Origin of the sequence: Allobosea lathyri (genome assembly GCF_900108245.1) — a bacterium.
Lineage (GTDB): Bacteria > Pseudomonadota > Alphaproteobacteria > Rhizobiales > Beijerinckiaceae > Allobosea > Allobosea lathyri.
Window position 1 is genome coordinate 227,377 of record NZ_FNUY01000002.1, and the last position, 57,671, is coordinate 285,047.

The following is a 57,671-nucleotide window of genomic DNA, read 5'->3' on the forward strand; positions in this document are numbered from 1 at the left end:
TCAACGCTGCAAAACCGTTCGCCGGCATGGAGGTCAATATCGTCTCCGAGACGATCACCACCCATGAATACGAAGCCCGGACGCTGGCCAGGGCCTTCAGCGAGATCACGGGCATCAAGCTCAAGCACGACCTGATCCAGGAAGGCGACGTGGTCGAGAAGCTGCAGACGCAGATGCAGTCGGGCCGCAATGTCTATGACGGCTGGATCAACGATTCCGACCTGATCGGCACGCATTTTCGTTACAAGCAGACCACCAACCTGACCGACTGGATGGCGGGGCCGGGCAAGGATGTCACCAACCCGACGCTCGATGTCGACGATTTCATCGGCAAATCATTCGGTACCGCACCGGACGGCAAGCTCTACCAGCTGCCCGACCAGCAATTCGCGAACCTCTACTGGTTCCGCTACGACTGGTTCACGCGGCCCGACATCAAGGAGAAATTCAAGGCCAAGTATGGCTACGAGCTCGGCGTGCCGGTCAACTGGTCGGCCTATGAGGATATCGCCGAATTCTTCTCAAACGACGTCAAGGAGATCGATGGCGTCCGGGTCTATGGCCATATGGACTACGGCAAGAAGGATCCCTCGCTCGGCTGGCGCTTCACCGACGCCTGGCTCTCGATGGCCGGCAATGGCGACAAGGGTATCCCGAACGGCAAGCCGGTCGATGAATGGGGTATCCGCATGGAGGGCTGCCGGCCGGTCGGCTCCTCGGTCGAGCGTGGCGGCGACACCAACGGCCCTGCTTCGGTCTATGCGGTGCAGAAATATGTCGACTGGCTCAACAAATACGCGCCGCCACAGGCGCGCGGCATGACCTTCTCCGAGTCCGGGCCGGTGCCGGCACAGGGCACCATCGCCCAGCAGATGTTCTGGTACACCGCCTTCACCGCCGACATGGTCAAGCCCGGCCTGCCGGTGGTGAATGCCGACGGCACACCGAAATGGCGCATGGCACCATCACCCAAGGGTTCCTACTGGAAGGAGGGCATGAAGCTCGGCTACCAGGATGCGGGCTCGCTGACCCTGCTCAACTCGACTCCGCTGGAGAAGCGCAAGGCGGCCTGGCTCTACATGCAGTTCATCGTCTCCAAATCGGTCAGTCTGAAGAAGAGCCATGTGGGCCTCACCTTCATCCGCGAGAGCGACATCTGGGACAAGAGCTTCACGGAGCGGGCGCCGAAGCTCGGCGGGCTGATCGAATTCTACCGTTCGCCAGCGCGCGTGCAGTGGACGCCGACCGGCAGCAACGTTCCTGACTATCCGCGCCTCGCGCAGCTCTGGTGGCAGAATATCGGCGATGCCTCCTCGGGCGCCAAGACCGCGCAAGCAGCCATGGATTCGCTCGCGGCGGCCCAGGACTCGGTACTCGAACGGCTCGAACGCTCCGGTGTGCAGGGTGAATGCGGCCCGAAGCTGAACCCGAAGCAGACTGCGGAAGCCTGGTTTTCGAAGTCAAAGGCAGATGGCAACATCGCGCCGCAACCCAAGCTCGCCAATGAGAAGCCCCAGGGCGAGACGATCGATTACGACACGCTGATCAAATCCTGGCCGGCAACGCCGCCCAAGAAGAACTGAGGCAAGAAGAACTGAGGCAAGAAGAAGTGAAGCAAGAAGAGCTGAAACAGAGGCTCTACGGGTGCGGGCGGACAATGCGAGCCGCCCGCACAGCACCGCGAGGCCAATGTGGCAAGGCGCCTTCGAGCTATGCGGGTGCGCGAGCCGTTTATTCGGGAGCCCCGATGACATCGCGTGCATCGGCCCGCGCTTCGGCATGCCCGGCCCAGGCCCGGAGGTTCAGACGCGATAGCGCAGCGCTTCTACATAGCGCAGGGCTTCTACCAGTGCGGCCAAGGCTGGCGGTGTCTGTCTGCGGCTCGGATAGTAGAGGAAGAAGCCGGGGTAGGGCGGGCACCAGTCCTTAAGCACGGCTGATCAGCCGCCCCGAGGCGACATGCTCCGCGACCTGCGCTTCAAAGCAGGTCGCGAGGCTGCGTCCGTCCAGATGCGGACGGCGATCATGTCGTTCTCGACCCGCTCGCGTTCGTTGCTCTCTGAACGAATGCTGGCGACGAGATCATCGGCTTGGCCCGAGTAAAACCTGGTTCTTCGCGTTCCCGGCCGGTGCGGAGAAGGATATTCGCTATTCGGTCGTATAATAAAAAGAACGTTTGTTTGACTAAACGAACAGATTTCTCTCACATTTGGTGGGCTCTCCTGCTGCCTTTCGGCCGAGAGTTTCTTCTTAATCTCGCGAGAGGATAGATGATGGCCGCCAGAACCGATTTGCCCGCTCTTCGGGGAAGCACGCGCCGCAAGGTCTTGGGGCTGGCGCTGCTCACGCCGCTTCTCGCCTCGTCATTGGCCGATGCGCAGGCACAGCCAGAGTTACCGAAGACGATTCCGCCCGGCACCAAGCTCGTGATTGCCGATCAGAACGAGGCCTTGCAGACGCTGATCCGAGCGTCCGGCGAGCAGGCGAAACTGTCGAGCTCGGTCACTTACGCCAATTTCCTCGGTGGGCCAGCCATTCTAGAGGCCTTCCGGGCGGGCGCCCTCGATCTTGCGACCGTCGGCAATACGCCGCCGATCCAGGCCCACGCGGCCGGTGAGGACATTCCGATCGTCGCAGCGCGCACCTCCTCCGAGACCGATTATTTCCTCGCGGTCCGCCCCGGTCTTAAGATCAACAGCCTCGAGGAGTTGCGCGGCAAGAGCATCGCCTATGGCGAGGGCACCGGCCGGCAGCCCTTTGTGCTCAATGCGCTGAAACTTGCGAAGCTCACGCGCAAGGACGTCAAACTCGTGCCGCTGCGCGCGGCTGATTTCCCGGACGCCGTGCGCACCGGCCAGATCGACGTCGCTGCGCTCAACGAGCCGCATTTTTCGCGCTATCTGGCCGATTTCGCCGATCGTGGGGCCAGCGCTCTTCCCAAAGAGCAGAACGACCGGCTGCCGCGCAGCCTGACCTATCTCTATGCGAGCAAGAGGGCCCTTGACGATCCGGCGAAGGCGGCGGCGATCCGCGAATTCGTCAGTGCCTGGATCGACGCGAGTCGCTGGTCGCAGGCCAACACCGACGCATGGGTCGATGCCTATTACGTCAAGCGCCAGAACCTGAAGCCAGCAGACGCCCGCAAGATCGTCGAATCCGAAGGGCGCTACGCGTTTCCGTCGCTGTCCAGCCTGATCCCGATCCAGCAGTCGCTGATCGATGTCATCCACGAGGCCGGGGATCTGCCCAAGCGACTCGACGCGCGCCAGGAATTCGACCTGCGCTTCGACGACGTCATCGCCAGCAAGACCAACTGATCGCATCGGCGCGGATCAAGGAGCAGGCCATGACACTATACATCGACGCGCTTGAGCTCCAGGCGCAGATGCTCCGCTCCGAGCGCCCAGCCCCGGAGGCGCGGTCGGTAAGCCGGCGTCCGCCGCAACTGGCTCCCGGGCGCCTGGCGCCGGGGGTGATCCTGTTCGGCCCCGTGGCTTTTGTGCTGCTCTGGGAATTCGCCTCGGCTGTCGGCTGGATCTCCCCGAAATTTCTGGCAGCTCCCTCGACCGCCATCGTCACGGGAATCGAACTCCTACGTTCGGGCACGCTGGCCGACCATTTCCTCGCTTCGGCCAAGCGGGCCTATCTGGGACTCGGCATCGGAGTTGCGATCGGGCTGGTGCTGGCGCTCGCCTCCGGGCTCAGCCGCATCGGCGAGGCCTCGATCGACGGCCTCGTCCAGATCAAGCGTGCGGTTCCGACGCTGGCGTTGATCCCGCTCGCGATCCTCTGGCTTGGCATTGGCGAGACGATGAAGGTCGCGCTGATCGCATCCAGCGTGCTCGTGCCGATCTACATCAACACGCATGCCGCGCTCACCGGCATCGACATCCGGCATGTCGAACTGGCCCGCAGTGTCGGGCTGACGCGTGGCGCCTTCCTGCGCGAGGTCGCGCTTCCCGGCGCGCTGCCCGGCTTCTTTACGGGTCTGAGGCTGGCTGTAACCACCTGCTGGACGGCGCTCGTCGTGCTGGAGCAGATCAATACCAGCGAGGGCATCGGCTATCTGATGAACCGGGCCCGGGACTACGGCCAGACCGACATCATCGTAGTGGGCCTTGCGATCTATGCCGCACTGGGGCTCGGCTCCGATTTCGCGGTCAGGTTCTGGGAGCGCAAGGCACTGTCCTATCGCAAGGCGATGGCGTCATGAACGTCGCCGTTCACTCATTTCGCCCCGAGCCCGGCGGTCGAGATGCCGCGGTCAGTCTGCGCAATCTCACGCGGCGGTTCTCCGGTCGCGATGTGCTGAGCGACGTCTCGCTCGATTTCGCGCCTGGTGAATTCGTAGCGCTGATCGGCAAGAGCGGGTCGGGCAAGAGCACGTTGCTGCGCGCCATCGCCGGACTCGATGACGGCGTCGCGGGCGAGGGCACGATGACCGTTCCGCCCGATCGTTCGGTGCTGTTCCAGGACTCCCGCCTGCTGCCATGGAAGACCGTGTTGCAGAACGTCGTCTTCGGGCTGCGCGCGGCGGATGCGGACGAGCGCGGTGCGGCGGCCCTGACCGATGTCGGCCTTGCCGGACGCGAGACCGCCTGGCCGAATGCCCTCTCCGGCGGCGAGCAGCAGCGCGTCGCACTCGCCCGCTCGCTGGTACGCGAACCCCGCTTGCTTCTCGCCGACGAACCCTTCGGCGCGCTCGATGCGCTGACACGCATCAAGATGCATGAACTCCTGCTTCAACTCGTCCGCCAGCGACAGCCGACGGTGCTGCTCGTGACGCACGATGTCGACGAGGCGATCAAGCTTGCCGACCGTGTGCTCGTCATGGAGGCCGGGCGCATCGTGGTCGACCGCCCGGTCACGCTTGCCCATCCACGCGCGAAGGATGCCGGATTCGGCACTCTCCGTGCAGATCTGCTTTCAGCGCTCGGTGTCTCCGACGCCGCCTGACGCTCAACCCCGAGAGGCTTTCGCCATGACACGTGAACTTCACCTCAATCTCTTCATCAACGGGCGCGGTCATCACGAGGCCGCGTGGCGTCACGAGCATGCAACCGGCAAGGCGCTGACCGATCTCAGCTATTATCGCGAGCTGGCTCTGGCGGCCGAGGCGGCGAAACTCGATTCGATCTTCTTCGCCGATCACGTCGCGCTCGGCGAAGATCAGGAGCATACCGCGCGAGGCGAGCTCGAGCCGCTGACGCTGCTGGGGGCGCTCGCCGCGCTGACGGAGCGGATCGGCCTCATCGCCACCGCTTCAACCACCTATAGCGAGCCCTATAACCTGGCCCGCCAGTTCGCGTCCCTCGATCATCTGAGCGGCGGCCGCATAGGCTGGAACATCGTGACGTCCTGGGCGCCCGCCGCTGCCGCGAATTTCGGCCAGGAGAGGCAGGCCGGCATCGACCAGCGTTACGAGCGCGCCAACGAATTCGTCGAGGTCGTTTCGAAGCTCTGGGACAGCTGGGCGAAGGACGCCATCGTCGACGACCGCGCGAGCGGGACCTATGCCCATTCCGATCGAATTGGCCGCGCCGAGCATCGCGGCAAGCATTTTGGCGTCGCAGGCGCACTCAACATTCCACGTTCGCCGCAGGGCCGGCCCGTCTTCGTCCAGGCAGGGGCCTCGACGGATGGGCGCGCCTTCGCCGCCCGTTATGCCGAAGCGATCTTCACCGCCCATCTTCAGAAGGAGAGCGCGATCGCGTTCTACGCCGACATCAAGACACAAGGTCGTACAGTCGGACGCCGGCCCGACCAGATCGTGATCCTTCCTGGAATCAGTGCCGCAATCGGTTCAACCGAGGCCGAGGCGCAGCGGGTCTGGGACGAACTGAACGAACTCTCGCATCCAAGCGTCGGCCTAGCGCGTCTGTCGAACCGCTTCGGTGGCCATGACTTTTCTCATTTGAAGCTCGATCAGGTCTTGTCCGTCGACGACTTCCCGGACCCGTCGCAGGTCCAGGCCTCGCGCAGCCGATCACAGTCGATTACGGCGCTCGTTGCGCGCGAGCGGCCGACACTGCGAGGCCTGCTGCATAGCCTCGCCGGCGCGCGGGGGCACTTCACCGCGACAGGCACGCCCGAACAGATCGCCGATGTCATAGAGGACTGGTTTGTCTCGGGCGCGGCCGACGGGTTCAACGTCATGCCGCCGATCCTGCCATCGCAGTTCGAACTCTTCACGGGCGAGGTCGTGCCGCTGCTGCGCAAACGCGGACTGTTCAGAAGCGAGTACCGAGACGGCACGCTGCGCGAAAGGCTGGGGCTCGACTCCGTGCCGAGCCGGTTCGACCCGGCAAGTCCGCTCCAGCGCACGGCCTGACCGCCGAACTGCCAAGACGCTCTTCGCGGCACAGGTCCACACCGTCTGAAGGCCGCGAAGGCTGGGCGAAAAGTTCCGATGACCGGGCTCGACATCCAAGCTGTCGGTGCCCGGCTCGAACCGCCCCGGCACCAATCCCGAGCAGCTTTTCGCGGCCGGCTGGTCCAGGGGCTGATGCCGTCGCCTATGCCGGCAGGACGACCACCTTCGTCTTGACCGGCGTCTGCGAGTACAGGTGGATCATGTCCTGGCTGAGCAGCCCGACGCAGCCGCTGGTGATGCCCGAGCCGATCGTCTCGGGATCGCTGGAGGCGTAGATCGTGTAGAGCGTGTAGGCGCCGTTCTGATAGAGATGGAGCGTGCGGGCGCCTAGCGGGTTGTCGAGGCCGCCCGGCATGCCGCGGGCGTATTTGGCCGCCTCGGGCTGACGCTTGATCATCTCCTTGGGCGGTGTCCAGGTCGGCCATTCGGACTTGCGCCCGACATAGGCGTCGCCGTTCCAACGGAAGCCGTCGCGGCCGACATTGGCACCGTAGCGGGTGGCGTTTCCGTCGCCCTCGACGCGGTAGACGTAGTAATTGCCGGGATCGACGATAATCGTACCGGGCGCTTCCTTGGTCTCATAGCGAACAGTCCGGCGGAAATATTTCGGATCGACCTTGCTTATGTCGGCTGCCGGGATCGGGAATTTCTCCTCGGGCACCGGCCCGTAGAGCTTCGCCGCTTCGGCGAGGCTCATGCCGTCGGATGTCGCGCAACCGCCGAGCCCCAGCGCACCGAGACCCACAGCCGAGCCGGCCAGAAACGACCGGCGGTTGAGAAGCCCCGCCCGGCGTCCGAGCAGGTTGGTCTCGTCCACCTGGCGGGCATCGGCATTTCTACCATCTATGATCATGATTCTGGGCTTCCCATGTCCTGCTGCCCGACGAGATAACACCCCGGCATACACCCGTTGAACGTCTTGCTGAGCGGAGATTGCCGGGACACGGCGCGACTGGCAAGCTCGGGTCTTTGTTGCTGGGGCCGTCTCGGCTGGGCTTATGCTTTGGCCGAGACGGTGATTTGCGGAAATCGAAGCTCAAAAGCGGTTCGCTTTGCCTCGCTCTTCAGCAGAGCAGCAGTGTGATCAGGGGCGTAGTTCGCCGCGCGAATCGCCATAAGCCATTGAAATGTCTGTCAAGCGATTCGCGATCCGAAAACTGGATTGCCATTATTTGAATCAAAGTTGCTCCGCAGACCCCGGGTTGGCGCTCGAAGCGGCTTGCCAGTGCGCGTAAAAAAAGCCCGACGTGACAGGTTGTCGGGCTTTTCTTCGATGCTGAACGAGTTGCCGCTTACAAATCGCTCGGTATATCCGCCCGTCGATAGAATGTAGCCGGGATCGTTGGCTTTCCCATTGCGGGTTCGATGCCGCGTGCGGTCATTTCCTTTTTGAATCGAATGAAATGCATACGCTTTTCAGCCGCTAGCTCATTGAGTGAGCCGTACTTTTCACGAAAGGCAGCTAGGTCTTGGGATTGAACAGCGGTGTAGGGGCACCGGTTCATTGGGCTGATTGCTCGTTCGGATGGTAAGATCCCCGACCGGATCAATGACTCAACGACAGCGAACGTCGTCTTTAGGGACGACTGCACAACGTACAGTGGAAGCCAATTGCCGTGCTCGCCTCGAACTAATTTTCGGACTTCGCCTACATCGACGAGAACGGACATATATCCGGTCTCACCAGCAATCCGGCCAACCCACTTCAAATCGCCGTTCAGGATTGCCCGTACGATTTCTGCAGCCGAGCAGTTCGAGCTCTTCGAGGCCTCAGGAATCCGACAGATCGGCTTCGCATGGCCCGTCACGATTTCCGCTCTAGCCGTCAGGAGGGCAAGAAACGCGTCGAGCTCGCGGGTATCATAGGCAGCATCTCTGAGTCCTTCCGATCCGGGGTTGGCAAATGGCCGGATCAGGCCCTCGCTTGCGAGCAATTTTGTATGGACGCGGCCAGCATTAAGGTAGGTCTCGGCTTCTCGGCCGCTGATTGCATGCTTGGCCTTCAGAAGGATCTCCTCCGCGTCGGGTGCTGAAAAAAGGACCCGATCGTCGGACAGACCACCATGATCCGGTCGGATCGTTCCAGAGACGGCGAGAATGCGCCGAAGTCGCTTCGGGTGAAGACGTGTTTCAAGTGCGGCCGTCCGGATCGAATGAAGCCGTCGGCGTTCGACGATTTGGCGGCCATACAGTCGGTCCTCCGGGCTCACAGGGGCGCTTTCTCCAACCATGTCCACGACAATTTCGCGCAGAGGATCCAGTCCCGGCGCGTTGGTGTCGGCAAGCCAAGTATGAAGGCGTCCGAACCAAGCCTGTGGGCCGCTCGGATCAGTGCGACTTTCAGGGTATGTCGACCTCAGTTGATCCAGGCATGCGCGGATCGCCGGCGATCATCCAGTCCTCGAGGATCACGGCGTCCCGAAGTTCCGCAACGGATGGCATCCAGCCTTCTTCGAGCCGCCGTAGATCCGCAGCGGCGGCGGTAATCTTCTGCACCAGTTCCCGCATGGATCATCCTCCCAATGCGTTGCGAGTAAGCAGCCGGCCTCGCCAGCTGCTTCGGCGTTGCAGTGACGTGGAAGCGACGCTCAGGTCAGCGCGTGCTGGCGGTACGAGCAAGCGGAAGGCCGGTATAAATCGCTCGGGGAATGGCTTCATCGCGATCGATCAACGGTCCGCGACTATGGCCCTCAGGTTTACGTCCAGGGATCCTTCCGGCTCGGTATGGCCATCAAGCCGGCGAGCGATCAGGAAGAGTATGACATTGATGCGGTGTGCGAGTTTCGGCAGCTCAACAAGCTCAGTTGCACGCAAGAGCAGCTCAAGATCGCGTTAGGCGCCGAGGTCGACGCGTATCGCCAAGCTCACGGTATGCTGAAGCCCATGAGGGAACGGCGCCGCTGCTGGACGCTCGATTATGCCGATGGTGCTCAATTCCACATGGACGTCATGCCAGCCGTGCCGAACGCCCAAGGGCTTCGCGAGCTGCTGGAGCGGCACCATCTGGACACCCGCTTTGCCGCGACCGGCATCGCGATCACGGATAACGAGGCGATCAACTATCGAGCGAAGAGCGAGCATTGGCATCGCTCGAACCCCAAAGGCTACCACCAGTGGTTCGTCAGCCGCATGAAGGTCATCTTCGAACGCCGGCGGATGCAGCTGAAGGAGCGCATGCGCGTCACCGCATCGGTGGAAACGATTCCCGACTACAAGGTGAAGACGCCGCTTCAGCAAGCGATCATGATCCTCAAGCGCCATCGGGATCTACGCTTCGCGGATCGTCCCGATGAGCGCCCGATCTCGATCATCCTGACGACTCTTGCGGCGCACGCCTACAACGGCGCGGAAACCATCGGCCAGGCGCTGCTCTCCATCCTCAGTGGAATGGACCGGTACATCGAAATGCGCGATGGCGTGCCTTGGGTCGCGAACCCGACTGATCCATGGGAGAACTTCGCGGACAGGTGGCGCACCCACCCGGAACGCGCCAGGGCGTTCCGGGAATGGCTGGAACTGGCACGTGCCGATTTCACCTATTTGGCGACGCTGCATTCTCGACAGTCAATCACTGAGAGCATTGCCCCCCGGATCGGGCGCCCATTGGCCGAACGCGCCCAGAAGCGCAGGGTCGCGGCGCCCTCCAGCCTGTTGCGGTCGTCTACGTCGGCGCCTGCCGTCATTAGCTCCCTGGCGTTCCCAAGCGAGCCTCGGGTGCCGACGAAACCCCGAGGTTTCGCGTGACGTGGTGGGCCCTCCAGCCCAGCAGGGCCCTGTCGGAGAAGATGGGGCTCGCCGAGCTCGCGGAGGAGCACGCCTGGTTAGAGGATCTGACTTGGCGGTTCGGCGCCAACCTCGAACTCACTGTCGACTTCAAGATTGTCCATGCCGGCGAGATATTTCCCCTCACCCTTTCGTTCCCTGCCTATTTTCCTGACGTTCCCCCGCTCGTCACGCCGTCGGACGGCAAGCGGATTTCTGGGCACCAGTACACCGCCGGCGGCGAGCTTTGCCTCGAATTTCGGGCAGACAATTGGGACACATCGTTCACGGGCAGGATGATGGTCGAGAGCGCCCATCGTCTTATCAGTGGCGAGCGTGACCCGACAAAACCGGAGCCTCTGCCATCTGCCCACGCCTACGATCTCGGCCGTGATCTTCGTGGCACCACGCTGAGGTTCCTATGCACGCCAAATCTGTTTGTGCGACTTAATGAGCTATGCGCGCGTCCTAATGGAAGAGATGCTCCATGACCTCGTTTGATCGCGAACCGCTCCACCTGACAAACGCACACTGGTACGAAGACCGCTTGTCGGTCGCGGCCGACATCCCGTCGCTCCATGACGTGGGCGAAGGCGGCACCTACATCGACCGCCAGTTTGGCAATGCGTGGAGCTGGACACCGGCTCCCGGAGCTGCACTCTACGGCCGAACCCAGGCTGTACCGCGCGGGCCCTTCGACGACGGAGAGGCCGTTCTTCGAGTTCCGTTCCGACGCATACCAGTCATTGATCTGCACTCTGTAGACGAAGTGCTCGCATTCGGTAGCGGGAATGCATCCAAGGACCCCAGCGTAATCGGAATGTGGCGCGGGCAATCGCGGCATTGGACTCTAAAGCGAGAATCAGTCGATAAATTGCGCCTATACGGAGATCTTGAGGCTGACGAGCCGTCATTGCTGCCATCTGCAGCGCGAAAAGATATATACTTCCCGTCTATGTTTGAGACATGGTCAGGACTAATTGATATATACGTTGATGAACACCTGAAAGATCTAGCAGTTTTTGATGCTTCGCAATCGGAGAGCCGCCGTCAACAGGCTGCGTCCTTCCGCGCTAGCTACAATTATCGCGGTTGGGGACTCGCCACGGCCCAGCATTACGGGCTTCCGAGCGTTGGCCTCGACCTTACATCTGACATCATGGTGGCCCTGTATTTTGCACTCCATCGGTTCGAGACCAATCCAAGCACCGGAGCGATGTCGGTCAGACGTGCGACTGATGAAGACGACCCAATCATCTATGGGTTAGGCGTGTTCGAAAACGATCTTCTTGAGGACGAAAAGCTCGCCCCCGCCTGGTTGAATTGCGCAAGGCCAAAAGCGCAAAAGGCGTTCTTCTTTGGGTCCGCCTGGGGCGACTCCGTCAATCGAGCGGCGGACCGTGTGTATGTGGCGGCGCGGCTGAGAGGTCATGCTAGTTGGACTTCTCCTCTCAATACGGAGGCGATTTTTCCATCAGCCTCCGACGACGCTTTCCTGGCCTTTCTCCTCCGGTCGCGAGAAAGGTTCGCTTCTACCGCGGTCGTAGATCTTTTGAAGTGGGTCTACTTCGCTGCCGGCTAGAAGTCTCACGATGGATGAGTTGCCTCATGCCATGCGCGGAAACCACGGCACAGAGGCAATTTGAGCTGGCCTCGCAATCCGGGGGAACATGTCCAGGCTCAGCCCCGCATGGAGCCTTTTTGGCGATCTGAAGAAGGATTCATCCAGCAATCCTTGGCGTGCGATCTACGGTCTGACAATATGGTGTAGCGAGTGTCAGGCACCTCAAGTTCGTCGGCGAGATCCTGGAGATACTCCTCGGCCTCTTTGGTCAAATGCCAGCCAAAAGTCGGAACGTTCATCGATCTACCCTCTGGTGGCAGGCATACGTGCAGGTTGCTGCGGCTTGTCGACGGTTCTAGAAGGACCGTGCGGCCAGATTCACTTTATGTTCGCCTTAGCAGATGGCGGCCTGATTAGGCCGCCTGCGGAGACCGTCTCGGCTTGGCTGACGCCTTGCCGAGACGGTGATTTTGCGGAAGTCGAAGCTCAAAAACGGGGAACTTCGCCTCTCATTTCAGCAGTCGGAACAGTCGAAAACAACTACGAGCAGCCGGTCGTCGAACCGCACGTGTTGCACTTCAAACATGTCCCGTTCCGGACCAGCGTGAAGTTGCCGCATTCGCCGCATGAGTCCCCGACATAGCCCTTCATGATCGCTTCGGCGCGGCGCTCGGAGGCGCTGGGCTGGGCTGCAGGCGCCGAGAAGCCGAGCTTGGCCATTTCGGCCTCACCATAGGCCTCGGGCTCTTCCTTCAGCGCGGTCGCGCCTGCTGTGGCGAAGGCGGTGACGTTGCTGCCGCCGCGCGCCACCGTATCGACGTTGGCCGGCGTGCCGGCTCCGCCCTGGATGGCGTGGAAGTTCATCGGCTTGCCCCTGCGGAAGCCGGTGGAGGCGAGGGGAGACGAGGTCACCGCTGTCGTTACGTCGGGCGCCTTGTCCTGGCCGACGCCGCCGCCGATCACGTCATGGCCGATCTCGCTGGGGTCGATATGGGCGAGGTCGTGGCGACCGAGATAGCTGATCGCGAGCTCCCGGAAGACATAGTCCAGGATCGAGGTCGCGTTCTTGATCGACTGGTTGCCCTGCACGAAGCCCGAGGGCTCGAAGCGCGTGAAGGTGAAGGCCTCGACATATTCCTCCAGCGGCACGCCATATTGCAGGCCCAAGCTGACCGCGATGGCGAAATTGTTCATCATCGCGCGGAAGGCGGCGCCTTCCTTGTGCATGTCGATGAAGATCTCGCCGAGGCGGCCATCGGCATATTCGCCGGTGTGGACATAGACCTTGTGGCCGCCGACAACCGCCTTCTGGATGTAGCCGGTGCGGCGCGAGGGCATCTTCTCGCGCTCGCGGATGACCTTCTCGACGATGCGCTCGACGATCTTCTCGGCGATCTGCGTCGTACGTGCAGCCATCGGCTGCTGGTAATGCGCCTCGACTGCATCCTCCTCGTCGTCATCGTCGGAGATGAGCGCCGAGTTCAGCGGCTGCGAGAGCTTCGAGCCGTCGCGATAGAGTGCGTTGGCCTTCAGCGCCAGCTTCCAGGAGAGCATATAGGCGCTCTTGCAGTCCTCGACCGTGGCGTCGTTGGGCATGTTGATGGTCTTCGAGATCGCGCCCGAGATGAAGGGCTGGGCCGCCGCCATCATGCGGATATGGCTCTCGACCGAGAGATAGCGCTTGCCGATGCGGCCGCAGGGGTTGGCGCAGTCGAAGACATTGTAGTGCTCGGTCTTCAGGTGCGGTGCGCCTTCCAGCGTCATCGCCCCGCAGACATGGACGTTGGCGGCCTCGATCTCGGCCTTCGAAAAGCCGAGGAAAGGCAGCAGCTCGAAGCTCGGCTCGGCCAGCTTCTCGGCGGGAACCTTCAGCACGTTGACGAGGAAATCTTCGCCAAGCGTCCATTTGTTGAAGACGAACTTGATGTCGAAGGCGGCCTTGAGGTCCTTCTCGACCGCATCGATCTTGTCCTGCGGGAAGCCCTTGGCGCGAAGCGAACCATGGTTGACGCCCGGAGCCTGCGCCATCGAGCCGTGGCCGACGGCGTAGGCCTCGATCTCGGCGATGTCGCTTTCGCGATAGCCAAGCGCACGCAGCGCGTCGGGAACGGCGCGGTTGATGATCTTCCAGTAGCCGCCGCCGGCGAGCTTCTTGAACTTCACCAGTGCGAAATCGGGCTCGATGCCGGTGGTGTCGCAGTCCATGACGAGGCCGATCGTGCCGGTCGGCGCGATCACGGTCGCCTGGGCATTGCGGTAGCCATGCTTCTCGCCGAGCGCCAGCGCATTGTCCCAGGCGATGCGGGCGCGCTCGGACATCAGGGTGCTGGAGCCGCCGAGGCGCGCGAGCGTGCCATGGTCGAGCGGGACCGGCGTGACCTCGAGGCCTTCATAGCCGGTCGCCATGCCATGGGCCGCGACGCGATGGTTGCGGATGACGCGCAGCATATGGGCGGCGTTCTTCTTGTAGCCCGGGAAGGGGCCAAGCTCACCAGCCATCTCGGCCGAGGTCGCATAGGAGACGCCGGTCATGATCGCAGTCAGGGCGCCCGACAGCGCGCGGCCCTCTTCGGAATCATAGCCGAGGCCCATGGTCATCAGCAGGCCGCCGATATTGGCGTAGCCGAGGCCCAGCGTGCGGTATTCATAGGAGAGTTCGGCGATTTCCTTCGAGGGGAACTGCGCCATCGTCACCGAGATTTCGAGCACGACGGTCCAGAGCCGGCAGAGATGCTCATAGGCCTCGACATCGAAGCTCTTGGTCTGCCGATCGTAGAACTGCAGCAGGTTGGCCGAGGCCAGGTTGCAGGCGGTGTCGTCGAGGAACATGTATTCCGAGCACGGATTGGACGCCCGGATGCGGCCCGAGGCCTTGCAGGTGTGCCAGTCGTTCATCGTGGTGTTGAAGTGCAGGCCGGGATCCGCGCTCGCCCAGGCGGCGTAGCCGATCTTCTCCCAGAGATCGCGGGCCTTCAGGGTCTTCATGACCTTGCCGGTGGTGCGGCCCGTCAGGTTCCAGTCGCCATCGGTCTCGACTGCGCGCAGGAAATCGTCGGTCAGCGAAACCGAGTTGTTCGAGTTCTGACCGGAAACGGTGAGATAGGCCTCCGAATCCCAATCGGTGTCGTACACATCGAACTGGATGTCCGTGTAGCCCTGCTTGGCGAACTGCATCACGCGCTTGATGTAGTTGTCCGGCACCATCGCCTTGCGGGCGAGCTTGACCTCGCGCTTCAGCGCCGGGTTCTTTTCGGGGTCGAAGCAGGCATCGCCCTCGCCCTCGCAATTCACGCAGGCCTTCATCACGGCCTTCATGTGCTTCTGCACGACCTTGGAGCCGGTGACGAGAGCGGCGACCTTCTGCTCCTCGCGCACCTTCCAGTCGATATAGGTCTCGATATCGGGGTGATCGACATCGACCACGACCATCTTGGCGGCGCGGCGGGTGGTGCCGCCCGATTTGATGGCGCCCGCCGCACGATCGCCGATCTTGAGGAAGGACATCAGGCCCGAGGAGCGCCCGCCGCCGGCGAGCTTCTCGCCTTCGCCGCGCAGCATCGAGAAGTTCGAGCCGGTGCCGGAGCCGTATTTGAACAGGCGGGCTTCACGGACCCAGAGATCCATGATGCCGCCCTCGTTGACGAGATCGTCCTGAACGCCCTGGATGAAGCAGGCATGGGGCTGGGGATGCTCGTAGCTCGACTTCGACTTGACCAGCTTGCCGGTCTTGAAGTCGACGTAGAAATGGCCCTGGCTCGGGCCGTCGATCCCATAGGCCCAGTGCAGGCCGGTATTGAACCATTGCGGCGAGTTCGGAGCGACCATCTGGGTCGCGAGCATGAAGCGCAACTCGTCATGGAAGGCGGCCGCATCCTCTTCCGAGGAGAAATAGCCACCCTTCCAGCCCCAATAGGTCCAGCAACCGGCGAGGCGGTCGAACACCTGCTTGGAGGAGATCTCAGAGCCATAGCGCTCCTTCTCAGGAAGCGAGGCGAGGGCGGCCTCGTCGGGCACACAGCGCCACAGGAAGGAGGGAACGTCGTTCTCCTCGACCTTCTTCAGCGCGGCGGGCACGCCGGCTTTGCGGAAATACTTTTGCGCGAGCACGTCGCTGGCGACCTGCGACCAGGCGTCGGGCACCTCGATGCCCTCGAGCCGGAACACGATCGAACCGTCGGGGTTGCGAATCTCGCTGACGGCTGAGCGGAACGGAATCGCCGCGTAAGGCGACTGGCCGGCGGAGGTATAGCGGCGCTCGATGCGCATGATCTTAAATCCCCATGCAATGCCGCGGGCGATTGCCCCGCGCGGCCGGTTCATGAAAACCGGCTCCTGATTCAGCTCAACTCGGTTCGGTGCCCCGTGGGCACCGCGACGGTGTTTCCCGTCCTTGTGCCCGGTTGCGGCCAGAATAGTCCGCGCGCCGCCATACACTGCCACCGTTGCCGGTGCGCTGCGCTTGAGACCCGTTTCGACTACTCTGGAAACTCATTCGCAGATGTCGATCGGGCGTCTCCGCCAGCCGTCATGCGACCGTCAAAATTTAGTCCCGAATGGGTGCTGACGTCAAGGATTAGTGCGGGCTCAACCCTGTGGATACGACATCTGGTAGGACGCTGTGACTTCTGGGGATAAGTTTTAATGCTCCGGCTAAGCCTTGGGAATCGCGTAAGGAATCGTCGCGAGAACGGGATACTGCCACAGACGTGGCCCCGGTGAAGTCCTTAAAATCCGCTCTGTCATGGTTGATCTGTGGTTAATGCAGCACAGTCGGGCGGATGGCGGAACCGAAATCTGCGACCCTGCCATCAAGCCTTTGAAAGGGCGGTGCCTTCGGAGTGAGAGCGCCTGTTGGGGCGGTTTCGAATCGTGGCCGAATCATGACGCAGGTGCATGCGTGCTTGTGAAGCGGCGGTCGGGCTGGACAGCGCAGCCCCGCGTCTTCATAAGTCGCGGACGCAAACGACCGCGACGGGCATGAACCCTATGAAGCCTTTGCTGCTCCAGATCTTCACCTGGTGGAACGGCCAGACCATCGGCACGCGATTCCACACCTGGCGCTTCGGCGAGCGCGTCGGAGCCGACGAGTTCGGCAATGTCTATTACCGCACCAAGGGTGGGGTAAAGGACAAGGCGCTCGGCATCCAGCGCCGCTGGGTCGTCTATAACGGCGAGGCGGAAGCCTCAAAAGTTCCGCCCGGCTGGAATGGCTGGCTGCATCACACTGTCGATGTGGCGCCCTCCGAGGAGCGTTACGAGCCGCGCGAGTGGCAGCAGCCGCACGAGCAGAACTGGACCGGAACAGCGCTGGCCTACCGTCCCCAGGGCTCGACCCTGGCCCAGGGCGAGCGCCCGGCCGCGACCGGCGACTATCAGGCCTGGACGCCGGGGCGCTGAAAGCGGGGCCCGGTCTGCGTCATTTGGCGACGATCCCGAATCGCTGCGCTGCGATCGACAGCATCGCCCTTTTTCCGCTGCGATTGGCGTGTTACTCCGCGACGTCGCGGTTGGGCCGCGTCTTGAGAGATTCGCTGTCAGCATGCCGTTGCCCCTGCGCTTTCCGGTTCTGACCGGGCTGTTTTCCGCCACGCTGCTCTCGCTCGCCCTGGGCGGCCCGGCGCTGGCCGACCGCATCCGCAACCCCACGGCCGTCTTTGCCGGTCTCGACAAGATCACAGGCCGGATCATCTCCTTCGAGGTGGCGATCGACGAAACCGTCCAGTTCGGCGCGCTGCAGCTGACGCCGCGCGTGTGCTGGACCAGGCCTCCGACCGAGGCCCCGCAGACCACGAGCTTCACCGAGGTCGACGAGGTCACCTTCAACAATGAATATCGGCGCATCTTCACCGGCTGGATGTATGCGGCGAGCCCGGGCCTGCATGGCGTCGAGCACGCGATTTACGACGTCTGGCTGACGGACTGCAAAGGCGGCACGGAGCTGGTCGTCGATCCCAAGGAGCCGGAAGCTCCCGTGCCGGAAGAGCCGCGCCGGCCGCGCACGGCGCCCGCTCGCGACGTCACGCAGCCGCCGCCTGGAGCGCTGCCGGGCGAGCAGCGTATCGATGTGCAGCCGCCACGCGGCGTACCGGTTCAGCCGCGTCAGGCGCCAAACCAGCGCTTCTTCCCGACCAATCCTGTGCCTGGCCGCGATCCGACCGGCGGCAACTAGGGCCAGACCGGCGAGACGGGTGGAATGGAGCGCGGTACGCGGGACTAGCTTGACGTGGCAGCCACTTCGGCCAGCGCCTCGGCGCCACTGATCACCCTTCCTCGCGGCCATGCCCACCAATCGCTCTGCCGGGCCATGGCGCTCTCGAGCAAGCCCTGATAGGCGGCGCGCGGCACCTCCATTGTACCGAATTGCGCGAGATGCCCCGTCTGGAACTGGGCGTCGAGCAGGCGATAGCCGCCATGCCTGAGCCGGGCGACCAAATGGACCAGGGCCACTTTCGAGGCGTCGGTTTCCCGGTGGAACATGCTCTCGCCAAAAAACGCCCCGCCGAGCGATAGGCCATAGAGGCCTCCGACGAGGCGCTGCTCCCGCCAGCACTCGACCGTGTGGACATGGCCCAGGCGAAAAAGCTCGCCGAAGATTTCGCGGATCCGGCCATTGATCCAGGTCTCGGTCCGGTCGGGCTTGGCCTCGGCACAGGCTGCGATGACCGCGTCGAAAGCACTGTCGACCCTGATCTCGAACCGCCCGGAGCGGACGGTGCGAGCCAGGCGCGAGGGCAAATGGAAGCGATCGAGCGGGATGACGCCGCGCAGTTCCGGCTCGACCCAGAACAGGCTGGGGTCGTCGGCGCTCTCCGCCATCGGGAAAATGCCGGCGGCATAGGCCCGCAGCATGATCTCGGGCGTGATCACGGGAGAACGGACGGGCACGGAACGAGCCTTCATGCGCGGATGGGAGCGCGGGCGGGCGCGCGAGTCAAACGGAGATGGGCCTCCCATCCCCGTTCTGGTCGGGCTTGTCCCCGGCGTCGACGTCTGCGTTGACTGAGGTGGCGTTCAAGACGTGGATGCTCGCCACAGGGGCGAGCATGACGGTGGCGCCTTGGCTGGAAGGCTTTGAGCCTCAGCCTCCGGCGTTCTCCCCCATGCCGCCGGCTGCCAGAAATTTTTCCAGCCAGTGGATGTTGTAGTCGCCGTTCAGGATGTCCTGGTTGCGAACCAAAGTGCGGAACAGGGGCAGCGTGGTATCGACGCCATCCACGACGAACTCGTCGAGCGAACGACGCAGGCGCATCAGGCATTCCGCCCGGTTGCGGCCATGGACGATCAGCTTGCCGACCAGGGAATCGTAATGCGGCGGGATGACGTAGCCCTGATAGGCTGCGGAATCGACGCGCACGCCGAGACCGCCAGGCGTATGGAACGAGACGATCTTGCCGGGAGAGGGCCGGAACGTCGCTGCATGCTCCGCATTGACGCGGCATTCGATGGCATGGCCTTCGATCACCACGTCCTCTTGCCTGATCGAAAGCGGCGCGCCGGCTGCGATCCGGATCTGCTCGTTGACGAGGTCGATGCCGGTGATCATCTCGGTGACCGGATGCTCGACCTGGATGCGCGTGTTCATTTCGATGAAATAGAACTCGCCATCCTCATAGAGGAACTCGATCGTGCCGGCGCCGAGATAGCCGAGCTTGGCCATGGCGTCGGCGCAGATCTTGCCGATCCTGTCGCGCTCGCCGGCATTGAGAGCAGGCGAGGGGCCTTCCTCCCAGACCTTCTGGTGGCGGCGCTGCAGCGAACAGTCGCGCTCGCCGAGATGGATCGCGTGGCCCTTCCCGTCGCCCAGGATCTGGATCTCGATATGGCGCGGCTTTTCGAGATATTTCTCGATATAGACGGCATCGTCGCCGAAATTGGCTTTTGCCTCGGTGCGGGCCGTGGAGAGCGCGACCGACATGTCGTCGGCATTGCGCACGACCTTCATGCCCTTGCCGCCGCCGCCGGACGCCGCCTTGATGATGACGGGAAAACCGATATCGGCTGCGATGCGTAGCGCCTCATCGTCATCGGTAACGCCACCCTCCGAGCCCGGCACGCAGGGGATGCCGAGAGCCTTGGCGGTGCGCTTGGCCTCGATCTTGTCGCCCATGCTGCGGATATGCTCGGCCTTGGGGCCGATGAAGGTGATGTTGTGCCGCTCCAGGATCTCGGCGAAACGGGCGTTCTCGGAGAGAAAGCCATAGCCGGGATGGACGGCGTCGGCGCCGGTGATTTCGCAGGCCGCGATCAGCGCGGGGATGTTGAGATAGCTTTCGCGGGCGCTCGGCGGGCCGATGCAGACGCTCTCATCGGCGAGGCGCACATGCATGGCGTTGGCGTCGGCGGTCGAGTGGACCGCGACGGTGGCAATGCCGAGCTCCTTGGCGGCGCGAAGAACCCGCAATGCGATTTCGCCGCGATTGGCGATCAGGATCTTGTCGAACATCTTGAAATCGTCGCCCGGTTTGTCGCCATCCTGCCGCGCGCCGCTCACTCGATCACCAGGAGCGGCTCGCCATATTCGACCGGCTGCCCGTCCTCGACCATGATCGCGACGATCTTGCCGGCACGGGGCGCGACGATGTCGTTGAAGGTCTTCATCGCCTCGACCAGCAGGATGCGGTCACCCACCTTCACCTCGGCGCCGATCTCGACGAAGGGCTTGGCGTCGGGCGAGGGGCGGCGATAGGCGGTGCCGACCATTGGCGAGGTGACGGCGCCCGGATGGGCGGCGGCAGGCTTGCCTTCGGCAGGAGCCGCGGCAGCGGCGGGCGCTGCGGCCATGACCGGCGCAGCGCTCGGCACCTGGACCGTTGCGGTGATGGTCCGCGCGACGCGGACGCGCAGATCGCCCTTCTCGACCTCGATCTCGGTGAGATCGGTCTCGTTCAGGAGCTGCGCGAGTTCGCGCACCAGTTCAGGGTCGATCGGGCTCTTGGTCGCCATGGCGGATGTCACCGTCTTCTCGATATCTTGACTAGGACGGGCTGGCGGCGCGCGCCGCAACCCCGATTGCTTTTAGCGGAATCAGGCTGCGGGTTTCGCAGCCCGCTTCTCCAGTAGCGGCACGATCGCGTCGAAAGCGAGGTCGTAGCTGGCAACCCCGAAGCCGCAGATCACGCCGACGCAGACCGGAGCCATATAGGAATGGTGCCGGAATTCCTCGCGGGCATGGACATTCGAGATATGGACCTCGATCGTCATCGCGTCCGCGCCCTTGATCGCATCGCGCAGCGCGACGGAGGTGTGGGTATAGGCGCCGGCATTGATGATCACGCCCGCGCCCGCCAACCCGGCCTGCTGGATGAAGGTGACGAGTTCGCCTTCATAATTGGTCTGGCGGAATGTCAGCTCGACGCCGGCCGCTTCGGCCTTCGCCTTGAGGCGTGCCTCGACACCAGCCAGCGTCACGGCGCCATAGGTTGCGGGCTCGCGGGTGCCGAGCAGGTTGAGATTGGGACCGTTGAGAACGTGGACGGCGACCATGAGGCGCATTGATTCCAGCGCCGCACGAAGGCGGCAGACGCCGCCCTCATAAACGCTGCGGGCCGGCAGGGGAAGCCTGCAAGCCCCGATCGGGCCAAAGCCTTAGCCGCTGCAGGTCGCCTTGCCGCATTTGCGGACGGCATCGATCTTCTGCTTGAGGGCGGGAGCACCGACCGCGCCGAAGACGACCTCGTCGCCGAGGATGAAGGCGGGGGTGCCGGTCAGGCCGAGCCTGTCGCCGAGCGCGACGGTGTCCTCGATCGCGGCGCGGGTGGCGGGAGCGTCCATATCCTTGCGCAGGCGCTCGACGTCAGCCCCGGCGTCCTTGGCGATTTCGAGCGCCTTGGCGCCGTTGACGCGTCCTTTGACGCCCATCAGCTTGTTGTGGAATTCGAAGTATTTGGCACCCTGCAGCTGGTTCTTGGCGGCAACCGCGACGCGGCTCGCCTCGACCGAATCGGGGCCGAGGATCGGGAAGTCCTTCAGGACGACCCTGAGCTTCGGGTCATTCTTGGTGAGCGTCTGGACATCCTCCATCGCCCTTTTGCAGAAGCCGCAATTGTAATCCATGAACTCGACGATCGTGACGTCACCCTGCGGGTTGCCGATGATCACGGAGGTCGCGGGGTCGGTGAGTCGCGCCTTTTCGGCGGAGACGGCGTTGCGCTGCTGCTCGGCCTGGGCGACCGTGTTGCGGCGCTCCAGTTCGACCAGCGCCTCTTGGATCAGTTCGGGGTTCTGCAGCAGCGTTTCGCGGATCAACTCGACGACCGCCTTGCGCTGGTCGGGCGAAAGGGCCGGGCTCTGAGCCTGAGCGGGAGCTGTCGAGACCGCGAGCCAGACAGCAAGAGCGAGGCTGGCGTGCCGCAGGGCGGCACGTGCCAGGCTCGACAGGGTGGAGCGGGCCATATCATCATCCTTTCGGTTCCGACCTCCCTTCACGGAAGCGGTCGGACAAACGGCGTAACTGCTGCCTTCAGCTTCTCCGCCCTCGGGCGGTCGGCGTCAATTCACAGCTTTGCCAGTGGTTGCAGGGCGGGGATGGCTCGGCTACGCGGACTGGCGAAGACCCTGGCCCGGATATGACAATGCAAAAGCCTGACTTTCCATCGTCGACATTGCCACCGTCCACATTGCCGTTGCTGGCCGAGCGCGCAGCCCGCGTCTCGCCCTTCATCGTCATGGACGTGATGAACCAGGCTGCCGCGATCGAGCGGGCCGGTGGCTCCGTCGTCCATATGGAGGTTGGCCAGCCATCCGCACCGACGCCGGCCAGCATCAGGGCTGCCGCCGGCCGTGCCCTGGAGCACGGTCGCATCGGATATACGCAGGCTCTCGGCACGGATTCGCTGAGGGAACGCATCTCCAGGCATTATCAGGACGCCTATGGCGTGGGCGTGGCGGCCGAGCGCATCGTGGTGACGACGGGCTCATCGGGCGGCTTCATCCTGGCCTTCCTCGCCTGTTTCCAGCCGGGAGCGCGCGTTGCCATCACGGCGCCGGGCTATCCGGCCTATCGCAACATCCTGATCGCGCTCGGGCTCGAACCGGTGGCGATCGAGGTCGGTCCCGAGACGCGCTTTGCCCTGACGCCGGAACTGATCGCGCAGGCCCATGCGCAGGCGCCGCTGGCGGGCGTTCTGACGATGAGCCCCGCCAACCCGACCGGGGTGGTGATGGCGCCCGAGGCCATTGCCGCCGTGGCGGCCGAATGCCGCCGGCTCGGTCTCTGGTATATTTCCGACGAGATCTATCACGGGTTGACCTATGAGACGCCTGCGACGACCGCATTGTCCGCCGATCAGGACGCGATCATCGTCAATTCCTTCTCGAAATATTACTGCATGACCGGCTGGCGCGTCGGCTGGCTGGTCGTGCCCCAGCGCCTCGTGCGGACGATCGAGCGGCTGCAGCAGAATTTATCGATCTCGGTGCCCTACCTCAGCCAGGTGGCCGGCGAGGCGGCTTTTGACGCCACTGCCGAGTGCGAGGCGATCAAGGCCGGATATGCGGAGAATCGCGCCTTTCTGCTGAAGGCGTTGCCGGCGATCGGTCTTGGCGAGTTCCTGCCTGTCGACGGCGCGTTCTACATCTATCTCGACATAGGCCGATACTCCAACGATTCCATGGAGTTCTGCCGGAATGTTCTTGAAGGCGCCGGCGTCGCGATCACGCCAGGGCTCGACTTCGACGAGGCCAGAGGCTCGCGCACCGCCAGGCTCTCCTTTGCGGGCTCGCTGGCGGAATGCGAGGACGCGGTGTCGCGCCTCGATGGCTGGCTGAAGCGGCGCTGAAAGGCGTTCCGGCAATAATTACAGGCCTTCCCGTCAGCTTGCCCTTGCCAAATCTTCGGCGCCGGAGACATCCTCCGGGCCCTAGGCCTTGGAGAGGCGCAGATGCGCGGTTGCAATACCCGTTCGATGACATCGCGGTTCCTGTTGTCGGGGCTTGGTGTCCTCGCCTTCCTGTGGTTCGCAGCGATCCCCGCCGCGCCTGCTTTGGCGCAGACGGACGCAGATAAGTCGGTCACCCTCGTCCTGCGCGGCGACGAGACGCCCGATGCGCTGGCACGCACCATCAAAGCGCTCGAAGCCACCGGTCGCAAGGTGACATTGCGGCTGGCCGGGGCGGGAGAGGCACAGCCGCCGGCAACTGTGTCCGCATCTGCGCCGACGCCTGTTGCCCCAGCAAAGGCTCCGACACGGGTCTCGACGGCCGAGACGCGAATCGAGGCGTTCTGGGAGGATTTCGTCGATGGCTTCGATGCCGGCAATGCCGCGATTCCGCGGGCCGTCGAGTTGCCCGATGATTGGCAGCGGTCCTGGATGGGCAACCGCAATGGGCTCACCGGCCCGTCGGCGGGCGTTCGCATCCTGGCCAGCCTGGCGCTCGCCATCGCAGGGGCTGGGCTGTTCCGTTACGCCAGCGCAGGCTGGTTCGCGCGACGCCTGCGACCGGCCGGCCCGGAATTCACGACACGTCTGATTGCATCGGGATACGGGCTGCTTCAGGACGCCCTCACGATCGCAATTGCGCTCGGGCTCTTGCGGTTCGAAGCGGGGCTGTGGTTGCCAGAACCGGACCTCGCGGCTGCAGCGCTGCGCACTGCCGGCAACGGTGCGGCGATCGGCGCCTGCTATATTGCAGTCGGGCGCTTCCTGCTCGCGCCGGGCGCTCCTGAAAGGCGTCTGTTGCCCCTGCCGCGTGCCGAGCGGCATTTCCGCATCCTCTGCATTTATGCGATCGCAACCCCGATCGTCGTCGTCAGCGCGATCCTGGCCCAGCGGGTGGCCGGCAGCCGGGAGGCCGTTGCGGGGCTGTTTGCCGTCAGCGCCCTGGCCATCACCGCCTTCAAGGTCTGGTGGTTCATCGATGCGCGCCACGATCTGACCGCGCTGGTGCTGCAGCATTCGCCGCAGCCCGGCCCCGGCCTGCGCTTGCTGGCAATCCTGACGCCGTGGCTCTACGTGGCCTTCTCGATCTTCATCTGGATGGTGGGCCGCGCTGCGATGATGATGCCGGATGGCGGACATTGGGCGGCGTCGGCAGGCCTCACGCAACTGATTATCGTGCTGGCGCCGATCATTGCCGCCGGCGTCACCAATCTGATCGCGTGCCGGAGAGCCAAGCTGGCCTCGGTCGAGCCGCTGCCGCCATTGAAGCAGGCGCTTGGCCTCGCCGGGCAGGCGGCCGCCGGAGGCGTTGTCTGGGCGGGGGGCTTCTATCTGATGGCACGGCTTTGGGCCAGCTTCGTCCTGGAGATCAGCTCGGGCGATTTCAGCACCTTCTCGCGACAGGCAGCGGGCGTCGCCGTGCTCGCCTTTGCGGGCTGGGTCATGCTTGTCTTCCTGCGGGCCTTCTTCGACGCCTATACGCCCCGGCGCTCGGCCATCGGCCCGGCCGACGAGGATGAGGCGCATGAAGACAACGTGCCGTCCCGCCTCGCGACTGTCCTGCCGGTGCTGCGCGGCGTGGTGCTCGGTGCGGTCATCGGATTGACAACCCTGGTCGTTCTGTCCCGGCTCGGCGTCGATATCGGGCCGCTGCTCGCCGGTTTCGGCATATTGGGCCTGGCAATTTCCTTCGGCTCGCAGGCGCTGGTGCGTGACATCGTCTCCGGCTTCTTCTTCATGATCGAGGATGCCTTCCGCGTCGGCGAATATGTCGACACCGGCAAGCTCAAGGGCACGGTCGAGAAGATCTCATTGCGCTCCATGCAGCTGCGCCACCAGAGCGGCCAGATCCATACCGTGCCCTTCGGCCAGATCGCCTCGCTGACCAATGCCAGCCGCGACTGGGCGACGGTCAAGTTCAACGTCCGGCTCGACCATTCCGCCGATATCGAATTGGCCCGCAAGGCCATCAAGAAGACCGGCATTGCTTTGCTGGAAGACCCCGAATACGGCCCGCATTTCATTGCCCCGCTCAAGATGCAGGGCGTCGCCGATATCACCGACAGCGCAATCGTGATCAGGCTGAAGTTCACCTCCAAGCCGAACCAGGCGTCGGGCGTCCAGCGCGAGGCGCTGAAGCGGGTCTACCGCGCCCTCAACGAGGCCCATATTCCCTTCGCCTCGAATGCCGTCACAGTACGCGGCGGCGAAGGCAACTATGCCGGTGGGGCGGCAGCAGCAATCCAGGCCCTGCCGCCGCCGAGCCCGCTGGCCCCTGCGGCGGGATAGCGACGAAGCGATCCCTCAGAGCAGGACAAAACAGCCGAAACCGACCACGACGAGCAATCCGCCAAGCAAGGTTGCAAGCCGCGCCGATCCGATGACTGCCATGCGCTCGGAGAGACGGCTCGCTTTATCCTTGGGGCCAGCCGCCATCTCGCTGCGGTACTGGCCGGCATAGAGGCTTGGCGTCATCTGATGTCCGACGGGACGGTTGCCTTCGAGCTCGACCCTGACGGCTATGAACAGGACCAGGAGGCCGAGCAGCCCGACGCCGAACCAGCCGATGGCGCTCCAGGCGAGCCAGGCCAGTCCCAACAGCGCGACGACCGATATTGCGGTCAGGATCAGGCGCTCGCGGTTCCCGGGCGGGGGCATCGTCACCTCCGTGCTGCGACCAAATTTCGGGATTAATTCTTGGCAAGAAAAAGCCCGCTGCGAGCGATCGCAGCGGGCTGATTTTTCAGGAGCGTCCGGCCAGCTTGTTCCACCAGCCGCCGCGCTTGGGGCGGTCCGGATCAGGCGGCGTCAGCACGACCGCAACCGGTTCCTCGACGACCTGTGGAGCCGGGGCCGGGACGGGCTCCGGCGCGGGTTCCGGGGTCGGTTCGGGAGCGGCGGCCTGTTCGACCGGAGCGGGCGCCGGCTCAGCGGTTTCCGCACCTTCCGTGATCGGCACGACCTTCTTGCGCGAGCGGCTGCGCTTGGGCTTCTCGGGCATGGCGACAGGCGCCTCGACCGCAGGCTCCTCGACCGCAAGTGCTTCGGCGGCGGGGACCTCGGCCACGACGGTCTCGGCGCTGTCTTCGGCAGCTTTCGCTGCTTCGGCCGCTTCGGCCGCGATATCGGCCTTCGACTTCCGGCCGCCACGACGGGGGCGCTTCGGCTTCTCGTCTTCAAGGACGGGAGCAGCCTCCTCGACCGGGGTCGGGGCGGGGGCCTCGGGCGTCGCCGTCACGGCATCATTCGCAGCAGTGTCGTTCTGCTCCTCGCCGTCCTCGTCGCCCTCTTCGTCGCCTTCGGCATCGTCGCTGCCGCCATCGAGACGCTGGCCATTGGCGTCACGCTCGCCGCCACGCCGCCGCCGACGACGGCGCCTGCGCTTGCGGCCGCCTTCGCCGCGAGCCTCGCCATCTGTCGCCTCGGGCTTGGCTTCGCTGTCGGCAACAACTGCCTCGACGGCATCGGGCTCGGCTCCGAGCGCCTCGGCCTCGGCCGCGGCGTCGAGTGCCTCGTCGTCGACGTCGATCGCAACAGCCTCGGCCTTGAAGCTCGTCGGAATGACACGCCCTTCATTGCCGACGAATTCGCCGCGCTCGACCTCGAAATAGCGGGTACCGAGCAAGGCTGCATCAACCGAGATGGTGATCGCGATGGCGAAGCGCGCCTCGAGATCGGCGAGATGGGCGCGCTTCTGATTCAGCACATAAAGCGCGACCTCCGGCCGGGTACGGACAGTCAGGTTATGCGAGGCGCTCTTGATCAGCGTCTCTTCCAGCGCGCGCAGGATCTGCAGCGCGACCGACGAAGTCGAACGCACCATGCCGGCGCCGGCGCAGTGCGCGCAGGGCACGGACGAGCTTTCGAGCACGCCGGTGCGGATGCGCTGGCGTGACATCTCAAGCAGGCCGAAGGCCGAGATGCGGCCGACCTGAATGCGGGCGCGATCGTCCTTCAGGCAATCCTTGAGCTTCTTCTCGACCGCACGGTTGTTGCGGTTCTCCTCCATGTCGATGAAATCGATCACGATGAGGCCGGCAAGGTCGCGCAAGCGCAGCTGGCGCGAGATTTCCTCGGCTGCTTCGAGATTGGTCTTGAGGGCGGTGTCCTCGATATTGTGCTCGCGGGTCGAGCGCCCGGAGTTGATGTCGATCGCCACCAGCGCTTCGGTCTGGTTGATGACGATATAGCCGCCGGACTTCAGCGTGACCGTGTTGGAGAACATCGCGTCGAGCTGGCTCTCGATGCCGAAGGCAGCAAAGAGCGGCGTCTGATCGCGATAGGCCTTCACGCTCTTGGCATGGCTCGGCATGAGCATGCGCATGAAGTCCTTGGCCTCGCGATAGGCCTCGTCGCCGGCGACGTGAACCTCGTCGATATCCTTGTTGTAGAGGTCGCGGATCGAGCGCTTGACGAGGTTGCCCTCCTCATAGACCAGCGCGGGCGCGACCGAGGCCAGCGTCAGCTCGCGCACGCTCTCCCACATCCGCATCAGATATTCGTAGTCGCGCTTGATCTCGACCTTCGTACGCGAGGCTCCCGCCGTGCGCAGGATGATGCCCATCCCCTCGGGAACCTCCAACTCGGAGGCGACTTCCTTCAGGCGCTTGCGATCTTCCGTGTTGGTGATCTTGCGCGAAATGCCGCCGCCCTTGCCGGTGTTCGGCATCAGCACCGAATAGCGGCCGGCGAGCGAGAGATAGGTGGTGAGTGCGGCGCCCTTGTTGCCGCGCTCTTCCTTGACGACCTGGACCAGGATGATCTGGCGGCGCTTGATCACCTCCTGGATCTTGTACTGGCGGCGCGAATGGCGCGGGGCGCGCTCGGGCATGTCGTCGAGGGCGTCGCCGCCGCCGAGCTGCTCGGGCTCCTCATGAGCCTCCTCGCCGTCGTCGTGGTGATCGTCGTCCTGGCCGGGCCTGCGGGCCTCTTCGCCGTCAGCCGAAACGTCGTCGGCCTGCGCCGTGTCGTCTTCGGAGGATTCGCTGTCGGAAGCCTCGCTGGCGGACGATTCCGGCCGGGTTTCGAAGGTCAGGGGCGCAGCGTTCTCGACGACGGCCTCGTCGGCCGATTCGGCCACGGCCGGAGCGAAGAACTCACCGAAGGCGGGCGCGCCCTCGTTGACCATGGCGGCTTCCTTGCCGTCGGTCTCGACCACGATGGTGGCGCCGTTCTCATCGAGCTCGGCGGTCACGGTCTCGTCGGTCGCGGCCTTCTTGGCGCGGCCGTCACGATCACCGCGCCTGCCGCGATCGCGACGTCCACCGCGCTTCTCGCGGCTGCGTTCCTCGTCACGCTCTTCCTCGCGGTCGGCGCGCGCCTCGTCGGCGAGCAGAGCCTGCCGGTCGGCGACCGGAATCTGGTAATAGTCCGGGTGAATTTCGGAGAAGGCGAGGAAGCCGTGGCGGTTGCCGCCATACTCGACGAAGGCAGCCTGGAGCGAGGGCTCCACGCGCGTGACCTTGGCGAGATAGATATTGCCGCGCAGGGGTTTGCGGCTGGCGGATTCGAAATCAAATTCCTCGATACGTGATCCGCGAACCACCACGACCCGGGTCTCTTCCGGGTGGGTGGCGTCGATAAGCATCTTGTTTGCCATAAGACGTTTCCATCGGCGCGGCGGCCGTCAGAACCCGCCGGGCTGCGGACATGTGTCCGCTGCCGCGGGCAGGGGAGCCGCGCATAGGCCGGCGCATGCCGGCATGTTGCAGGAGGGAGGGTTCAATCGAGACAGAATAGCGGCTCGGGAAACCTGGCCGGGCAAGCAGCCCGACGCAGTCCCGCAGGTATTGACGATTCACCGATGATGTATGCGGCGTCGTATGCCCCGACATCTGTCCTGACCTGCGATGGGCTTGCCAACTGACGAAGCACACCGCGTTTGCACGCTCGCGAGACCTTGCCTGGCGCCGAACTCGCGCGCCTGACACCGGCCGTCTGCGGACGATCCGTTGCGGTTGTCTTGCTGCGACCGAACCCGGTTGGGTCAGCCGCTCGGCATGCCCCGGACGCCGACGGACCCTCGGGTCCGGATGCACTCCAGAGGCGGCTACGCAAGCAACCATCTCCATTACAGACAGGTGATAGTGATTTGCAAGTCACATCGCATCGAGATCGCGCGGCAGGCGATGGGGCGCTGTTCTCCGGCTTGTGTGGCCGTGGTAACGGCCTGTTAGGATACCGTGTCACTATGGTTAAGCCTTGGTGACGACAGTACGGGAATATTCCACTGCTCCCTCACGTTCGCTTCCCCAGCGCCGGCCGCCGCCGGCCCAAGACCCAGTCGTTTTTCCGGCTGCTGGGCACGCTTGCGGTCGGGGTGACGCTGAGCATCGCCGGCGCCGCTCTGGGGCCTTCCAGCTCCAGCCTCGCTAACCCTCGGCCGCAGAGTGAATTCCCGGTCGCGACTGATGCGCGTCTCGAACAGGTCGGCGAGACAGTGCGTCTGACCATGGCCCTCTCTACCACCGTCGATGTCAGCGCGTCCGTGCTCGCGGGGCCCGATCGGGTGGTGATCGACCTGCCATCGATGAATTTTCAGGTGCAGCCGGCTGCCGCGCGCAAGAGCGCCGGTTTCGTCAGCGCCTTCCGCTTCGGGTTGTTCACGGCTGACCGGTCGCGAATCATCATTGATCTCGCGCAGCCGGCCGTCGTGACACGGGCCGAGACCCGGGCCGTTCGGGGCGGATTCGGCGAGCTTACGATCGAACTCAAGCGGGCGACGCGCGCCGAGTTCCAGGCTGCCGTCAACCGGACCCCGCAGCGCGATCCCGATGTGACCGCTGCCATTCCAACCCCTGCCAAACCGATCGGTGAAACGCGTCGCACGATTGTGATCGACCCGGGCCATGGCGGCATCGACCCCGGGGCGGTTGTGGCGTCGATTGCCGAGAAGTCGGTCGTGCTCGCCTTCGGGACGAAGCTCCGGGAGCAGCTGGAGGCAAACGGACGCTATCGCGTGGTGATGACACGGGATGGCGACCGATTCGTATCACTAGCCGAACGCGTCAAAATCGCCCGGGCGGAGGGGGCCGACCTGTTCGTCTCGATCCATGCCGATTCGCTGACGCAATCGCAGGAGGTTCGTGGCGCGACCATTTATACCGGGTCCGAGCGCGCGACCGATGCCGAATCGGCCAGGCTCGCCGCCAAGGAAAACCAGGCGGACGCTGTCGCGGGCCTCGATTCGAGTGAGGAGGTTCAGGATGTCGCCGGCATCCTGATGGATCTGGCCAAGCGGGAGACGCGGACCTTCTCGGCAGTCTTTGCCCGTAATCTCGTCGAAAAGCTCGGTGGTTCGGTGAAGATGCACAAGGTTCCGCTGCGTTCTGCGGGGTTCCGGGTGCTGAGCGCGCCCGATGTGCCTTCCGTGCTGATCGAGCTCGGTTACATGTCCAGCCCCAAGGATGCCGAACTGCTCAATTCGGTCGAATGGCGCACTCAGGCGGTCGCGGCCGTCGGGACGGCAATCGAGCATTATTTCGAGCGCGAACGGGCGCCTGGTGGCAAGGCTGCCGAGAACCGCCGCTGACGCTCGGTGGGCCACGAAAATGCATGGCGCAGATCATGCGAAATGTGGTCGCAAGGCCACGGTTCCGCCATCTCCATCATGCTATAGACCTGATTTGCGCAGCGCCTTTTCTCGGGCGCACAGGGCGGTAACAGCAAGGGCCAGGGCCTGAGATGCGGTTTATCCTGCGAATCTTTGGATGGTTGTTCGCCGCGGGCGCGATCGCCTTCGTGGTCGGCGCGGTCGTCGCTGGCGGATTCATCTGGCACTACTCCAAGGACCTGCCGGATTCCGCGCAGCTGCGGAACTACGAGCCGCCGGTGATGACCCGCGTCCATGCCGGCGACGGCAGCCTGATCGCCGAATATGCGCGCGAACGCCGGCTTTACCTGCCGATTCAGGCGGTGCCGAAGTTGATCATCGACGCCTATCTCTCGGCCGAAGACAAGAATTTCTACAAGCATATCGGCGTCGACCCCGAGGGGCTCGTGCGCGCCGCGATCAGCAACTTCCGCAACCGCTCGGCCGGCCGCCGTCCGCAGGGCGCGTCCACGATCACCCAACAGGTGGCGAAGAACTTCCTCGTCGGCTCCGAGCAGAACTACGAACGCAAGATTCGCGAGGCGCTGGTCGCGCTACGCATCGAGTCGACCTACTCCAAGGACAAGATCCTCGAGCTCTATCTGAACGAGATCTACCTTGGCGCGCCGGCGCCGGGGCAGGGCAGCTATGGCATCGCGGCCGCGGCACTGAACTATTTTGGCAAGTCGGTCCATGAGCTCAACCTGCAGGAGGCAGCCTATCTCGCCGCCCTGCCGAAGGCGCCGACCGACCTGCATCCGTTCCGGAACCGCGAGCGCGCGATCGAACGTCGCAATTACGTCATCGACCGGATGGTGGAGAACGGCTTCGTCAAGCGCGAGGCGGGCGATCTCGCCAAGAAGCAGCCGCTGGGCGTCAACCCGCGCACGGTTTCGCCGAACAACATCGCTGCCGGCTATTTCGCCGAAGAGATCCGTCGCGAATTGCAGGATCGTTATGGCGAGAAGAAGCTGCTTGAAGGCGGGCTGTCGGTGCGTGCCACCGTCGATCCCAAGATCCAGCTCATGGCCCGCAAGGCGCTCGTCGATGGTCTGGTGCGCTTCGACGAGGCGCGCGGCTGGCGCGGCGCGATCCAGAAGCTCGACCTGAGCGCCCGCGATTGGGGGCTGGCCATCGGCGAATTGCCGGTGCTCGGCGACGTCGCGCCCTGGCGTCTGGCTGTCGTGCTCGACGTGTCCGGTGATACCGCGCGGCTCGGCATGCATCCGCTGCGCGAGAATTCCGGCCAGCTCAAAAGCGACCGCGAAACCGCGACGCTGTCGGGCGAGGGCATCAAATGGACGCGTCGCTCGCGCGTCTCGCAGGCGGTTTCCGTCGGCGACGTCGTTTATGTCGAGCCGATCGACAGCAGGCCGGGCCAGGTTCGCCTGAGGCAGCTGCCGGAGGTCAACGGCGCCATCACGGTCATGGACCCGTTCTCGGGCCGTGTTCTCGCGATGGTCGGCGGCTTCTCGCATGATCAGTCGGAGTTCAATCGCTCGACGCAGGCGCTGCGTCAGCCCGGCTCCTCGTTCAAGCCCTTCGTCTATGCGACGGCGCTCGACAATGGCTACACGCCGTCGAGCATCGTGCTGGATGCGCCGATCGAGATCGATCAGGGCGGCGGCCTCGGCATGTGGCGGCCGGAAAACTATGACGGCAAGTCGACCGGGCCGCGCACGCTGCGCTACGGCATCCAGTTCTCGAAGAACCTGATGACGGTGCGGCTCGCCAAGGATGTCGGCATGCCGCTGATCGCGGAATATGCCCGTCGTTTCGGCGTCTATGACGACATGCAGCCAGTGCTTTCGATGGCGCTGGGCGCCGGCGAAACCACCGTCATGCGCATGACGGCGGGCTATGCCATGCTCGTCAACGGCGGGAAGCGGATCCGGCCGACGCTGATCGACCGCATCCAGGATCGCTGGGGCGCGACCATCTTCCGCCATGACCAGCGCGTCTGCGAAGGCTGCAATGCCGACAAATGGGCCGACCAGCGCGAGCCGCGTCTCGTCGACAATCGCGACCAGGTGCTCGATCCGCTGACCGCCTACCAGATGGTCTCCATCCTCGAGGGCGTGGTCCAGAACGGTACCGCGACTGTGGTCAAGGCCGTCGGCAAGCCCGTCGGCGGCAAGACCGGCACCACCAACGACGCCAAGGATGTCTGGTTCGTCGGCTTCTCTCCCGATCTTGCCGTTGGCGTCTATATGGGCTTCGACAAGCCGAAGTCGCTGGGCACCTCGGCGACGGCCGGTCAATACGCTGCGCCGATCTTCCGCGATTTCATGATCGCGGCGCTGAAGGACAAGCCGGCCACGCCGTTCCGCGTGCCCGCAGGCATCAAGCTGATCCGTGTCGATCCCCGGACCGGGATGCGCTCGGGCGGCGAGGGCGGTATCCTCGAAGCGTTCAAGCCGGGTACGGCACCGCCCGACAGCTATTCGGTCATCGGCGCGGCCGGCGACGGCAGCACACCGCTCAGCGTCTCGCCGGGCGGCGGGGGACGTGGCGTCGGTTCCGGTACCGGCGGCTTGTACTAACTCGCCTGATCGATCCGGGGCGGCGTTCTGCTCCCCGGAATTTGCCTCTGTCTTGAATTTGCCTGCATCTCCTGGCGAGGCGAAACGGCGGCCGCGCGCTCAGGCGTTTACACGCGGCGTTTTCATCCCTATCTCAGCGCTCCGGCAGAAGCCGCCGCCAACGAGGGCATTTCACGAATCATGCGTCCTGAAATCCAGACCCAGCTCGACAACGCCAAGCAGTCGATTGGACTGCTGAGGAGGCATCTTTGACTGGGATGTCGCGCAACGCCGCCTCGCGGAACTGAACGCCCTCTCTGAGGGACCCGATTTCTGGAACGATGCCGAGACCGCGCAGAAGCTCATGCGCGAACGCACCTCGCTCGAGGACCAGATCAACGGCATTAACAAGCTCGAGCGCGATCTCGATGATGCCCTGACCCTGATCGAACTCGGCGAGATGGAAGAGGATGCCGCCTCCATCACCGAGGGTGAGGTCGCGATCAAGGCTGTCGAAGTCGAGGCCGCCAGACGGCAGGTCGAGACCCTGCTCTCGGGCGAAGCCGACATGCTCGACACCTATCTCGAAATTCACCCGGGCGCTGGCGGTACCGAGAGCCAGGACTGGGCCGAGATGCTGCTGCGCATGTATCGGCGCTGGGGCGAACGTCGCAAGCTCAAGGTCGAGACGCTCGAATATCAGGATGGCGACACCGCCGGCATCAAGTCGGCGACGCTGCAGTTCAAGGGCCATAATGCCTATGGCTGGCTGAAGACGGAATCGGGCGTGCACCGGCTGGTGCGCATCTCGCCATTCGACTCCAATGCCCGGCGGCAGACCTCCTTTGCGTCGGTCTGGGTCTATCCGGTGGTCGACGATCGCATCGTCATCGACATCAACGAGTCGGATTGCCGGATCGACACCTATCGCGCGCAGGGCGCGGGTGGGCAGCACATCAACACGACCGATTCGGCCGTGCGCATCACCCATATCCCGAGCGGCATCGCGGTCTCCTGCCAGCAGGAGCGTTCACAGCACAAGAACCGGGCCAAGGCCTGGGACATGCTGCGGGCGCGGCTTTATGAGGTCGAGCTCAAGAAGCGCGAAGACAAGGCGAATGCCGAGCAAGCGGCCAAAAGCGATATCGGGTGGGGCCACCAGATCCGCTCCTATGTGCTGCAGCCCTATCAGCTGGTGAAGGATCTGCGTACGGGCGTGAGCTCGACGGCGCCGTCCGAGGTGCTCGACGGGGCGCTGGATCCGTTCATGGAGGCCTCGCTGGCCCAGCGCGTCTACGGTACCGAAGTCGAGGTCGAGGATATCGACTGAGCCAATGATGGCGGCAATCAGTGCATCGCCGCCAGCTTGCTGCCCGCACGCAGGAAGCGTGTCGGGTCCAGCGGCTGATCGTTGATCCGGGTCTCATAGTGCAGATGCGGGCCGGTGGACCGGCCCGTCGTGCCGACGCGCCCCACAACCGTACCCGTCGTCACGTTCTGGCCCGAAGAGACGCTGATCGCCGACATATGGGCGTAGCGGGTGGTGATGCCGCCGGCATGCTCGATCTCGACCATATTGCCATAACCGCCCGAATATTCCGCCGTCACGACCTTGCCCGGCGCGGTGGCCCGGATCGGCGAACCGGTCTCGGCGCGGAAATCGACGCCTGTGTGCATGGCGGGGCCACGGGTGAACGGGTCGACGCGATAGCCGAAATTCGAGGTGAAATCGTTCTCGCCAGCCATGGGGCGGGCGAGCGGCAGTTGTTCGATCACTCCGCGCAGCCGCGTCACGGCGGCTATGCGGGGCTGAAGCGCGCTGAGAGTGGCCTCGAACGGGCCGGCCGAAGCATCGACCTTGAAGGGAACGAAGGGGCCGCCAACGCCAGATGCCACGCCCGCCTCAACCGCGAAACGATCCGTGTCGATACCCGTTTCGGAAAGGGCTCCGCGCAGACGCTTCTGGGTCTCGGACAGGTTTTCGTCGATCTCCTTGAGCACGGCGATCTGCGCCCCGGAGGTCCGGGTGATATGCCGGTCGAGGCGGCTCAGCGCAGCATCGACGCGTTCGGCAGGAGGCTTGGGTTCAGCCTCACCCGACTGCCATGGCGCGGCTTTTTCGCCGACGCCACGCAGCGATGGCGAATCGGGCGCTGGCATTGGTTTGGTCGGCATGATCGGCGCGAAGCTGGTGACGCCCGAGGCTCTGACCGGTTCCTCGGGCTTGATCATCCGGGCGCGCAGCGAGCCCTTGCCGGCCATCGCGAGGCCGCCTGATTGCAGCGTGTCGGCCAGGGCGGTGACGAGGGATTGCCGCGATTCGAGTTCCGCCTGACGCGTCGCCAACTCGTCGACGCGGGCCTCGACACCATCCTGGTCGAGCAAAGCGCGGCTGGCGAGGCGATCGACATCGGCGCGCAGCGAGGCGATCCGGTCTTCATAGGCGTATTGCCGGGTGGTTTCCCGAGCAATCAGATGCGCCGCCAGATCGTCCTTGCTGAGGATGTACCAGCCGGCAGTGCCGCTGCAGGCCGTCGTCAGCGCCAGCCACGACAGTCCGGCAAACACAGTCGACCGGCGGATCGTGTAGGTTTTGTGCGTGGCCAGGCCCGTCACCGGGAGGGCGGGGCCTGTCGAGGCTTGCTGTGTCATTACGCGGGACCGGTTGTTACGCTGCCGATCCCGCCAATAGAGGCTGTTAAGGTTAATCTTTCGCAAATCGCCTGGTGAAGGCAGCCGTTGCTTTACAGATCCCTGGCGGCGGCAAGCACCTCCTCGGCATGGCCCGCAACCTTCACCTTGGGCCAGATGCGCGCGATCCTGCCGTCGGGGTCGATCAGGAAAGTGCTCCGCTCCACGCCCATATACCTGCGGCCATACATGCTCTTCTCGACCCAGATGCCATAGGCCTGCAGCATCGCCAGCGTCTCGTCGGCCACTAGCGGGAAGTCGAGCCCGTATTTCTGCTTGAACTTGTCATGGCGCTTCGCCGGATCGGGCGAAACTCCGATGATATCGGTGTTTGCGGCGGCGAAATCCCCACGCAATCCGTTGAAGGCAATGGCTTCCTGGGTGCAGCCGGGGGTGTCGTCCTTCGGATAGGCATAGAGCACGACCTTGCGGCCCCGCAGCTGCGACAATGACAACGTGCCGCCGCCGTCGCGAGGCAATGTGAAGTCGGGGGCGGGATCGCCTTGGTTTAACGCCATGTTCTGCCTTCCTTTTGTCGCCTTCGGGCTTCATGCACCCGCGCTGAGCCGCTCGGCAGCCCGATGCGGGTAACAGGACGGTTCCGGCGCTTGCCGAATCGGTTCGCCAGGCCACATCGACATGCATGCCGAGTCTTTGCCGATAACGGCAAGGGACTGCCTTCCGCCGTCTAAACCAGATACGCTTCACTCGCCCGAGAGGATCAAGCAGGCCTTGGTGGATCACGACGCACAGAACGCGGCCGCGGCGAAGGTTTTGCCCGCGACCCCGGCGGAACCCGCATGCGACGTGGCGGCTGTGAAACGGCGCGCGAAAGCGGGGCTGGTCACCATGGTCGTGGCGGTCGTCGTCGCCGTCGTGACATTGGCGGGTGCTGCCGCGACGCTGCTGGTTACCGGACTGATTCCCCTGTCGGGCCTGGAAGGCCGGATCACCGCGGCAATCGAGGAACGGCTCGGACGCGACTGGAAGGTCGAGGCCGCCGCTGCCGAGCTTGGCCGTATAGACGGGCATTCGCAGCTCAGGGTCAGGCAGGTTTCCTTCCGCCACATCAGCGGTGCCACGATCAGGGCGCCGGAAGCGATCCTGGGCTACGAGCCGTTGGCGCTCCTACGTGGCGAGATCAGGCTGGTCTCGGTGGATTTGCGCGGCGTCAACGTCCGGCTTGGCGTCAACAAGGACGGTGCCCTGGTCGTGAACGCGGACTCGGCCCCGGCCGAGACGCCTGCGCCGGCGGTGGTGCCCGACACGGCCCAGTGGAATGCGTTTACCGGAATCATGAGCGCCGTCTCGACCCTGGCACAGGGCGACGGGCTGTTGGGCGCGCTCGAAACCGCAGGCATGAATGGCGCCCGGCTGTCGCTGGTCGACCCTGAGGGGCGCGTGAAGGCCGGTTTCGAGGATGTCGAGATCCGGCTCACGCGCACCGGCGAGCGCGGCACGCGTCTGAGCATGAAGGGACGTACCGGCCAACGCTGGAAGGAAATGGCAATCGATCTGTCCAGCGAGGCGGACGGAACCCAGCGCGCCGACATCGATATCGTGCGCTTCGAGCCGGCCGAGATTGTCGCGCTGGCCTTCGGAACGGGGGGCATCTCGATCGACGGGCTGCCCGTGAAGGGCAAGGCCAGCCTCAAACTGCTTCCGAACGGAAAGAAGACCATCGCTGCACAGATTGACGTGCTTCCGGGAACCGTTCGCTTTCCCGACAGCCCGATCCCGCCTCTTCTCGTCGATTCCGCCCATCTGGAGCTCGAGAGCAGCGATGATCTCACCGTGCTGGAGGTCCGCCGTGGCGACATCCATGCCGGCGCGACGCGTCTGTCGGGGACCGGCAGCCTGCGCGAGGATAATGGTGCCTGGCGCATGAACATCGACGCTGGCGGCCAATTGGCCGGGCTCGACAGCGACCCGCCAATCGTCCTCGACAGCATCAAGGGCAATGTCAAAATCGATCCGCGCGCCAATGAAGTCACGATCGACTCCATGTCCCTGCGGGGACCGGCGATCACGGTCGACGGCACCGGCTTCATTCAACGCGTTAGCGATTCGCCGCTGCAGCGCTTTTCGATCAGGGCGGTCGATTCCGATCCACGCGCCATCCTCGCCGTCTGGCCGCGCTGGACCTCGCCGGACGTCCACGGCTCCCTGTCGCGCCAGTTCGTCAGCGGCCGCGTCGGGGCCCTGCAGGTCGACCTCGATCTGCCAGCCGAAGACCACGCCCGCCTGCTGAAGGGCGCCGGCATACCCGACAAGGCGCTCTCGGTTGTCGTCGATGCCACCCAGGTGCGTTTCCTGCCCGGTCCCGGGCTCCCTCCGCTGATCGATGCGTCCGTTTCGGGCAGGACCACCGGGCGAACCGTCCAGCTCGCGATCACCAAGGCAACGGCCGATCTTGGCAGCGGGCGGCAGCTTCAGCTGAGCGAAGGCAGCTTCGAGGTCGCCGAGACCTGGATGCCGCGCGCCACCTCGCATGTCGCATTCAGATCGACCGGCTCGATGGAATCGCTGGCCGCCCTGTTCGCCTTTCCGGCGTTGAAGGATTTCGCCCAAAGCCAGATCGATCCGGCTGCCATTCGCGGCGCAAGCGACCTGAAGACCACGTTGACCCTGCCGCTCGTCGACGATCCCAGGCCTGGCGAAATTATCGTGAACAGCAGCGGCACCCTGTCCGGCGTCGCGTCCGACACACTTCTCGGCACCGAGAAGCTGGATAGTGGCGCGCTCACGGTGAATTTCGACCGCAACGGTCTCGTCGTGCGCGGCGAGGCAAAGGTCGGCGGCGACAAGAGCCAGGTTGAAATCCGCCAGAACCCCAAAGGGCAGGGCGAGGCGACGTTACAATTTGTGCTCGACAATGCGAGCCGCCAGAGGCGGGGGCTTGGTCCTGAGACGGGGATCACCGGCGCGATCCCGGTCAAGGTCGTCAAGGCGCTCGGCAAGGGCGCGGACGCGCCGCCCAGGGTCGAACTCGACCTGACGAAGGCGGCGCTCGACGGCACGTTTCCCGGCCTGAACAAGCCGGCCGGCCGCGCTGGACGCGCCAGCTTCAACTATATCGCCGATCCCAATGGCCCCGATCTCGAGGATTTCCTGCTCGACGCGGCGCCCATCCTGATCCGCGGCAGGATCGAACTGACCAAGCAGAACGGGTTCGACGGTGCCAGCCTGTCTCAAGTCCGGCTTTCACCTGGCGACAACCTCAAGGTTGAAGTCAGGCGCGATGGCAATCTGACGAAGCTCACCATTCGCGGCGCGGTCGCCGATGCGCGACCCTTCATTCGCGACCTCCAGCAGAGTAGCTCCGGCCCGCAAGCGCGCGGCGACAAGAACGCGGCTCGCGGCGGCGATTTCGATGCCGATCTCGACGTGCCTATCCTGACCGGCTTCAACAACGAGGCCATCACCAATGCGACGCTGAAGCTCTCCAAGCGCGGCGGCGAGGTGCGTTCGCTGGCGTTCCAGGGCCGCATCGGCAAGGCAGACGTCACAGCCCGGCAAGCCCGGCAGGGGGACGGCCCGGGTCAGCTCACGGTGCAGTCCGAAAATGGCGGGTCGCTGCTGCGCTTCGTCGATCTCTATCGAAAGGCCCATGGCGGCGATCTCATCCTGACCATGGGACCCGGCGAAACCCGGCAGAGTGGCGATCTCCTGTTCCGTAATTTCATGGTGCGCGACGAGCCGGCGCTGCGTCGGGTCGTAGGCGATCAATCCGCATCGGCGCTCGCGGGCGATCGTGCCGCCAATGCGCCGGTGCAGCAGATCGACGTCAACGAGGTGGCCTTCACCAAGCTCAAGGCCGAGTTCACACGCTCGGCGAGCCGGCTCGACGTGTCGGAGATGGTGATCTGGGGGCAGCAGCTCGGCTTCAGCCTGCAGGGCAATGTCGACTATGGGCGCGACCGCGTCGATATCGGCGGCACATTCGTGCCGGGATACGCGTTCAACAACGCCTTCGCGCAGGTGCCGGTCGTCGGCGCGCTGCTCGGCGGCGGCAGTCAATATGGTGGGCTGTTTGCGGTGAATTTCCGGATTTCGGGTTCCGCGAGCGCGCCGACGATGACGATCAATCCGCTCTCGGCGATCGCGCCGGGCATCCTGCGTCGCTTCGTCGACCCGCTCGGCGGGGCTCCTGCGCAGCGGCCGATCCAGCCCGGCCAGCCGCCGCTGCGCTGAACCGCACCTATTCTGGCCGGAGCAGAATGTGCTTCTTCTTGCCGAAGGAGAGCTTGATCACGCCCTCGCTCGACAGATCGGCGTGTGACAGCATCGCGCGCTCGTCGGTGACGGCGGCATCGTTGACCCGCAGGCCGCCCGCCTTGACCTGACGACGGGCCTCGCCGGTGGAGGGGACGAGCCCGGCCTTGACGAAGGCGGTCAGGACGCCGAGCCCTTCGGCAAACTCGGCTGCCGCGACATTGAAGCTCGGCAGGTCGGCAGCGAGCGAGCCATCCTCGAAGGTCTTGCGCGCCGTCTCCGTTGCCGCCTCAGCCGCTTCGCGACCGTGCAGCATGGCCGTGACCTCGGTCGCGAGGATCTTCTTGGCCTCGTTGATCTCGGCGCCCCCCAGGGCCGCCAGCCGGGCGATCTCGGCCATGGGCAGCGTGGTGTAGAGCTTCAGGAAGCGCTCGACATCGGCATCCTCGGTGTTGCGCCAGAACTGCCAGAAATCATAGGCGCCCATCAGCTCGGCGTTAAGCCAGACCGCGCCCGACGCCGTCTTGCCCATCTTGCCGCCCGATGAGGTCGTCAGCAGCGGCGAGGTCAGCGCGTAGAGCTGCACATCGGCCATGCGGTGGCCGAGATCGATGCCGTTGACGATGTTGCCCCACTGGTCGGAGCCGCCCATCTGCAGCACGCAGCCGGTGCGCTTGTTCAGCTCGACGAAGTCGTAGGCCTGCAGGATCATGTAGTTGAATTCGAGGAAGGAGAGCGACTGCTCGCGCTCCAACCGCGTCTTCACACTGTCGAAGGACAGCATGCGGTTGACCGAGAAGTGGCGGCCGACATCGCGCAGGAATTCGAGATAGTTCAGTCCGAGCAGCCAGTCGGCATTGTTCATCATGGTCGCCGTGCCGCCGAAATCGAGATAGCGGGCGAAGACCTTGCGAATGCCGGTGAGGTTACGCTCGATATCCTCGACCGTGAGCAGCTTGCGCGACTCCTCCTTGAAGGACGGATCGCCGACCATCGAGGTGCCACCGCCCATCAGGGCGATCGGCTTGTGCCCGGTCTGCTGCATCCAATGCAGCATCATGATCTGGATCAGCGACCCGGCATGCAGCGAGGTCGCGGTGGCGTCGAAGCCGATATAGGCGCCGATCGGGCCTTTGAGCGCGGCCGCGTCCAACCCCTCGGGATCGGAGATCTGATGGACATAGCCGCGCTCTGAGAGAACACGGAGAAGGTCTGATTTGAAAGCGGTCATGGTGCGATCTAACTGCTGGCCGGATTTTCTACGAGGCTGAGCCGTTTTCCCGTCATGGTCGGGATTGTTCCGACCATCCACGTCGTCCTCGGTCGAATGCGATGCTCTAGGCGTGGATGCTCGGCACATGGCCGAGCATGACCGTGCAGCCTATTCCTGCTCTTGCGCCTCGCGCTCTTCCTTGGGAATCTCAGGCCCGACCATGCGGTCGAGATAGGCGCCGACCTGCTCCATCAGCACGTCGACCTTGCCGTCGAAGAAATGGTTGGCGCCCTCGACCACGGTGTGCTCGATCTGGATGCCCTTCTGGGTCTTCACCTTCTCGATCACCGCCATCACCTCCTTGACGGGGGCGACGCGATCCTCGGAGCCGTGCACGAAAAGGCCCGATGACGGGCAGGGCGCCAGGAAGGAGAAGTCATAGCGATTGGCCATCGCCGCGATCGACATGAAGCCTTCGATTTCGGGACGGCGCATCAGGAGCTGCATGCCGATCCAGGCGCCGAAGGAGACGCCGGTGATCCAGCAGCTCTTGGCCTCCGGGTTCAGCGCCTGCATCCAGTCGAGCGCGGCGGCTGCATCGGACAGCTCGCCGGCGCCGTGGTCGAAATGGCCCTGGCTGCGGCCGACGCCACGGAAGTTGAAGCGCAGGGCCGAGAACCCGCGATTCACGAAGGTGTAGAACAGGTTGTAGACGATCTGGTTGTTCATCGTCCCGCCGAATTGCGGGTGCGGATGCAGGATGATAGCGAGCGGGGCACCTCGCTTCTTGGCGGGCTGATAACGACCCTCGATCCGACCGGCCGGTCCGTTGAAAATAACCTCGGGCATCGTCTTACCGCCTTTTTGTTGCGCGGAGCCATGCACGCCGGGCAAAGCGGCGTCGAAACGCTGCCAAAAAACCCGATCGCCCTTGACGACCCCGCCGCTCGCGCCCTACATCAAGCGCTTAGAATGGTTCTAACAGCCGTGAACAATATGGGAACGAAACGGTAGATCGCCAGATTGGCGCTGCCGTCATCCCGGTTCCGGCCGGTTTGGACGGGCGGCTATAGCACGGTGCATGGGTGCAATTTCAAGCATTTCGTGCCGGCCGTCTCGCACAATGCAGGATTGGAGCTTTTGAGATCGTGACCGCGCCGATACGCGCCTATCTCGACCACAACGCGACCACGCCGGTTCGGCCGGAGGTCGCCGAGGCGATGGCGCGCGCGCTCATGATGCCGGGCAACCCGTCTTCCGTGCATGGCGAGGGCAGGGCGGCGCGCGCGGCCATCGAGCGGGCGCGCGAACAGGTGGCTGCACTGTGCGGGGCCAGGCCGGGCCATGTCGTCTTCACCAGCGGCGGTACCGAGGCCAATGCGACGCTGCTTTCACCGGGCCTTATGGATTGCGATGGCGGCCGCGACTGCGTGCGGGTTCCCGCCTCGCTACTGATTTATGGCGCCACCGAGCATGCCTGCGTGCGCGACGGGCATCGCTTCCCGGCAAGCATGGCCGAAGCGCTTCCCGTCGATTCCGAAGGGCGTGCCGATCTCGTTTGGCTCGAAGCGCGGCTGGAGCGGTTCGCGCAGGAAAACCCGGGAGCGCGGGCTCTGGTCTCGCTCCATCTCGCCAATAACGAGACCGGCGTGATTCAGCCGGTCGCCGAGCTTGCGGCCATCGCGAGGCGGTACGGAGCGCTTTCGCATAGCGACGCCGTCCAGGCGGCGGGCAAGATCGCGATCGATATCAATGCGCTGGGCGTCGATGTTCTGACATTGTCTGCGCATAAGTTCGGTGGACCGAAGGGCGTCGGCGCAATCGTGTTTCGCACGGGCGCGCTCGAACTCAGCGACAAGCCGATGCGTGGCGGCGGCCAGGAACGCGGCTGGCGCGCCGGCACCGAGAACCTGCCGGGCATCGTCGGCCTCGGCGTTGCGGCGGATCTTGCTGGCAAGGCGCTGGCTGGGGAGGCCGTGCGGCTTGGTGCCTTGCGCGATCGTCTCGAGGCTGGGCTTGCCGACTTGTCGCCGGCCACGGCGGTATTCGGCCGCTCGGCTGTGCGCTTGCCTAACACCAGCGCCTTCGCGACGCCGGGTCTCAAGGCGGAGACGGCCCTGATCATGCTCGATCTGGCGGGCGCCGCATTGTCCTCCGGCTCGGCCTGCTCGTCGGGCAAGGTCAAGCGTTCGCATGTGCTGGACGCCATGGGAGTAGACCCCGCCATGAGCGCAGGGGCCTTGCGGGCGTCGCTTGGATGGACCACCTGCGAGGCGGACATCGATCATTTCCTCGGGGCCTATGCGAAGGCACTGGCCACGAACCCCGTCCGGGACACCAAGGCAGCAGCCTGAAGCGTCCCGCGACGATTATGCAGAGAACCGGCGGGCCTTGAACCCGCGACTGGAGAGTAGGCAATGGCAGCGGTCCAGGAGACCATCGATCAGGTCAAGTCGATTGACGTGACCGAGTACAAATACGGCTTCGTCACCGAAATCGAGATGGACAAACCCGCCAAGGGTTTGACCGAGGATACCGTGCGCTACATCTCGGCGCGCAAGAACGAGCCGGAATGGATGCTCGAATGGCGGCTTGACGCCTTCCGTCGCTGGAAGACCATGACCGAGCCGAACTGGTCGCGGGTCAACTACCCGCCGATCAACTATCAGGACATCTACTACTACGCGGCGCCCAAGAGCGGCGCCTCGCCGAAGTCTCTCGACGAGATCGACCCGGCGATCCTGGAGACCTATAAGAAGCTCGGCATCCCGCTGCGCGAGCAGGAAATCCTGGCCGGTGTCGCGCCGGAAAACCGGGTCGCCGTCGATGCGGTGTTCGATTCCGTCTCCGTCGTCACGACCTTCAAGAAGGAGCTGGCCGAGGCCGGCGTGATCTTCTGCTCGATCTCGGACGCGATCCAGGAACATCCCGAGCTGGTGCGGAAGTACCTCGCCACCGTGGTGCCGGTGACCGACAACTACTTCGCGACGCTGAACTGCGCCGTCTTCACCGACGGCTCCTTCGTCTACATTCCCAAGGGCGTGCGCTGCCCGATGGAGCTGTCGACCTATTTCCGCATCAACGAGCAGAATACCGGCCAGTTCGAGCGCACGCTGATCATTGCCGATGAGGGCTCCTATGTGAGCTATCTCGAAGGCTGCACCGCGCCCAAGCGCGACGAGAACCAGCTGCATGCGGCGGTCGTCGAGCTGATCGCGCTGGATGATGCCGAGATCAAGTACTCGACCGTGCAGAACTGGTATCCCGGCGATGCCGAGGGCAAGGGCGGCATCTACAATTTCGTGACCAAGCGCGGCGATTGCCGCGGCAAGAACTCGAAGATCTCGTGGACGCAGGTCGAGACCGGCTCGGCGATCACCTGGAAGTACCCGTCCTGCATCCTGCGGGGCGACGGTTCGCGCGGCGAGTTTTACTCGATCGCGGTCTCGACCGGCGCACAACAGGTCGATAGCGGCACCAAGATGCTGCATCTCGGCAAGAACACGACCTCCAAAATCATCGCCAAGGGCATCGCGGCCGGAAAATCCGACTCGACCTATCGCGGCATGGTCTCGGCCCATCGCAAGGCGACTGGCGCGCGCAACTTCACCAACTGCGACTCGTTGCTGATCGGCGACCAGTGCGGCGCGCACACCATCCCCTATATCGAGGCCAAGACCGCGACCGCCGTGTTCGAACACGAGGCGACGACCTCGAAGATCGGCGAGGACCAGCTGTTCTATTGCCAGCAGCGCGGCCTCTCCGAGGAGGAGGCGGTGGCGCTGATCGTCAACGGCTTCGTCAAGGAGGTGCTGCAGCAACTCCCGATGGAGTTCGCGGTCGAGGCGCAGAAGCTGATCACGATCTCGCTTGAAGGCTCCGTGGGCTGACGCCCGATCGTTTCCGAGATGCTCGGGTCATGCCCGGGAATGACGCCGGGACCCGGCGCGTCATGGTCGGGCCAGACCCGACCATCTCCTGCAGAATGGAACTCTGAAGATGCTCGAAATTCGCAATCTGGTTGTAAAAATCGCCGATGAGGACAAGCAGATCCTCAATGGCCTGAACCTCACCGTCAACGCCGGCGAAGTCGCCGCGATCATGGGGCCCAACGGCTCCGGCAAGTCGACGCTGAGCTATGTCATCGCCGGCAAGGAGGATTATGAGGTCCTCGACGGTGAAATCCTGCTCAACGGCGAGAATTTGCTGGAGATGGAGGCCGACGCACGCGCCGCTGCGGGCATCTTCCTCGCCTTCCAGTACCCGCTGGAGATCCCCGGCGTGGCCACCATGACCTTCCTGAAGGCGGCGATGAACGCGCAGCGCAAGGCGCGCGGCGAGGCCGAACTGCTGACGCCGGACTTCATCAAGCGCGTCAACGCCGCAGCGGACGCCCTGAGCATCGACCGCGCCATGCTGCGCCGGCCGCTCAATGTCGGCTTCTCCGGTGGCGAGAAGAAGCGCATGGAAATCCTGCAGATGGCTCTGCTGTCGCCGTCGATGTGCATCCTCGACGAAACCGATTCCGGCCTCGACATCGATGCGCTGCGGATCGTCTCGGAGGGCGTCAACGCGCTGCGCGACAAGAACCGCGGCTTCCTCGTCATCACGCACTATCAGCGCCTGCTCGACCATATCGTGCCGGACACCGTGCACGTGATGTCGAAGGGCCGCATCGTGAAGTCCGGCGGCAAGGAACTGGCGCTGGAACTCGAGAAGAACGGCTATGCCGGTTATGCGGAGGCGGCGTGATGGCCATCGTCACTCCGCTCAAGACGGCTGCCGAGCAGGTTCTCGGCACGCAGTTCGCCAATGTGAAGGCTGAACTGCCAGGCGCGCCATCGGTGCGCAAGCTCCGCGAGGACGCGTTCGCCGGGTTCGAGGCCAAGGGCCTGCCGCATCGCCGGCTCGAATCCTGGCGCTATACCGACCTGCGCGCGCTGCTGCGCGAGGCACGCCCGCTGGCCGACACCGCCAATGTCACGCCGGCCGTGCAGGCGCGGCTTGCCGCGCTGAAGCTCGAAGGCGTTCGGCTCGTGCTGGTCGATGGCATCTTCGCCGCCGATCTCTCGACGCTCGAAGGATTGCCCGAAGGCGTCACGATCCAGCCGCTGACCGAGGCGCTCGTCTCGACGCGGGAGGATCTGACCAGCATCCTGTCGGGTCCCAGCGTTGCCGATAGCGATACCGGCCTGATGCTGAACACCGCGCTGATGCGCGATGGCGTATTCATCGAGATCGCGGAGGGTACCGAGCTTGATGCGCCGATCGCCATCGTCTCGCTCGCCTCGGGCGAGGATGAACGCGCGATCTTCCATCGTTCGGTCGTGCGCGCCGCCAAGGGCGTGAAGGCCACCATCGTCGAGATCAGCGAAGGCGTCGGCTCAGTGGCCTCGCAGATCAACGGCGCCATCGTCTTCGAGAACGGCGACGAGAGCGATGTGCAGCATGTGCGGATCGTGACAGGCCACGTGGCTGGCACCGTGCAGGTGCTCAGCACGCTCGCGACGGTGGGCGCGCATGCCAAGTTCGAGTCCTTCGCGCTGGTCTGCAAGGCGGCCACGCTGCGCCAGCAGCATTTCGTGCGCTATGCCGGCGAGCATACCGAAGTCGGTTTGCGCGGTGTCAACCTGCTCGGTGGCCAGGAGCATTCCGACGTCACGCTGGTCGTCGACCATGCCGTGCCGCACGGCACCAGCCGCGAGCTGTTCAAGACCATCATTGGCGGCGAAGGCACAGGCGTCTTCCAGGGCAAGGTCATCGTGCGCCCGCATGCGCAGAAGACCGATGGCGGCATGACGAGCAATGCGCTGCTGCTCGATGACGGCGCGAGCATGTTCAACAAGCCGGAGCTGGAAATCTTCGCCGACGACGTGGTCTGCGGCCATGGCGCGACGGTGGCGCAGATCGACGGCGAGCAGCTCTTCTACCTGATGGCGCGCGGCCTGCCGCGTCCACAGGCCGAGGCGCTGGTGCTGCAGGCCTTCGCCGGCACTGCCGTCGAGTTCATCGTGGATGAGAGCCTGCGCGAGCTGGTGATGAGCGAAGTCGAGGCCTGGCTCTCCGAGCGCGAGGCGTCTTCCGTGGTGAGCACGATCTGATGCCCTACATCAATCTCCAGATCACCAAGGGTGCGACCCGCGAACAGAAGGCGGAGATCGTCAAGGAATTCACCGACACGCTGGTCCGCGTGCTCGGCAAGAACCCGGCGAATACCCATATCGTGATCCAGGAGATCGAACGCGAGAACTGGGGCCATGCCGGCGCGCTTGTCGACAAGCCACGCGAGCCCGGAAAGGCTTGAAGCCATGAACGCGATGACGAAGCCCTATGATGTCGAGGAGATCCGCAAGGATTTCGCGATCCTCGGCCGGGAAGTCTACGGCAAGAAGCTGGTCTATCTCGACAACGCGGCCTCGGCGCAGAAGCCCGAGGTCGTGATCGAGGCGATGACCAAGCTGATGCGCGAGGACTATTCCAACGTCCATCGCGGTTTGCACTATCTCGCCAACGCTTCGACGGAAGCCTATGAAGCGGCACGCGAAAGCGCCCGCCGCTTCCTCAATGCGGCGCATCTCGAGGAGATCGTCTTCACGCGCTCCTCGACCGGTTCGCTCAACACCGTCGCCTCCTCGCTTGGGCGCCATCTCAGGCTTCAGGAGGGGGACGAGATCATCCTCTCCATCCTGGAACACCATTCCAACATCGTCCCCTGGCATTACTGGCGCGAGCGGCACGGCGCGGTGATCAAATGGGCGCCGATCGACGAGGACGGCAATTTCCTGCTCGATGAATTCGAGAAGCTGATCACGCCTCGCACCAAAGTCGTGGCGCTGACCCATATGTCGAACGCGTTCGGTACGATCGTTCCGATCGCCGACGTCGCGGCGATCTGCCGCTCCTATGGCATTCCGCTGGTCGTAGACGGCAGTCAGGGCGCGGTGCATCTGCCGGTCGACGTACAGGCGCTGGGTTGCGATTTCTACTGCTTCACCGGCCACAAGACCTATGGCCCGACCGGCTCCGGCGTGCTCTGGGGCAAGCGCGAATGGCTGGAGAAGCTGCCGCCTTACGAAGGCGGCGGCGAGATGATCGTCACCGTCAGCGAGGATACGGTCACCTATAACGACCCGCCGCATCGTTTCGAGGCCGGCACGCCGGCGATCGTCGAGGCCGTGGGGCTTGGAGCCGCGCTGGATTACATGATGGCGCTCGGCCGCGAGAACATCGCCGCGCATGAAGCCAAGCTCGGCGAGTACGCCATGGCACGGCTCGGCGAGATGAATTCGATCCGCATCTTCGGCAAGGCGAAGGACAAGGGCGCGATCATCGCCTTCGAGATGAAGGGCGCCCATGCCCATGACGTCGCGACAGTGATCGACCGTGCTGGCGTCGCCGTCCGCGCCGGTACCCATTGCGCCATGCCGCTTTTGGCACGATATGGGGTGACATCGACCTGCCGGGCTTCCTTCGGCCTCTACAATACGCTGGAGGAGGTCGATAAGCTCGTCGAAGCCCTGCGAAAGGCCGAAAGCCTGTTCGCCTGAGTGGAATGACCGCCATGACCGACAGCATTGCCGAAGACCTCAAGCCGAATGCGCCCACCATGGGGGCAAGCTCCTCGCTGCCGCCGGAGGAGATCGACCGGCTGACGGACGACATCGTCGCGGCGCTGAAGACGGTCTACGATCCCGAAATTCCGTCCGACATCTACGAGCTCGGGCTGATCTACCGCGTCGATATCGCCGATGACCGCCAGGTCTCGATCGACATGACGCTGACGGCGCCGGGCTGTCCCGTTGCCGGCGAGATGCCCGGCTGGGTCGAGAACGCCGTCGGCACCGTCCCGGGCGTGGCCTCGGTCACCGTCAACATGACCTTCGATCCACCCTGGGACCAGTCGCGCATGTCCGACGAGGCCAGGGTCGCGCTCGATATGTGGTGAGCGCGGCTAGCGGGCCGCGCGGCGCTGCATGCGCTTTGACGAGCAGCAACTAGCCGTCGTCAGACGGGCCTACGCCCGGCAGATGCTGGCGCTTGTCGGTGTCGAAGGCAATCGCCGCCTGCAGGACGCCTTCGCCACGATCCCGCGCGAGCGTTTTGTCGGAGAACCGCCCTGGCAACTTTCGCAAGGGCGTCGGCGCTATGCCGCTCTGGCTTCCGACGATCCGGCTGTTCTCTATCAGGATGTGCTGATCGCGCTGGCGCCGGAGCGCGGCATCAACAATGGCAGCCCTTCGCTGCATGCGCTCTGGCTGAATGCGCTCGACCCGCGCGAGGGCGAGCGCATCGTCCATATTGGAGCGGGAACCGGCTACTACAGCGCGATCCTGGCGCAGCTCGTCGGTCCCGGCGGCCATGTCGCCGCGGTCGAGTACGACCCTGTGCTGGCCGAACGGGCTGCAGCCAACCTGGCTGATATGACCAATGTCACCGTCATTCGAGGCGACGGGGCTGAATGGCCGCGCGAACCGGCCGATTGCATCTATGTCAATTTTGCCGTCGTGCGGCTGAGCCCGTTCTGGCTCGACCAACTCCTGCCGGGCGGGCGATTGATCTTTCCGCTTGGCTTGCCGTCTTCCCGGAGCGGAAGGCGCAACCGGCGCGGATTGGTGGGTGCGGGCTTCCTTGTCGAGCGCCGTGCGGACGGGTTCGCGGCATCCTGGCTGGGCGAGCCCTCCTTCGTCAGCGCGGAGGGCGTGCTCGCTGGTTCCGAGGGCGAGCAGGCGGCGCTCGCTGCGGCGTTCGAGAGCGAAGGAGCTGAATCGGTGCGCAGCCTGCAGCGGGGCGAGGGCGCACCTTCCGAACGCTGCTGGTTGCGTGGCGAGGGTTGGTGCCTGAGCTATGACGAAGTTCCAGTCCGGTCCGAGTATTGAAGCGGCTAAGCTGGCTGGTCGGATGTGGGAGAGGTCCAATGCGAAGACGCGCAATCAACGCTGAAGATGCCCCTCCCGCCATCGGCTATGCCCGCGCGCTCGAGGTCACGGGAGTGGCCAGGACGCTCTATGTCAGCGGGCAGATTCCGGTCGATGCGAACGGCCGGTGCCCGGAGGGCTTTGCCGCGCAGTGCCGTCTGGCCTGGCACAATGTGATGGCGCAACTTGCTGCCGCGGATATGAGCGTGACTGATCTGGTCAAGGTCACGATCTTCCTGTCCGATCGGCGTTTCGGGCTGGAGAACCGGCAAATTCGCCAGGAGGTGCTCGGGGGCCATCTGGTGGCGTCGACGGTCGTCATCGCCGGAATTTTCGATGAACGCTGGCTTCTGGAGATCGAGGCGGTCGCCGTCGCCTGACGCGCGGCTCGATGGCGCTCGGCGCGGTGGCGCGTGTGATGAGTTGCATTCCTGTTGTTCATTTTCTGGAGCGGCGGTTTGGTGGCATGAGGGACTGAGGATTCACTCGCTCAGCCTCGGCAGGAGCCGCCATGCCAGTCTTCCCCTACGAGACCGTCGACGTCTTCACCGACCGGCAGTTCGGCGGCAACCCGCTTGCGGTCTTCACCGATGCGCGCGGCCTGTCGGATGCCCAGATGCAGGCGCTCGCAGCCGAGATGAACTATAGCGAGACGACCTTCGTGCTGCCGCCTGCCGACCCTGCCAATGATGCGCGGGTACGCATCTTCCATCGAACGGCCGAGATGCCTTTCGCCGGCCATCCCAATGTCGGCACGGCCTGCGTGCTGGCGCGGCATGGCCGGGACCGTGGCGGTGTCCTGCGCTTCGAGCAGCTGGCCGGGCTGGTCACAATCGACGTCGAGCGCGATGCAGCCGGCGACGTCGTCAGCGCGACCATCGCCGCTCCCCAGCCCCTCGCGCTTGATCTTGAACTGGCGGCTGATGCGATCGCCGCCTGTGCCGGCCTGGCGCTGGGGGATATCGTGACCGCCAACCATCAGCCGGTGCAGGCTTCCGTCGGCGTGAAATTCGTCCTGGCCGAGACACGCGCCGAGGCGCTCACCGGCGCGTCGCCTGATATCTCCGCCTTCCGCAAGCTGGAGGCTGGTCATGCCGAGCTGAACAGGCGGCTTTCCCTCTTCCTCTATGCGCGCGATGGCAAGGAGATCAGGGCGCGCATGTTCGCGCCTCTTGCCGGGACCTGGGAAGACCCTGCCACCGGCAGCGCCAGCGCCGCGCTGGGTGCATTGCTGCTCTCGCTGGATGGGGGCGACCGTGCCGCCTTCACGATCAAGCAAGGGGTCGAGATGGGGCGCCCGAGCCTGCTCAAGGTGACGGCGCAGCGCGGTACGGATGGTATCCGCTCCCGCGTCGGCGGCGGGTGCGTGCCGATGTTCAGGGGGCAGGTGGAGCTTTAGGCGTCCAGAATTTTAGGCATCCATGCCAAGTTCGACGCGCAGGCGCTTCGGCAGCTTCCGCGCCACGAGGCGATGGCTCTCGCGCAGATAGTCCTTGAGCACCGCGTCCGACATGCTCTCGTCGGTCTGACGCTGAATCCAGCTCATGCCGCGCGAGGCCAGATAGGGCGCGGGCCGCAATCCCGGCTGCTCCTTGAGGATGTCGAAAGCGATCTCGGAGCATTTGAAGGTCACGGCCAATCGCTCGCCCGAACTCCAGCCTGCAATGGCAAAGACCTTGCCGCCGACCTTCCAGACATGGGCGCCGCCCCACTGCACGACATGGCTCGTCGCTTCAAGCGACGCGCAGAACGCGTTGTAATTATCCGGATTCATGGAGATTTCAGGCTCTCAGTAGCGCTCGGCGTCGATGCCGAAGCGCGCCGCTGCCGCCTTGATCTGCGACCAGGTTTCATCATCCAGGGGAATGCCGCTCTCGCCCCGCTCGATCCGGACCGCGCGCTCCTTGTCGCCCGGTGCGAGCACGGGATTGGCTTCGTCCTGGGGCTTTGCAGCGCGCACGAAGGCCAGATAGCTCTCGATTCGGCTTTTGCGCAGCGCCTCGTCGGGCTCCAGCCGGGCAGGATCGATCAGCACGCCGAAGAGCGAGTTGATGATCCAGCTCCTCTGCGGCTTCTGGTCGATACGGGCGGCTCCCATCAACCCGGCCGACAAAAGCTCGGCGATCAGGGACAGGCCGGCGCCCTTGTGATCGCCGAAGGGCAGCAAGGCGCCCAGCGGCAAGCCGGGAATGGCATGCTGGAAGACATGGGAAGGGTCCGTGGTGGGGCGGCCCTCGCCATCGATGATGTAGCCGGGAGGAACCGGGACGCCCTTGTTGAGTGCGACGCGGGCCTTGCCATGCGCCATGCGGCTGGTCGCGAAATCGAGGATGATCGGGTCGTTACCCGGCACGGGAATGCCGATGGCATGCGGATTGGTGCCGAAGCGGGCCTGTTTGGCAGCGTAGGGCGCAACGATAGGCGGACGGCCGGCCACGTTCACCCAGAACAGTGAGATCAGCCCGGCCTGGGCAGCGATTTCGGCATAGTGGCCGATCCGGCCGATATGATGGGCGTCGAGAAGATTGAGAATGGCGACGCCCCCCGCTTTCGCCATGACGGCCGCCTGCTCCACGGCATTGCGCCCTGCCGGCTGGCCGAGCGCGACCTGCGCATCGATGATCAGGAAGGGGGCCGCATCCAGCCGCGCCTTGGGGCGCGAGTCGGGCTTCAGGTTTCCGTCGGCGAGCGACTGGAAATAGAGCGGCAACATGCCGACGCCATGGCTGTCATGCCCGCTGAGGTTGGCGAGAACCAAATGATGCGCGGTTTCCTGCGCCTCGGCCTCGGTCCAGCCGGCTCGGGTGACCATGTCGTGCACGAGCGTGCGGAGCGTATCGGGGCGATGCAGGCGGTAGGTCATGCTGTCCGGCCATTGAGAAGGGCGCTACGCCAAGGGAGGCTCCCCACAGTGCATGTGCGGCATCATCGCGCAATGCGTGCGATGAAGGAGCCGTTGTGCCTGCTGGCATCTCGACGTTTCGCTCACCAATCCTTATGTTGATCTCTGCAATCTTGCTTCACCGGGCCTTGAACCCGGTCGAGGAGGGACAAAGATGTTTTCGATTCCCGGCCTGAAGGTCGTTTCGCTCACCGATGCTGCGGCTTCCCGCATTCGCGAGATCATGGCGCAAGCGGCAGGTGATGCCGCGCCCGCGCTTGGCCTGCGCGTCGGCGTGAAGAAGGGCGGCTGCGCCGGCATGGAATACACCTTCGAGGTCGCACGCGAGACCAACAAGGGTGACGAGGTCGTGACCGAGAAGGATGCGACCGTGATCGTCGATGCCAAGGCGGTGCTGTTCCTGCTCGGCACCCAGCTGGATTTCAAGAGCGATCGCTTTTCCTCGACCTTCGTCTTCAACAATCCCAATCAGGTTTCGGCCTGCGGCTGCGGCGAGTCGGTCGAGATCAAGCCGCGCGCCGAACCCGCGTTGGCCGCTCACTGAGCACTTCCTGGAGCATATCCCGGTGGACGCGGACACAATCCGCGAGATCTTTGCCGATGTCCTGCCCGTCCGCGTCACGCGCCTTTTCGGCGGGCACGGCATCTATGACGGCGATCTGATCTTCGCCATTCAGGCCGGCGGAGAGATCTACCTCAAGACCAGCGATGCGACCCGGCAGCGCTTCGTCGAGGCTGGCAGCGAGCCGTTCGTCTACCGCCAGCGCAGCCAGCCGCGCGATCTCGGCTACTGGAAGCTGCCCGAAGCGGCGCTCGACGACCCCGACGTCCTCAGACATTGGGTCGAGCTTGCGCTGCAGGCTGCGCGCGAGCGGGCAAGCGCCAAGGTCAGGCGACGCGGCTGATAGTCTCCAGCGCATCCTCGGTGACGGTGCGATTGCGCCCGTCGCGCTTGGCCTGCATCAGCGCCTGATCGGCCCGGTCCACCAGTGAGCCCGAGGTATCGCCCCTGTGATAGGTGGCCACTCCCAGCGAAATGGTGATGCGGCCGAGATTCTCATTGGTGGAGCGCTTGATCAGCTCGCGCGTCAGAAGGGCCTGACGCACGGTCTCGGCCCCGAATTTCCCGGCGACCAGGTCGGCTTCCGGCAGGATGATCGCGAATTCCTCGCCGCCGAAGCGGGTGATCACCGCCTTGTCCTTGAACTTGTCCTTCATGGTGCGGGCGACGAGGCGCAGCACCTGATCGCCTGTGAGATGGCCATGGGCGTCGTTGAATTTCTTGAAGAAGTCGATATCGGCCATGACGAGGGCAAAAGGCTCGCGCCGCAATGTCGCCTGATCGATCGATTTCTGCAGCATTTCCTCGAAGTGACGGCGGTTTGCAAGGCCGGTCAGGGAATCCGTCAGCGCCTCGGCGCGGGTCGATTCCAGCGCTTCGCGCAGGTTGCGGATCTCGTTGGAGCTGTTCCGCAGAGCGTTCTCAAGCTGTGCCTTGCGCGTGACCTCTTCACGGGTCGACAGCACGAGTGCCTCGACCCACTCTCGCAGCTTCTGCCTGTCGGTTGGCGGCGGGACGTCCTCGGACATCGCCGTAAGGCGGCCGTGATAGAGTTCGCTCGACCCGAGCGCCTTGTCGACGAGATCCATCAGCCCGTCGATTTCTCCCAATACCTGCAGGCTGGTGCGCTCCGCCTGGCGTGAGAGCCGCTCGGTGCCGATGAAGCGCTCGTAGAGATTGTCGATGTCGGCTGCGGTTATCTTGCCCTCTCCATCAGCAAGAATACCTGTCATCGCCATGCTGACCGCGGGAATCTCGCCGCTGAGATGGGCGTACCAGACCTCGAAGGCGCGCGGATAGCTTGGGGAGCCATGCTGTCGCATGGCAGCGACGACGCGCTCCGCGATCTCGTGCGGCTGGGGCGGAACCTGGGCCTGGTCGTTCATGCCACCGACAATCCGGATACGAAGCCGGTGCATGGCTTTCGGCCACGACAGCTTCGATTGTTAATCGAAGCGGGACATCCTGTCCGTATCAACGGCGGCATGCGCCCGATCGTCACTGCAATGACTATTGCAGTAACGATCTGATCATGCATGACGCAAGTTAAAATGCGGTTGATGCCGTAAGGTTAGTTTGCGCGGACCGGACGCAGCAGAAAAGCGGGCACGTGATCGCCGAGACCTTTGACCGACGGTCCGTCATCATCGTCGCGGCGGCGCGGCTCTGGCCTGGGGCCACGCGAATCACTGGTGCGCTCGGGCTTCGCGGAACGCGGCTCGGGGGCCCGCTCAGGCTTGGCGGCCTGTGCAGCAGGCGCGGCCTCGCCACGAATCTTGGTCTTGGTCGGACCGTCCGCATCGGGACGACGGCGGCGAGGGGCGGCTTCCTCGTCGGAGGCGGGGCGCTCGACCCGGATCGGCCGAGGTGTCGTCTCGACCTCGGCGCGAGGGCCGCGTTCGGGGCGGGCACGGCCGCCACCGCGTGCGGGGCGCTTGTCGTCACGCCGGCCGCGACGCTCGTCGCGAGGCTCGCCCGGGGGCAACCCGTCGAGCCCGGGGCCTTCCCAGGTGATGGGCTGGCCGGTCAGTTTTTCGATCGCTGTCACGAGCTTCTCGTCATGACGGGTCACGATGGTGAAGGAGGCGCCTTCGCGTCCGGCGCGGCCGGTGCGTCCGATGCGGTGGACGTAATCCTCGGCATGGGTCGGCACATCGTAATTGAAGACATGGCTGACGGCCGGGATGTCGAGGCCGCGGGCTGCGACATCGCTCGCGACGAGGATCGGGTTTTCGCCGGTCCGGAAGGATTCGAGCGCCGCCATGCGGGCGTACTGGTCCATGTCGCCATGCAGCGCGACGGCAGGGAAGCCGTGCTTCTGCAAGGATTTGTGCAGCGTTGCGACATCGCGCTTGCGGTTGCAGAAGACGATGGCGTTCTTCAGCTCGGTCGCGCCCTTCAGGAGCTTTCGCAGCGTCTCGCGCTTCTCGAAGTCCTGGCCGTTGGAGGCGATGAGGCGCTGGGTGATCGTGGTTGCGGCTGTTGCCGGGCGCGACGCTTCGATACGCACCGGATTGTGCAGGAACTGCTCGCTGATGCGCGTGATCTCGGGCGGCATCGTCGCGGTGAAGAACAGGGTCTGCCGGGTGAAGGGCACAAGCTTGCAGACGCGCTCGATGTCCGGGATGAAGCCCATGTCGAGCATGCGGTCGGCCTCGTCGATGACGAGGAGCTCGACGCCGGTCAAAAGCAGCTTGCCACGCTCGACATGGTCGAGCAGGCGGCCGGGCGTCGCGATCAGCACATCGACGCCGCGCGTGATCTTGGCATCCTGATCGCCGAAGGAAACGCCGCCGATCAGGAGGGCCACCGAGAGCTTCTGGTTGACGCCATAGCGCGTGAAGTTCTCCTCGACCTGCGCCGCGAGCTCGCGGGTGGGCTCGAGGATGAGGGTGCGCGGCATGCGCGCCCGCGCGCGGCCATTCTCGAGAATGGTCAGCATCGGCAGGGTGAAGGCGGCGGTTTTTCCCGTGCCGGTCTGGGCAATGCCAAGAACGTCGCGGCGCGCCAGCACATGGGGAATAGCTTGTGCCTGGATGGGGGTAGGCGTGGTATAGCCTGCGGTCGTGACCGCAGTCAGAACCTTGTCGCTCAGGCCGAGTTCGGCAAATGACATCGAATGTTGCGCTTCTTCAGGGTCGGTTACTCGTAGCGGGATGACCTACTCAACCGCGACGGTGGCGCGACTTCTCTTTCCAGCGCGCCTTCGGACCCGTGTGCAATGCAGAAAAAGCACGGCAAAGTCAATAATCTGAAGCCGTAAGGATGATTCCCGCGCGATGACCGAACCGCTTGTCTTGATCCCCGGCCTGAGCTGCAATGCCGGCCTCTATGCTCAGCAATGGCCAGCACTCGCTACGGGCCGCCAGATAATGGTCGCCGACCATGCTTCCGACGCAACGCTTGCTGCGATTGCCGGGCGATTGCTTGCCAATGCGCCGGAGCGTTTTGCGCTTTGCGGCCTGTCGATGGGCGGCTATGTCGCC

Annotated in this window: 49 protein-coding genes and 1 pseudogene (2 of these 50 only partly in view); 29 read left to right on the forward strand and 21 right to left on the reverse strand. The window is 64.3% G+C overall.

All coding sequences use genetic code 11. The features are described 5' to 3' along the window. Positions 1-1,583: the 3' portion of an ABC transporter substrate-binding protein gene (locus tag C4S73_RS05455; RefSeq protein WP_200827936.1), read on the forward strand. It extends 145 nt beyond the left edge of the window; only the last 1,583 of its 1,728 coding nucleotides appear in the window; the start codon falls outside the window, past its left edge; its stop codon occupies positions 1,581-1,583. Between the two features lie 219 nt (positions 1,584-1,802). Here the strand turns inward: C4S73_RS05455 and C4S73_RS28855 are convergent, their stop codons facing one another. Beyond that, complete coding sequence (locus tag C4S73_RS28855) at positions 1,803-1,934, reverse strand: hypothetical protein (protein WP_280177571.1); 132 nt, start codon at positions 1,932-1,934, stop codon at positions 1,803-1,805. Between the two features lie 339 nt (positions 1,935-2,273). On the opposite strand from C4S73_RS28855, the gene C4S73_RS05460 reads away from it, so the two are divergent. From C4S73_RS05460 to C4S73_RS05475, 4 genes are read left to right on the forward strand one after another with little or no spacing between them, the layout of a single operon-like run. Then, the gene (locus C4S73_RS05460; RefSeq protein WP_103871842.1) at positions 2,274-3,317 is read left to right on the forward strand and encodes a PhnD/SsuA/transferrin family substrate-binding protein; all 1,044 of its coding nucleotides are present in this window, start codon (positions 2,274-2,276) and stop codon (positions 3,315-3,317) included. Positions 3,318-3,346: 29 nt separating this feature from the next. Next, positions 3,347-4,213, forward strand: a complete 867-nt coding sequence (locus tag C4S73_RS05465; protein WP_200827937.1) for an ABC transporter permease — start codon at positions 3,347-3,349, stop codon at positions 4,211-4,213. Beyond that, on the forward strand, positions 4,210-4,956 hold the full coding sequence (locus tag C4S73_RS05470) for an ABC transporter ATP-binding protein (RefSeq protein WP_103871470.1): 747 nt from the start codon (positions 4,210-4,212) through the stop codon (positions 4,954-4,956). The genes C4S73_RS05465 and C4S73_RS05470 overlap by 4 nt, the downstream gene beginning before the upstream one ends. Positions 4,957-4,981: 25 nt before the next feature. Then, positions 4,982-6,331 carry an LLM class flavin-dependent oxidoreductase gene (locus C4S73_RS05475; protein WP_103871471.1) on the forward strand — a complete coding sequence of 450 codons (1,350 nt, stop codon included), beginning with the start codon at positions 4,982-4,984 and terminating at the stop codon, positions 6,329-6,331. A 184-nt stretch (positions 6,332-6,515) separates the two neighbouring features. On the opposite strand, the gene C4S73_RS05485 is transcribed toward C4S73_RS05475, so the two are convergent. The 3 genes from C4S73_RS05485 to C4S73_RS28130 form a co-directional block, all read right to left on the reverse strand. After that, positions 6,516-7,226, reverse strand: coding sequence for a L,D-transpeptidase (locus C4S73_RS05485; protein WP_103871472.1), 711 nt, complete (start codon positions 7,224-7,226; stop codon positions 6,516-6,518). A gap of 439 nt (positions 7,227-7,665) precedes the next feature. Then, positions 7,666-8,610, reverse strand: coding sequence for a hypothetical protein (locus tag C4S73_RS27840; protein ID WP_146071280.1), 945 nt, complete (start codon positions 8,608-8,610; stop codon positions 7,666-7,668). Between the two features lie 103 nt (positions 8,611-8,713). Then, positions 8,714-8,881, reverse strand: coding sequence for a hypothetical protein (locus C4S73_RS28130; protein WP_160115675.1), 168 nt, complete (start codon positions 8,879-8,881; stop codon positions 8,714-8,716). 192 nt (positions 8,882-9,073) lie between these two features. On the opposite strand from C4S73_RS28130, the pseudogene C4S73_RS05495 reads away from it, so the two are divergent. The 3 genes and pseudogenes from C4S73_RS05495 to C4S73_RS05505 all read left to right on the forward strand — a co-directional run. Continuing rightward, positions 9,074-10,117: pseudogene (locus tag C4S73_RS05495) on the forward strand (cyclic GMP-AMP synthase DncV-like nucleotidyltransferase); the annotation flags it as partial. A 41-nt stretch (positions 10,118-10,158) separates the two neighbouring features. Then, complete coding sequence (locus C4S73_RS05500; RefSeq protein WP_146071281.1) at positions 10,159-10,626, forward strand: ubiquitin-conjugating enzyme family protein; 468 nt, start codon at positions 10,159-10,161, stop codon at positions 10,624-10,626. Beyond that, positions 10,623-11,717: an FRG domain-containing protein gene (locus tag C4S73_RS05505; RefSeq protein ID WP_103871475.1), complete on the forward strand. Its 1,095-nt coding sequence runs from the start codon at positions 10,623-10,625 to the stop codon at positions 11,715-11,717. Before C4S73_RS05500 ends, C4S73_RS05505 begins: the two co-directional genes overlap by 4 nt. A 98-nt stretch (positions 11,718-11,815) precedes the next feature. Here the strand turns inward: C4S73_RS05505 and C4S73_RS27845 are convergent, their stop codons facing one another. Then, positions 11,816-11,998, reverse strand: coding sequence for a hypothetical protein (locus C4S73_RS27845; protein ID WP_146071282.1), 183 nt, complete (start codon positions 11,996-11,998; stop codon positions 11,816-11,818). Between the two features lie 241 nt (positions 11,999-12,239). Beyond that, entirely contained in the window at positions 12,240-15,965 is a 3,726-nt protein-coding gene (locus tag C4S73_RS05510) for a vitamin B12-dependent ribonucleotide reductase (protein ID WP_103871476.1), read from the reverse strand. A 720-nt stretch (positions 15,966-16,685) separates the two neighbouring features. Between C4S73_RS05510 and C4S73_RS05515 the strand changes: the two genes are divergently transcribed. Together C4S73_RS05515 and C4S73_RS05520 are read left to right on the forward strand one after the other, a co-directional pair. Then, positions 16,686-17,096, forward strand: a complete 411-nt coding sequence (locus C4S73_RS05515; RefSeq protein WP_103871477.1) for an NADH:ubiquinone oxidoreductase subunit NDUFA12 — start codon at positions 16,686-16,688, stop codon at positions 17,094-17,096. 142 nt (positions 17,097-17,238) lie between these two features. Beyond that, on the forward strand, positions 17,239-17,868 hold the full coding sequence (locus C4S73_RS05520) for a DUF2155 domain-containing protein (protein ID WP_103871478.1): 630 nt from the start codon (positions 17,239-17,241) through the stop codon (positions 17,866-17,868). A 44-nt stretch (positions 17,869-17,912) separates the two neighbouring features. On the opposite strand, the gene aat is transcribed toward C4S73_RS05520, so the two are convergent. The 5 genes from aat to C4S73_RS05545 form a co-directional block, all read right to left on the reverse strand. Continuing rightward, entirely contained in the window at positions 17,913-18,548 is a 636-nt protein-coding gene (aat, locus tag C4S73_RS05525; protein ID WP_244595483.1) for a leucyl/phenylalanyl-tRNA--protein transferase, read from the reverse strand. A 229-nt stretch (positions 18,549-18,777) separates the two neighbouring features. Beyond that, positions 18,778-20,142: an acetyl-CoA carboxylase biotin carboxylase subunit gene (gene accC / locus C4S73_RS05530; RefSeq protein WP_103871844.1), complete on the reverse strand. Its 1,365-nt coding sequence runs from the start codon at positions 20,140-20,142 to the stop codon at positions 18,778-18,780. Between the two features lie 44 nt (positions 20,143-20,186). Next, positions 20,187-20,642: an acetyl-CoA carboxylase biotin carboxyl carrier protein gene (accB, locus tag C4S73_RS05535; protein WP_103871480.1), complete on the reverse strand. Its 456-nt coding sequence runs from the start codon at positions 20,640-20,642 to the stop codon at positions 20,187-20,189. 81 nt (positions 20,643-20,723) lie between these two features. Beyond that, positions 20,724-21,182, reverse strand: a complete 459-nt coding sequence (gene aroQ, locus C4S73_RS05540) for a type II 3-dehydroquinate dehydratase (RefSeq protein ID WP_103871845.1) — start codon at positions 21,180-21,182, stop codon at positions 20,724-20,726. Positions 21,183-21,284: 102 nt separating this feature from the next. Next, positions 21,285-22,091 carry a DsbA family protein gene (locus C4S73_RS05545; protein WP_103871481.1) on the reverse strand — a complete coding sequence of 269 codons (807 nt, stop codon included), beginning with the start codon at positions 22,089-22,091 and terminating at the stop codon, positions 21,285-21,287. Between the two features lie 272 nt (positions 22,092-22,363). On the opposite strand from C4S73_RS05545, the gene C4S73_RS05550 reads away from it, so the two are divergent. Continuing rightward, positions 22,364-23,476: a pyridoxal phosphate-dependent aminotransferase gene (locus C4S73_RS05550; RefSeq protein WP_244595484.1), complete on the forward strand. Its 1,113-nt coding sequence runs from the start codon at positions 22,364-22,366 to the stop codon at positions 23,474-23,476. Between the two features lie 102 nt (positions 23,477-23,578). Then, entirely contained in the window at positions 23,579-25,864 is a 2,286-nt protein-coding gene (locus tag C4S73_RS05555; RefSeq protein WP_103871483.1) for a mechanosensitive ion channel family protein, read from the forward strand. A gap of 15 nt (positions 25,865-25,879) precedes the next feature. Here the strand turns inward: C4S73_RS05555 and C4S73_RS05560 are convergent, their stop codons facing one another. Next, positions 25,880-26,233 (reverse strand): hypothetical protein, encoded by a 354-nt coding sequence (locus tag C4S73_RS05560; RefSeq protein ID WP_103871484.1) that lies wholly within the window; start codon positions 26,231-26,233, stop codon positions 25,880-25,882. Between the two features lie 85 nt (positions 26,234-26,318). Further along, positions 26,319-29,174: an Rne/Rng family ribonuclease gene (locus tag C4S73_RS05565; RefSeq protein ID WP_103871485.1), complete on the reverse strand. Its 2,856-nt coding sequence runs from the start codon at positions 29,172-29,174 to the stop codon at positions 26,319-26,321. Between the two features lie 840 nt (positions 29,175-30,014). On the opposite strand from C4S73_RS05565, the gene C4S73_RS05570 reads away from it, so the two are divergent. From C4S73_RS05570 to prfB, 3 genes are all read left to right on the forward strand, one after another. Beyond that, positions 30,015-31,106: an N-acetylmuramoyl-L-alanine amidase gene (locus C4S73_RS05570; protein ID WP_342210564.1), complete on the forward strand. Its 1,092-nt coding sequence runs from the start codon at positions 30,015-30,017 to the stop codon at positions 31,104-31,106. 152 nt (positions 31,107-31,258) lie between these two features. Beyond that, positions 31,259-33,709, forward strand: coding sequence for a penicillin-binding protein 1A (locus tag C4S73_RS05575; protein WP_103871487.1), 2,451 nt, complete (start codon positions 31,259-31,261; stop codon positions 33,707-33,709). Positions 33,710-33,889: 180 nt separating this feature from the next. Next, a protein-coding gene (gene prfB / locus C4S73_RS05580) for a peptide chain release factor 2 (RefSeq protein ID WP_103871488.1) occupies positions 33,890-35,018 on the forward strand; the annotation gives its coding sequence in 2 pieces (ribosomal slippage) (positions 33,890-33,958 and positions 33,960-35,018; 1,128 coding nt in all). Positions 35,019-35,035: 17 nt separating this feature from the next. Here the strand turns inward: prfB and C4S73_RS05585 are convergent. Together C4S73_RS05585 and C4S73_RS05590 are read right to left on the reverse strand one after the other, a co-directional pair. After that, positions 35,036-36,340, reverse strand: coding sequence for a peptidoglycan DD-metalloendopeptidase family protein (locus C4S73_RS05585; protein WP_103871489.1), 1,305 nt, complete (start codon positions 36,338-36,340; stop codon positions 35,036-35,038). 92 nt (positions 36,341-36,432) lie between these two features. After that, positions 36,433-36,897, reverse strand: a complete 465-nt coding sequence (locus tag C4S73_RS05590; protein ID WP_103871490.1) for a peroxiredoxin — start codon at positions 36,895-36,897, stop codon at positions 36,433-36,435. 289 nt (positions 36,898-37,186) lie between these two features. Here C4S73_RS05590 and C4S73_RS05595 point away from each other — a divergent pair, with 289 nt between their 5' ends. Continuing rightward, positions 37,187-40,573, forward strand: a complete 3,387-nt coding sequence (locus C4S73_RS05595) for a hypothetical protein (RefSeq protein ID WP_146071284.1) — start codon at positions 37,187-37,189, stop codon at positions 40,571-40,573. Between the two features lie 7 nt (positions 40,574-40,580). On the opposite strand, the gene tyrS is transcribed toward C4S73_RS05595, so the two are convergent. After that, positions 40,581-41,825 (reverse strand): tyrosine--tRNA ligase, encoded by a 1,245-nt coding sequence (tyrS, locus tag C4S73_RS05600; protein WP_103871492.1) that lies wholly within the window; start codon positions 41,823-41,825, stop codon positions 40,581-40,583. Between the two features lie 150 nt (positions 41,826-41,975). Next, the gene (locus tag C4S73_RS05605) at positions 41,976-42,656 is read right to left on the reverse strand and encodes an alpha/beta hydrolase (RefSeq protein WP_103871846.1); all 681 of its coding nucleotides are present in this window, start codon (positions 42,654-42,656) and stop codon (positions 41,976-41,978) included. A 299-nt stretch (positions 42,657-42,955) separates the two neighbouring features. Here C4S73_RS05605 and C4S73_RS05610 point away from each other — a divergent pair, with 299 nt between their 5' ends. The 10 genes from C4S73_RS05610 (at position 42,956) to C4S73_RS05655 (ending at position 52,121) form a co-directional block, all read left to right on the forward strand. Continuing rightward, entirely contained in the window at positions 42,956-44,161 is a 1,206-nt protein-coding gene (locus C4S73_RS05610) for a cysteine desulfurase family protein (RefSeq protein WP_103871493.1), read from the forward strand. A 63-nt stretch (positions 44,162-44,224) separates the two neighbouring features. Continuing rightward, on the forward strand, positions 44,225-45,697 hold the full coding sequence (gene sufB / locus C4S73_RS05615; RefSeq protein WP_103871494.1) for a Fe-S cluster assembly protein SufB: 1,473 nt from the start codon (positions 44,225-44,227) through the stop codon (positions 45,695-45,697). Between the two features lie 109 nt (positions 45,698-45,806). Beyond that, a complete protein-coding gene (sufC, locus tag C4S73_RS05620; protein ID WP_103871495.1) occupies positions 45,807-46,559 on the forward strand; it encodes a Fe-S cluster assembly ATPase SufC in 753 nt (250 codons plus the stop codon). Next, a complete protein-coding gene (locus tag C4S73_RS05625; RefSeq protein ID WP_103871496.1) occupies positions 46,559-47,908 on the forward strand; it encodes a SufB/SufD family protein in 1,350 nt (449 codons plus the stop codon). Before sufC ends, C4S73_RS05625 begins: the two co-directional genes overlap by 1 nt. After that, the gene (locus C4S73_RS05630) at positions 47,908-48,111 is read left to right on the forward strand and encodes a tautomerase family protein (protein ID WP_092165436.1); all 204 of its coding nucleotides are present in this window, start codon (positions 47,908-47,910) and stop codon (positions 48,109-48,111) included. Before C4S73_RS05625 ends, C4S73_RS05630 begins: the two co-directional genes overlap by 1 nt. A gap of 4 nt (positions 48,112-48,115) precedes the next feature. Then, positions 48,116-49,354 (forward strand): cysteine desulfurase, encoded by a 1,239-nt coding sequence (locus C4S73_RS05635; RefSeq protein WP_103871497.1) that lies wholly within the window; start codon positions 48,116-48,118, stop codon positions 49,352-49,354. 59 nt (positions 49,355-49,413) lie between these two features. Then, entirely contained in the window at positions 49,414-49,752 is a 339-nt protein-coding gene (locus C4S73_RS05640) for an SUF system Fe-S cluster assembly protein (RefSeq protein ID WP_425290321.1), read from the forward strand. Between the two features lie 28 nt (positions 49,753-49,780). Beyond that, positions 49,781-50,683: a protein-L-isoaspartate O-methyltransferase family protein gene (locus C4S73_RS05645; RefSeq protein WP_103871498.1), complete on the forward strand. Its 903-nt coding sequence runs from the start codon at positions 49,781-49,783 to the stop codon at positions 50,681-50,683. Positions 50,684-50,721: 38 nt separating this feature from the next. Then, positions 50,722-51,102 (forward strand): RidA family protein, encoded by a 381-nt coding sequence (locus C4S73_RS05650; protein ID WP_103871499.1) that lies wholly within the window; start codon positions 50,722-50,724, stop codon positions 51,100-51,102. 131 nt (positions 51,103-51,233) lie between these two features. Continuing rightward, a complete protein-coding gene (locus tag C4S73_RS05655) occupies positions 51,234-52,121 on the forward strand; it encodes a PhzF family phenazine biosynthesis protein (protein ID WP_103871500.1) in 888 nt (295 codons plus the stop codon). A gap of 12 nt (positions 52,122-52,133) precedes the next feature. On the opposite strand, the gene C4S73_RS05660 is transcribed toward C4S73_RS05655, so the two are convergent. Together C4S73_RS05660 and C4S73_RS05665 are read right to left on the reverse strand one after the other, a co-directional pair. Continuing rightward, entirely contained in the window at positions 52,134-52,496 is a 363-nt protein-coding gene (locus C4S73_RS05660; protein WP_103871501.1) for an MmcQ/YjbR family DNA-binding protein, read from the reverse strand. A 15-nt stretch (positions 52,497-52,511) separates the two neighbouring features. Further along, positions 52,512-53,585, reverse strand: coding sequence for a malate/lactate/ureidoglycolate dehydrogenase (locus C4S73_RS05665; RefSeq protein WP_103871502.1), 1,074 nt, complete (start codon positions 53,583-53,585; stop codon positions 52,512-52,514). Between the two features lie 193 nt (positions 53,586-53,778). On the opposite strand from C4S73_RS05665, the gene C4S73_RS05670 reads away from it, so the two are divergent. Next, positions 53,779-54,168 carry a HesB/IscA family protein gene (locus C4S73_RS05670; RefSeq protein WP_103871503.1) on the forward strand — a complete coding sequence of 130 codons (390 nt, stop codon included), beginning with the start codon at positions 53,779-53,781 and terminating at the stop codon, positions 54,166-54,168. A gap of 22 nt (positions 54,169-54,190) precedes the next feature. Further along, on the forward strand, positions 54,191-54,529 hold the full coding sequence (locus tag C4S73_RS28135; protein WP_160115676.1) for a TfoX/Sxy family protein: 339 nt from the start codon (positions 54,191-54,193) through the stop codon (positions 54,527-54,529). Here C4S73_RS28135 and C4S73_RS05680 read toward each other — a convergent pair. Next, positions 54,513-55,571 (reverse strand): GGDEF domain-containing protein, encoded by a 1,059-nt coding sequence (locus C4S73_RS05680; protein ID WP_160115677.1) that lies wholly within the window; start codon positions 55,569-55,571, stop codon positions 54,513-54,515. The two genes, C4S73_RS28135 and C4S73_RS05680, sit on opposite strands and share 17 nt — an antisense overlap. Before the next feature lie 185 nt (positions 55,572-55,756). Beyond that, positions 55,757-57,301 carry a DEAD/DEAH box helicase gene (locus C4S73_RS05685; RefSeq protein WP_103871506.1) on the reverse strand — a complete coding sequence of 515 codons (1,545 nt, stop codon included), beginning with the start codon at positions 57,299-57,301 and terminating at the stop codon, positions 55,757-55,759. Positions 57,302-57,464: 163 nt separating this feature from the next. Between C4S73_RS05685 and C4S73_RS05690 the strand changes: the two genes are divergently transcribed. Then, positions 57,465-57,671: the start of an alpha/beta fold hydrolase gene (locus C4S73_RS05690; protein WP_103871507.1), read on the forward strand. Its footprint extends 489 nt past the window's final position; 207 of the gene's 696 nt are visible here — the first part of the coding sequence; it begins with the start codon at positions 57,465-57,467; the stop codon falls past the right edge of the window.

Excerpts from the sequence above, each read along its gene's own strand:
- C4S73_RS05470 (WP_103871470.1), top strand. The coding sequence starts at position 4,210 with ATGAACGTCGCCGTTCACTCATTTCGCCCCGAGCCCGGCGGTCGAGAT.
- C4S73_RS05515 (WP_103871477.1), top strand. The coding sequence starts at position 16,686 with ATGAAGCCTTTGCTGCTCCAGATCTTCACCTGGTGGAACGGCCAGACC.
- C4S73_RS05560 (WP_103871484.1), bottom strand. The coding sequence starts at position 26,233 with ATGCCCCCGCCCGGGAACCGCGAGCGCCTGATCCTGACCGCAATATCG.
- C4S73_RS05475 (WP_103871471.1), top strand. The coding sequence starts at position 4,982 with ATGACACGTGAACTTCACCTCAATCTCTTCATCAACGGGCGCGGTCAT.
- C4S73_RS05520 (WP_103871478.1), top strand. The coding sequence starts at position 17,239 with ATGCCGTTGCCCCTGCGCTTTCCGGTTCTGACCGGGCTGTTTTCCGCC.
- C4S73_RS05505 (WP_103871475.1), top strand. The coding sequence starts at position 10,623 with ATGACCTCGTTTGATCGCGAACCGCTCCACCTGACAAACGCACACTGG.
- C4S73_RS05640 (WP_425290321.1), top strand. The coding sequence starts at position 49,414 with ATGGGGGCAAGCTCCTCGCTGCCGCCGGAGGAGATCGACCGGCTGACG.
- aat (WP_244595483.1), bottom strand. The coding sequence starts at position 18,548 with ATGCTGCGGGCCTATGCCGCCGGCATTTTCCCGATGGCGGAGAGCGCC.
- C4S73_RS05650 (WP_103871499.1), top strand. The coding sequence starts at position 50,722 with ATGCGAAGACGCGCAATCAACGCTGAAGATGCCCCTCCCGCCATCGGC.
- C4S73_RS05485 (WP_103871472.1), bottom strand. The coding sequence starts at position 7,226 with ATGATCATAGATGGTAGAAATGCCGATGCCCGCCAGGTGGACGAGACC.
- C4S73_RS05665 (WP_103871502.1), bottom strand. The coding sequence starts at position 53,585 with ATGACCTACCGCCTGCATCGCCCCGATACGCTCCGCACGCTCGTGCAC.
- tyrS (WP_103871492.1), bottom strand. The coding sequence starts at position 41,825 with ATGACCGCTTTCAAATCAGACCTTCTCCGTGTTCTCTCAGAGCGCGGC.
- C4S73_RS05555 (WP_103871483.1), top strand. The coding sequence starts at position 23,579 with ATGCGCGGTTGCAATACCCGTTCGATGACATCGCGGTTCCTGTTGTCG.
- C4S73_RS05590 (WP_103871490.1), bottom strand. The coding sequence starts at position 36,897 with ATGGCGTTAAACCAAGGCGATCCCGCCCCCGACTTCACATTGCCTCGC.
- C4S73_RS05625 (WP_103871496.1), top strand. The coding sequence starts at position 46,559 with ATGGCCATCGTCACTCCGCTCAAGACGGCTGCCGAGCAGGTTCTCGGC.
- C4S73_RS05645 (WP_103871498.1), top strand. The coding sequence starts at position 49,781 with ATGCGCTTTGACGAGCAGCAACTAGCCGTCGTCAGACGGGCCTACGCC.
- C4S73_RS05585 (WP_103871489.1), bottom strand. The coding sequence starts at position 36,340 with ATGACACAGCAAGCCTCGACAGGCCCCGCCCTCCCGGTGACGGGCCTG.
- C4S73_RS05460 (WP_103871842.1), top strand. The coding sequence starts at position 2,274 with ATGGCCGCCAGAACCGATTTGCCCGCTCTTCGGGGAAGCACGCGCCGC.
- C4S73_RS05605 (WP_103871846.1), bottom strand. The coding sequence starts at position 42,656 with ATGCCCGAGGTTATTTTCAACGGACCGGCCGGTCGGATCGAGGGTCGT.
- C4S73_RS05670 (WP_103871503.1), top strand. The coding sequence starts at position 53,779 with ATGTTTTCGATTCCCGGCCTGAAGGTCGTTTCGCTCACCGATGCTGCG.
- C4S73_RS05680 (WP_160115677.1), bottom strand. The coding sequence starts at position 55,571 with ATGAACGACCAGGCCCAGGTTCCGCCCCAGCCGCACGAGATCGCGGAG.
- sufB (WP_103871494.1), top strand. The coding sequence starts at position 44,225 with ATGGCAGCGGTCCAGGAGACCATCGATCAGGTCAAGTCGATTGACGTG.
- C4S73_RS05545 (WP_103871481.1), bottom strand. The coding sequence starts at position 22,091 with ATGGCCCGCTCCACCCTGTCGAGCCTGGCACGTGCCGCCCTGCGGCAC.
- C4S73_RS05510 (WP_103871476.1), bottom strand. The coding sequence starts at position 15,965 with ATGCGCATCGAGCGCCGCTATACCTCCGCCGGCCAGTCGCCTTACGCG.
- C4S73_RS05655 (WP_103871500.1), top strand. The coding sequence starts at position 51,234 with ATGCCAGTCTTCCCCTACGAGACCGTCGACGTCTTCACCGACCGGCAG.
- C4S73_RS05500 (WP_146071281.1), top strand. The coding sequence starts at position 10,159 with ATGGGGCTCGCCGAGCTCGCGGAGGAGCACGCCTGGTTAGAGGATCTG.
- C4S73_RS05575 (WP_103871487.1), top strand. The coding sequence starts at position 31,259 with ATGCGGTTTATCCTGCGAATCTTTGGATGGTTGTTCGCCGCGGGCGCG.
- aroQ (WP_103871845.1), bottom strand. The coding sequence starts at position 21,182 with ATGGTCGCCGTCCACGTTCTCAACGGTCCCAATCTCAACCTGCTCGGC.
- C4S73_RS05685 (WP_103871506.1), bottom strand. The coding sequence starts at position 57,301 with ATGTCATTTGCCGAACTCGGCCTGAGCGACAAGGTTCTGACTGCGGTC.
- accB (WP_103871480.1), bottom strand. The coding sequence starts at position 20,642 with ATGGCGACCAAGAGCCCGATCGACCCTGAACTGGTGCGCGAACTCGCG.
- C4S73_RS05635 (WP_103871497.1), top strand. The coding sequence starts at position 48,116 with ATGAACGCGATGACGAAGCCCTATGATGTCGAGGAGATCCGCAAGGAT.
- C4S73_RS05565 (WP_103871485.1), bottom strand. The coding sequence starts at position 29,174 with ATGGCAAACAAGATGCTTATCGACGCCACCCACCCGGAAGAGACCCGG.
- C4S73_RS05660 (WP_103871501.1), bottom strand. The coding sequence starts at position 52,496 with ATGAATCCGGATAATTACAACGCGTTCTGCGCGTCGCTTGAAGCGACG.
- C4S73_RS05465 (WP_200827937.1), top strand. The coding sequence starts at position 3,347 with ATGACACTATACATCGACGCGCTTGAGCTCCAGGCGCAGATGCTCCGC.
- C4S73_RS28130 (WP_160115675.1), bottom strand. The coding sequence starts at position 8,881 with ATGCGGGAACTGGTGCAGAAGATTACCGCCGCCGCTGCGGATCTACGG.
- C4S73_RS05550 (WP_244595484.1), top strand. The coding sequence starts at position 22,364 with ATGGACGTGATGAACCAGGCTGCCGCGATCGAGCGGGCCGGTGGCTCC.
- C4S73_RS27845 (WP_146071282.1), bottom strand. The coding sequence starts at position 11,998 with ATGAACGTTCCGACTTTTGGCTGGCATTTGACCAAAGAGGCCGAGGAG.
- accC (WP_103871844.1), bottom strand. The coding sequence starts at position 20,142 with ATGTTCGACAAGATCCTGATCGCCAATCGCGGCGAAATCGCATTGCGG.
- C4S73_RS05630 (WP_092165436.1), top strand. The coding sequence starts at position 47,908 with ATGCCCTACATCAATCTCCAGATCACCAAGGGTGCGACCCGCGAACAG.
- sufC (WP_103871495.1), top strand. The coding sequence starts at position 45,807 with ATGCTCGAAATTCGCAATCTGGTTGTAAAAATCGCCGATGAGGACAAG.